Source organism: Halobacillus litoralis, assembly GCF_020171725.1.
In the GTDB taxonomy this organism is placed as follows: Bacteria; Bacillota; Bacilli; order Bacillales; family Halobacillaceae; genus Halobacillus; species Halobacillus litoralis_F.
On record NZ_JAIVAJ010000006.1, the window covers coordinates 401,223 to 456,596 of the forward strand.

The following is a 55,374-nucleotide window of genomic DNA, read 5'->3' on the forward strand; positions in this document are numbered from 1 at the left end:
AAGCGGATAACCGCATTCGTAAACAGTTTCAGAAATTTGAACAGGACGCTTCCCGCTTAGGTATGGGACGTTCCGGAAATGAGTCCATTTCCGAGTGGTTTGACCGCCTAGGATTAGAAGTTCAGCATACTTCTTTATACCAGAAGGTGCGCTACGGATCAGAGGACCTGACTCCTGAAGAGGAGAAACAGTTTTTCATTGAGATGGAACAGCTGAACCATGAATTGAAGCAGGCGGCACAAAAAAAACAATATTCCTCAGAGGAAAATTAGTTTAATGGCTCCTTTTTTAGGTAACATACTTGTAAAAGTTATTCCAATTACCTGAGAGGAGTCATTCAAATGGATATCAACAAAGAAATCAAGAAACTAGAACAAGTACATTTAGAGAAACCAGAGAAGGTATTTACAATGTATTTAAACACCGATCCCTCCGACCCAGACCAGCAGGGGGGCGAATGGAAAATTCATTTGAAGAACGGCTTGAATAATTTCGAGTCTTACCTGAAGGAAGAAGACGATTCGGATGAGAAGCGGAATTACTGGGCAGTAAAAGAAAAGGTCGAACAATTCATAGAAGAGAATGAACAGAACTTCGCCAAAAGCGTCGTCGTCATTGCGACTGCAGACGACACGATTTGGTTTGCAGAACGATTCCAAATGCCGGTCAAATCCGAGTTCTACTGGGAGGAGACTCCACAGCTTGATCAATTGAAAAAGATGCAGGAAGATTTCCCGAAAACGGGTATCGTGCTGACACAAAAAGAACAGGTGAAAGTCATAGATGCGGAACTCGGACAGCTGAAAGATACACAACTCTTTGAACTGGACTTGGATACGGACGATTGGCGCCAACATCAGGGTCCTCACCGCGCCCAAGCATCCATGGGTTCCGGCGGTGCAAAGAATTCGAAGCAGGATCAATTCCAAGAGCGCTTTGAAGCGAACCGTTATCGTTGGTATAAGAGCCTGGCGCCTAAGCTTGATAAGCTGGCAAAAGACTACGGCTGGCAACAGTTCTATCTCGTAGGGGATAAAGAAGAATTGAAAGACTTAAGCGATAATATGAACAAAGAACCTAAGGATATGGTAAATAAAAACCTGCTTGATCATGAAGAAATGCATATTATCGAAGAAGTGATTCAGTAAATGTAAGAGCGCCGGTTCAACCGGCGTTTTTTTTGTAGAAAAAGAATTAGGCCACTCTGCTTTGTATGATCGAAAAAATCTGCTATCTACTATTTTCATAAAGTAATAAACGGGTCATCCTAATAAATGCAAGCGGAATAAAGCTGTGATAAAATAGTATATACCTAAACTATTAAAACTCAGAATGGAGCATAGAAATGTTTGTCGTAGATTCCACCGTAGTTGTACCTGATCATAAAGCGGATGATTTAATACATATCTACCGGAACCGTTCTAAACTTGTCGATCAAGCAGAGGGCTTCCTATCCTTTCAGCTTCTTCAGAACGATCGAAAGCCCGGAGAACTTACTGTGCACATGGAGTGGGAATCCAAACAAGCTTATTTGAACTGGGCAAGAAGTGAACAGTTCAAGAAGATACATGAACTGGAGAAGCGTTACCCGGATGAAGAGCTACAGGGGATTGTTCCGAAAGTGAAGAAGTATGAGGTGGTCGCAACGTGAATAAGAAAGAAAAAGACCGCATCGTTCATAATGTAGCAGAAGAGATATATGAGAATTACCCTTTTCTTTGGGAGAAGTTCGGTCAGAATGGACGCGACCGTACCGAAGAGGATAATTATCACCACTTGGATCATTTGCAAGCTGCATATGAAATGAACAGTTCGGACTTCTTTATTGATTATACGAAGTGGTTGAATAACGTTCTGACATCAAGGAATGTCGGCACTCATTTGATCATCGATAATTTCGAACGGTTGATTGCACAATTTCAGAATTTTGGCCTGGAAGACGAAAATGAACAAAGAGTATACGTCGAATATTTGCAGACAGCAATTCAACACTTACATACTCTTTCAAGTAAGAGGTGAATGAAGTTGACCCAACACCACGAGACACTAGCCCACCTGTTTTTGGATGGAGATGAAGAAAAAGCCTTAGATTATATGAACGAGTTGTTACATGAGTATTCCCGTGCCTATTTATACGAATCTGTTATCACACAGTCAATGTATTATATTGGTCAACTTTGGGAGAGGAATGAAATCTCAGTTGCCGATGAGCACCTTGCCACGGCAGTTTGTGACTTCGTTCTTTCAACGCTTAAAGAAGAAAAGCCTATCAAAAGAACGAGACAGCAGAAAGCACTTCTGTTCGGCGTCGAAAAGGAACAGCATTATCTAGGTATCAAGATGGTCGCTGAGACATTTAAGGAGCAAGGATGGCGAGTGCGTTACCTCGGTCCCGACCTGCCTCTGGAACACTCATTGACTCAAATTGAAAAGTTCAAGCCGGATGTAATCGGACTTTCGGCTGCTTTATCGTATCGACTTCCTACAGTAAAAGAGTTGATCCGACGCTTCGAAAGGTTGGAGTGGAAGCCGTTTATTATGGTCGGTGGACGTATGGCTTCAAAATTTGACTTAAATGAATTCCAGTCAGACCGTGTGATGGTGGTCAAGGGACTCCCACACCTCCATCAGTGGTTCAAAGAAGGAAGGGACGGCGTCATCAATGAAACGAGTTGAACATACTTTTCCTCTCCCTTTCGTAACAATAAATAAAAACTATAAAATCCAGACTTATTCTAAAGAAGCGATTTCTTTAATAGGGGAACATGAGAACCTGTTGGAAATTATGGATGAAGCAAGTGTGATGAAGGTTAAGGATTGGGTCACACCTGAAATCCTGAAAGCTTCTGTCGAAGTACATCTCCAGGCCATGGACGATGAGGAAGACTTACTGACAGCGGATTTATACGTAAAGTGGAATAACGATATGTATGCTGAAATCATTCTTATGCTGAAAGATGAGAAGCTCACAAAAGTAACGAAGACCTTGAACCAGCTAAGGTCCAGGTTGAATGATACCAATTTCGAGCTTTTAGAGGAGAAAGAGAAGCTGGAAGAAGCGGTGGAGCAGAACAATCAGTTATCCGCTCCTTTCATCATCTTAAATGAAGAAACGGCGCTGATTCCCTTGTTCGGTGATGTATCTGAAGAGAAGATGTATTCCATCGAAACTCAGTTACTTCAGAAGTCCCAGGAAGGGGAAGTAGACACCCTTCTGTTTGATTTTACGGCGGTAGGAGATCTGCAGCGTTCGGGTGTATCCGTTCTGTTGGATGTGATGACGTCTTTATCTTATATGGGAGCGGAAATCACATTCATCGGTGTACAGCCAGCTCAGGCTAAGCAGCTGAAAGAAATGAGTCTGCCTCAGGAGATTAAGTTTATCGGTTCACTTAAAACAGCTATACAGAAGTTTTGTTAATGACTAAAACCTCCCCATCCTTCGGGGAGGTTTTAGTTTATCCAGATGATAGAAAGCCCAGCAAGTGTAGCGAGGATCGAGACGAGAAAATAGACCGTCCCTTTGAACCAGGCCCCTTTCTCAAACATCTGAAGGATTTCATAGCTGAAGGTGGAGTAAGTCGTGTATCCTCCGCAGAATCCGGTTGCTGACAAATACCAGAACCATTCCGGGATGGCAGTAGATTCATGGATTTGGATCAAGAAGCCGAGGAGCAATCCACCTGATAGGTTCGCAATAAGGGTACCGACAGGGAGAGAATAACGGTTGAATGCTTCGCTCAGCTTGAATCGTGCCACAGCCCCGATCATTCCACCTATAAAAATATATAAAACAGTCATGTGTACTTCCTCCCTGCTTTTACCCCCATCCAGCTCATCAACAGGCCAAACACAGCGGTCATAATGATATACATGAAGCCAAGACTGATCCGATCCTCAAGCAGCTTAAGGGACTCAGTCGAAAAAGCGGAAAAGGTTGTAAACGACCCGATGACTCCAGTTGTTAGGGCTTTTTGAAAAAGGGGGTCTACTTTCCTATGTTTAGGGAAAACAGAAGAAAGGAAGCTAAGTAGAAAGCATCCGATCATATTGACCGTGAGTGTTCCTATAGGAAGGCCGTATGTAGTTGGCAGAATGGTGGATACAGCGAACCTCAATGAGGATCCAATGCCACCTCCTACAGCAATATAAATCGGCAGTTGTTTATTCATGGCTTTACTCCTTCGTGATAAAAAAGTTGGATAGGCTCATGTCTTAGTAGTTCGAAAGGTCTTCGTGCTATACTTCCTCTAGACAATTTTCTACATAGTAAGCCCAAATTATTGGATTCGGAGTTGAGACTATGACTACTATAACAAAAAAACTGCTACTATTCTTAGTCTTAACTGCACTCAGTTATCTTTTGAATACGGTCAGTATCAGTATGTACTACGGCGTTCATTTTCTCTTGGGCTCTATCCCTTTAGTGATGATGCTGAAGAAGCTGGGGGTCTGGCCTGCTTTCATTGGAGCGATCATCGCTCAATCGTACACGCTGTTTCTGTGGAATCACCCCTATGCCCTTATTATTTTTTCATTGGAAATCTTGTTCATCGGCCTGTTCTTTAAGAAAAAAGTGGCCAATCTCATCTTAAGGGATGCGTTATATTGGCTGATTATCGGCGTGCCGCTTGTTTTTCTTTTCTACGGACAGGCCCTGCATTTCGGGCTGGATGGAACGATCATGGTCGCTTTAAAAGATACAATGAACGGACTAGTGAACGTTTGGGTGGCTGAGTTTTTACTCTTTATTTCATCTGTCATTTACCGCATGTGGAGAAAGGAAGTCTCGACGTTTTACAAAATGCGTGAAGTCGTTTCCTATATGAGCAGTGGTGTATTACTTGTTCTGAGCTTCACACTCGTCATGCAGATCGGCTACTACGAGCAGTCACAGGGTCGGTCCCAGTTATTCATTACGACCCAGGACAAGATCGATGAAGTCACGAGGTATTATGAATCATGGACAGACGACAAGCTGAATGAGCACCAGTTTTGGTTGAATCAACTTCAGTCATCGGCGCAAAGCAGGTCTGAACTTCAGTCTGAGGTGGATGACTTGAGGATAGATCCATCCACAGCACAAATCCGTATCAACTCTGAGACCAGCTTGGATCAACAGCAGATGTCGTACTCGTTTACAGACGAAGCTGTCTACTTTCTCGTTCGTGACCCTATCGTACTAGATGCAGGTCAATCCGTCGTTGTCGAGACAGCATTTCCTATGGACAGGGTTTCAGAGTATGTACTCAGTCCTCTTACAGATGAAGAGATGAATATTACAGTTTTGAGCTCTGAAGGATCGGTCATCCTATCCAATCTCCGTGGAGTACCGGAAGAAGCGATCCAAAGCCGAAACAGTTGGACTACGCTAGGGGCATTCGACGGAGGAGATGTGATTGTGGATGAGCCGAATTTACCTTCTATGCAGCAGTGGAAGCAATCGGTTTACACGATACAAAATGCGATTCCGAACAGTAATGCAACCCTGATTGTGGAGACTGGTTTTATGCCCTTCGTAGACTATCAATTAATGAATCTATCGTTGTTTATTATTCTTATCGTGGTCATCATTACGTTAATCATTGGGGAAATCCTGTCTGGAAGACTGATGAAGAGGTTTGAAACTTTGTCACGTACAACCAATGAGATTGTTGCAGCCCTGCCTCATATGAAAGAAAGGACGGAATTTCCGAGCAGTATGATCTATGAACTCGAGACGCTTTCGAATAACTTCCAAGTGATGATGAAAGAGTGGCAGGAGAAATACAAAACATCACAGGATGCGAATGAAGAACTTCAGGAAAAGAAGAAGCAGCTTGAAAAGTCACAACAGCAGATGGAGTACATGGCACATTACGATACACTGACGAACCTTCCTAACAGAAGGCAGTTTAATAAAGCGATGGATGAGTTGATTGCGAAAAAACGAAAGAAATTTGGATTGTTATTTATAGATGTCGATCGATTCAAGGATATTAATGACCAATACGGACACGAAATAGGAGACCAGGTCTTAATTAAAGTAGGTGAAAAGCTTCGCGAAGAATTGGTGTGCGGAGAAGCGTATCGCCTTAGTGGAGATGAGTTCACAGTCATTGCAGAGGACTTAGAAAACACAGATTTAGATCTGGTCTGCCGTCATGTCCTTGCCCTTTTTGATGAACCCATCGAATTAGAGGAAACGAACATACAAATTTGTTTAAGTATCGGGAAGGCCATTTTCCCTGACGAAGCTCAAAGTAAGAATGAACTGATCCGTATCGCCGACCATGCAATGTATGAATCTAAAAAAGCAGGAAGAAATCAAATGAGCTGACGGAGGTTATAAAACCCTGAATTTGTGGAATGGAAAAGAAAGGATTATTTGAAAGGGAGGATTTACATTATGCAATTGACGTTAGAAGTAAATGGGATGACTTGCGGTCATTGTGAAAAAGCGGTGAAAGGCGCCTTGGAGGAATTGGAAGGTGTCCATGGCGTAGAGGTTCACTTGGACAGTGGAAAAGTGGATGTCAGTTACGATGAAGCATTTGCTACGAAGGCCATGATGAAAGAGGCAGTCGAAGCGCAAGGGTACGATGCAGTCGGATAAAGTCAATGAAAGGTAAGATGCTCAGAGCCCGGTCAAAGGAACTCTGAGCATTTTTTCTATAAAAAGAACTTATTGAATGTTGTATGGGAGTTGGGATTTGTAGCCTGAGAACTGTTGATACGTCTGTTGGACTTTCTGCTGTTGTTCCTGTTCGACAGCATACCAGCCGTTCTGGAACATGAGATTATACAAATTACGTTGGCAGTCCTGTGTTTCCTTAAAGATTGTAGCTAAGTCCTGATACAGTGCTTGGTTGCTCGCTTCATTCAGAGCGATGCTGTAGGAGGACGTCATATACTTTTCCGTCGCCAATTGGTCATTGATGAAATCCCGCTCGTTCATCTGGGGTGTCTTCGGTACATTTGTCTCGGGGTTCTGAATTTTACTAGATGACTGATTCATTAGATAACCTCCTCTTAGTTGGGTTTCTGACCATTCAGGTGATTTAAGATTCTATCGTAGTGTCGTTGGTGCATCTGACCGGCTTCTTCAAGCGCTGCCTGAATCTGCGGATTCTGACAGTTTTGAGCAAAGAAATGGGCTTTCTTACAAGCGTTCAAATTCCAAGAAAGCATATCCGCAATGTAGAGCTGGTCCTTTGTGCTCACAATTTCAGGAACTTGTGCCATCGGCTGGGCTTGAGACATTTGTGATTGATTTGTCTGTTGTTGCATATGCTCCATCCTCCTTTTTGAAATCACTGTTTAGTATGACCGAGCCATGATTTCTTATGAGTGATGAAGCCTGACGAAACGATACCTATTTTGTAAGAAAAGTGATAAAATAGACTTATGTTAACGGTTACAAATGGTTCGCGTATGAATAATATAGAGAAACCTTGGTAGTGGGAGGATTACAGCATGGAGCAGTTGTTACGCAATTTCTTTTTGTTTCTATCCAAAAATCGATTCTTCACCAAATTGGCTAAAAGGTATGGTCTCCGTTTCGGTGCTGGCCGTTTCGTTGCAGGAGAAACCGTTCCCGCGGCTGTCGAAACAATCAAGGAGTTAAATGGACAGGGGATGTCCGTCACGATCGATCATCTGGGAGAATTCATCGATAGTGAAAAAGAGGCGAGAGAAGCGGCGGATGGTTGCATCGAAGCGATCAAAGCGATCGCAGAAAATGAGCTCGACTCCCAGTTATCATTGAAATTGACCTCTATGGGGCTCGATATTTCTGATGAACTTGTCATTGAGAATATGCGACGCATCCTGGATGTAGCCGAAGAGAAAGACGTGTTTGTCACCATCGACATGGAGGACCATGAACGATGTGGCAAAACACTTGATATCTTCAAAACGCTTCGGGCCGATTACGAACATATCGGTACGGTATTGCAATCCTATTTGTACCGTACGGTAGAGGATATCCAAGAGCTTGATCAATATAATCCCAACCTGCGACTTGTGAAGGGTGCCTACAAGGAATCACCAAAGGTTGCCTTCCCTGACAAAAAAGATGTCGATGAAAATTTGAAAAAAATGATAAAGATGCATCTGATGAATGGAAATTACACGGCTGTTGCCAGTCATGACGATGCCATTATTGAATATACGAAAGAACTCGTAAAAGACAAAGGGATATCCAAAGACCAATTTGAGTTTCAGATGCTTTACGGGATCCGAGTGGATCGGCAGAAAGAACTCGTGGAGGAAGGATATAAGATGCGGGTCTACGTTCCTTATGGAAACGATTGGTACGGCTATTTTATGCGTCGTCTGGCTGAAAGACCGGCCAATGTGGCTTTCGTACTTAAAGGCGTATTTGGGAAGTAAGTATGAAAGAATCGGAAGGCGCACCATTCCTCCTTTTGTGTGAGGGGGAATGGAATTCCTCTTCTTTACAAAAAAGGATTGCGAAATGTCTGAAAATATTTTATATTAGAAGTAGATAAGAAATCAGTACAGCTTATTTTTTTGGTCATAAAATGAATGAGCATTCATTCAAATGTGATAGGGGGACCCAATGATGAACCGAAAGATCAAGCGTGCCGCCGTTCTTGGCTCTGGTGTTATGGGAGCCGGAATTGCTGCTCACTTAGCGAACGTTGGAATTCCGACGCTTATGTTGGACATTGTGCCGAAAGAGCTCAATGAAAAAGAAAAAAGTAAAGGTTTGACACTTGAACATCCAGCCGTGCGAAATCGAGTAGCTGAAATGAACAAACAAGCCTTGAAGAAACAAAAACCTTCACCACTGACGAGTCAGGCGAATCTGGATCTCATACAGGTTGGAAACTTTTCAGATGATATGGAGAAGTTGTCTGAAGTGGATTGGGTCATCGAAGTAGTAGTCGAGAACCTGGAGATTAAGAAAAAAGTGTTCGCCCAAGTCGATCAGCACCGGAAAAAAGGATCGATTATCAGCTCGAACACGTCAGGTATTTCTATAGAAGCCATGTCGGCAGATTGCAGTGAAGATTTCAGAAGTCACTTCCTAGGAACGCACTTCTTCAACCCACCGAGATACTTAAAACTGCTGGAGGTCATTCCGACGGCTGATACAGATCCGGAAGTTCTTTCTTATATGAAGGCCTTCGGGGAAGACGTACTCGGAAAAGGTGTCGTAGAAGCCAAGGACACACCGAACTTCATCGCGAACAGAATCGGTACGTATGGACTTTTAGTCACTGTTCAGAAGATGTTGCAAGGTGGATACAGCATTGGTGAAGTCGATTCCGTTACGGGTCCTATGATCGGAAGACCGAAGAGTGCCACGTTCAGGACATTGGACGTAGTAGGTCTCGATACATTCATCCATGTCGCAAATAATGTCCATGAACAAGTGGCTGGAGAAGAGAAGAAAGTGTTCGAAATCCCGTCCTTCATGAGTGAGATGCTTGAGAAAGGCTGGATCGGTGCGAAGAGTGGTCAAGGATTTTTCCTTAAGAAAAAAGGAGAAAAAGGAAGCGAAATCCTGCAGCTGAATCCTGAAACACTCGAATATGAAGAGCGAGGAAAACTAAAAACCAAAGCTACTGAAATGGCGAAACAAGAAAAGGGTGCCAAGAGAAAACTAAAAGCGATCGTATCTGCTAAAGGCGATCGAGCTGGAGATCTCGTTTGGTCTGTCGTGAAGCCTGTCTTATTGTACTCTGGCGAACTGCTAGGCGAAATTGCCGATGACGTTCCATCCATTGATGAAGCGATGCGTTGGGGATTCGGCTGGGAGCTCGGGCCTTTCGAGATGTGGGATGCAATCGGTGTCAAAGCATCCGTTGAACGAATGAAAGAAGAAGGAGAGACTGTGCCTCAATGGGTGGAAGACTTCATTGAACAGGGAAATGAATCCTTTTATAAACGTGAGAATGGAAGCGTTTACTATTATCACAACGGAAGCTATCAGGAGCAGAAGTTCAATGTGAAAAATATCAACCTGAAGCGATTTAAAGAAACGAACGAAGTGATTAAGAAAAACGCCGGGGCAAGCCTGATAGACTTAGGAGATGGCGTAGCAGGACTTGAGTTCCATTCCCAGAGCAATGCCATCGGTCTTGATATCATCCAGATGATTAACTTTGCGGTCGATCACGTAGATGATCACTTTAAAGGGCTGGTCATCGGGAACCAAGGAAAGAACTTCTGTGTAGGCGCAAACCTTGGGATGATTTTAATGGAAGCGCAGGATTTCAATTTCTTCGAGATTGAAATGGTTGTGAAGAACTTCCAAGATGCGATGACGAAGATGAAATACTCGGATAAACCGGTCGTGACTGCACCATTCGGTATGACCTTAGGTGGAGGAGCGGAAGTTTGTCTTCCGGCTGACTCGATACAGGCATCACAAGAGACATACATGGGACTGGTGGAAGCAGGAGTCGGGCTCATTCCAGGTGGCGGTGGAAACAAAGAGCTTTACATGAAGCACCTCCGGAATATTCCACAAGGTGTCGATTTCGATCTACAGAAGGTAGCCAATGCTGTTTTCGAGAAAATTGCCATGGCAAAAGTATCGACATCAGGTGAAGAAGCGAGGGAGAATGGATTCCTTGATCAGATGGATCAAATCAGTGCCAACGGAGACCACCTCTTATATGATGCCAAACAGAAAGTCATCGGTCTTCATGATTCGGGGTATCAGGCTCCTAAACGGACAAAGGTTCCCGTGGTAGGAGAACAAGGCTATGCCACGATGATGCTCGGTGCGAAATCGCTTGCCCTAAGTGGCTATGCCAGTGAACATGATTTGAAAATCGCTGAAAAACTAGCTCATGTCCTGGCCGGGGGTAAAGTGAAAGAAGGAACCTTAGTAGATGAACAATACTTACTTGATCTAGAAAGAGAAGCCTTCCTCAGCCTGGTCGGGGAACCGAAATCCCAAGCTAGGATGCAGCACATGTTAATGAAAGGCAAACCGCTCCGTAACTAAGTAAAGGGGGAAGAATCGTGAAAGAAGCAGTGATTGTTTCAGGGGCAAGAACTCCTGTAGGCAGAGCGAAGAAAGGATCTCTGGCGAACAGTCGTCCGGATGACCTTGCAGCTCTGACCATAAAAGAAACGTTAAAACGCGCGAATCATTACGAAGGGTCCTTAGACGATGTCATTATCGGATGTGCCATGCCTGAAGCCGAACAAGGAATGAACATGGCGAGAAATATCGCGGGTCTAGCCGGTCTTCATCATAAAGTGCCGGCGATTACTATCAACCGCTACTGCTCTTCCGGTCTTCAAAGTGTGGCTTATGCCGCTGAGAAGATCATGCTTGGCCATAGTGACGCAGCCATTGCGGGTGGTGCAGAATCCATGAGTCTCATTCCTATGGGAGGGCACGTCATCAAGCCCAATATACGATTAGTTGAGAACGCCCCTGAATATTACATGTCCATGGGGCATACAGCGGAAGAAGTGGCGAACCGTTTCGGCATTTCAAGAGAAGAACAGGATGCGTTTGCAGCTGAAAGTCATACACGTGCAGCAAAAGCGATCCAGGATGGGAAATTTGTCGATGAGATTGTTCCAGTCGATGTCATGAACCGAACGGTCGGAGATGACAACAAAGTCAAGGAGTCGACCTTCACGTTTTCGATGGATGAAGGCGTGCGTCCAGGGACAACAACAGACGTCCTTTCTAAGTTGAAGCCTGCCTTTTCTACAAAAGGTTCAGTGACAGCGGGGAACTCCTCTCAAATGAGTGACGGTGCTGCGTCGGTCCTTTTAATGGATCGTGAGAAAGCTCAAGCAGAAGGGCTGCTGCCACTTGTGAAATTCAGGTCCTTTGCTGTTGCAGGGGTGGAGCCGGATATCATGGGCGTCGGTCCTGTAGAGGCTGTACCCAAAGCATTGAAGCTTGCTGGTCTTGAACTTTCTGATATCGGATTATTCGAATTGAATGAAGCCTTTGCGTCCCAATCGTTACAAGTCATTCGTAAGCTTGGACTGGACCCGGAGAAGGTGAATGTCAATGGAGGGGCCATTGCGTTAGGTCACCCATTAGGATGTACAGGAACGAAGCTGACGTTGAGTCTGATTCACGAAATGAAACGAAGAAATGAACAATTTGGTGTCGTTACGATGTGTATCGGCGGAGGAATGGGAGCAGCTGGCATTTTCGAGCTATTATAAGAGGAGGAACATATGATGAGTGAAGTAAAAGATATGATTAAGGGCGGCGGATTTATTGTTGAAGATTTAACGGCACAGGATGTCATCACACCCGAGGACTTCACAGATGAACATTTAATGATCGCCAAGACAGCTGAGGATTTCGTTCTGGGAGAAGTGGTTCCAAAGATTGAAAACCTGGAGAATCATGAATTTGAACACTCCGTTGCGCTGCTGAAACAAGCAGGGGAACTCGGGCTCCTTGGAGCAGATGTGCCGGAGGAGTATGGTGGGCTTCAACTAGATAAGATTTCGTCTTCCTTGATTACAGAAAAGTTCTCAAGAGCCGGCGGATTTTCCGTTACACACGGGGCCCACGTCGGGATTGGGTCCTTACCGATTGTGTTCTTCGGAAACGACGATCAGAAGAAAAAGTATTTACCACTTTTAGCAACAGGTGAGAAGCTGGCAGCCTACGCGCTGACTGAACCAGGTTCTGGATCGGATGCGCTGGGTGCCAAGACGACCGCTAAATTAAACGAGGCAGGCACTCACTACGTTCTAAACGGAGAAAAACAGTGGATCACAAACTCTGCATTTGCTGATGTGTTTGTCGTCTACGCTAAAATTGATGGAGATAAGTTCACAGCCTTCATCGTGGAGCGCGATTACCCGGGCGTTTCGACTGGACCAGAAGAGAAGAAGATGGGGATTAAGTCTTCTTCTACTCGTACGCTGATCTTGGAAGATGCGGAAGTTCCAGTGGAAAATGTACTTGGTGACATCGGAAAAGGCCACGTGATCGCCTTTAACATTTTGAACGTCGGTCGTTACAAGCTGGCGATCGGAGGAGTCGGTGGCGCGAAGAGAGCGATTGAGCTGTCTGTGAAATATGCGAAGGAACGTAAGCAATTCAAGACTCCAATCGCAAGCTTCCCTCTTATTCAGGAAAAGATCGCATCAGTCGCTGCGAATACGTACGCGAACGAAAGTGCTGTGTACCGTACGGTCGGACTGTTTGAACAGAGTATGGGCAAACTGTCGGACGAAGAGTTGAAAGACGGTGCTGCGGTTGCTAAAGTGATTGCAGAATATGCGATTGAATGTTCATTGAACAAAGTATTCGGAACAGAGCTTCTTGACTTTGCAGCGGATGAAGCGGTTCAAATTCATGGTGGATATGGGTTCATGGCTGAGTATGAAGTAGAGCGCATGTATCGTGATTCCCGTATTAACCGAATCTTTGAAGGAACGAACGAAATCAATAGAATGATTGTACCTGGCACCCTTCTGAAAAAAGCAATGAAAGGCGAACTGCCTCTATTGCAGAAAGCACAAGCCCTACAAGAGGAAATCATGACGATGATGCCGGAGGAACCTGGTATCGAAGCGCTTGAGCAGGAGAAGTATCTGCTTCAGAATGCGAAGAAGATCGGCCTTCTTGCGGCAGGTCTTGCAGCTCAGAAATTTGGAGAGAAGCTTGAAAACGAGCAGGAGATCCTCGTGAACATTGCAGATATGGTAGGTGAGATCTACAACATCGAGTCCGCTGTTCTACGTACAGAGAAGGCGATCGATGCAACAGGAGAAGAGAAGAATAAGCAGAAACTTCTTTACACACAAGTCTACGTGCAGGAGGCCTTTAACCGTATTGAAGCTCATGCAAAAGAAACCTTGATCGCAGCTGAATCTGGTGATTCACTCAGAATGATGCTTGGAGCGTTGAGAAAGCTGACACGTCACACGCCTACTAATGTCATTACGAAGAAACGGGAAATCGCTGCTGCTCTTATTGAAGCAGAAAAATACACCGTTTAATGTGGCAGAACCCTCTACCCTCGAAAAAAGGTAGGGGGTTTTTTCACCTTTCATGATTCGATCCATCCCTGTATCAAGGGAATCTACAGGAAAAGTTCAATTTCATGAATTTACCCCTTTTGATATGGTAAAATATAAAACAACATCGAAGAGAGGGGATGTCATATGCCTTTAACCTTCTACTGGTACCCGAATTGCGGTACGTGTAAAAAAGCGAAGAAGTGGTTGGACGCAGAGGGAGTGGATTATAAGACCGTACATATCGTCGAAGAAACACCTTCTGAACGTGACCTGGAGGACCTTGTCGGCAAGAGCGGTCTTTCTTCTCGGAAATTCTTTAATACAAGTGGTAAAAAGTATAGAGAATTGAATATGAAGGAGAAGCTCAAAGAAGCCTCCGAACAGGACATGATTCAATGGCTTGCTTCGGACGGAATGTTAATCAAGCGCCCTATCGTAACAGATGGCGAACAAGTCACCGTCGGCTTCAAGGAAGAACAGTTCCGAGAAGTATGGGGGCAATGATGATTGAATTGAAATAAAAGCTTTTCGCTTTTATGACGAAATGGTAATGTAAAGATAAAGTATTTATGTGGAGGGATTTTGATGAGTTTACCAAAAGATTTTCGTTATTCTGAAGAACATGAGTGGGTAAAAGAAGAGGACGGAAAAGTAAGAATCGGGATTACCGATTTTGCACAGTCTGAACTTGGAGATATCGTATTCGTTGAGCTTCCAGAAGTAGGAGAAGAGTTGGAAGTAGACGAGCCATTCGGTTCAGTAGAGTCTGTTAAAACCGTTTCTGAACTTTACGCACCAATCAGCGGGAAAGTAGTCGAAATTAATGAGGAGCTGGAAGACAGCCCTGAATTTGTAAACGAATCCCCCTACGAAAAAGCATGGATGGTTGTCGTTGAGCCAAGCGACTCTTCTCAATTGGACAACCTTATGAATGCTGAAAAATATGAAGAAATGATCGATGCAGATTAATCGTTATGAAACGGTGATCTTTTAACAGGCAGGGCTGCATAGGAATCCCCTTGTCTGACATGATCGGATTCATCATTAATCATGTTCAGACCATGTCACGAGACATGGTCTGTTTCTGTATAGAGGGTGGTAGGAATGGAAGTCGAACGAATTGTCATTGTTGAAGGAATAACGGATAAAAAGAAGCTGAAGAAAGTACTGGATGAAGATGTGGAAATCATCTGCACATATGGTACGCTTGGGATCGAGAGGATGGAAGAGATGATTTTAGATTACAACCTCGACCATCGCACGGTCTTTATTCTTGTAGATGAGGACGATTCCGGCTATAAATTGCGGAAGCAGCTGACTGTGGAATTGCCGCATGCCTCCCATATCTACATTGATAAAGCGTTTAGAGAGGTAGCTGCGACTCCTGAACCTGAGTTGGCACGAGCTCTCTTGAATCATCATTTCAGCGTCAAATCGATTTATCTCATCTAGGAGGATCAACTTGGAAGACCTCGAAGCACGAGCATCACTGATATTACAAGAAAAAGAAACAGCCCTGACTTTCATCCACAGTCCTTTCTGTGCGACGTGCCATCTTGCTGAAAAGATGTTGTCGGTTATTGAAGAAACGATGCAGAAGTCAGTATTTTATAAATGCAATGCCTCTCTTAACCCTGATTTAATGGACCACCTTCAAGTAGAAAGTGTTCCGTGCCTCTTAATTACAGAGAATGGAGACGTTGTAGAGAAGATTTATGCATTTCATTCCATTCCTCATATGTATGAGCGCGTATCAAAATATGTTGGATAAGCAGTTTATTTCCCGGGAAATGACGAGCGAATCTTACAAAAGCATAAAGGAATAGCTCCTCCTGAAAGCGAAGAACTTTCATATAAGGGAGGAGTCTTTTTATGGAACATGATTTCAAAAAGTGGGCTGCCGGTGTAAATAGAAGGAGAGATTTGTACCCGCTAATGAGAGGGGTGTCTTTCATGATTGATAACCCTGAAGATCCGAGTGCCTATGTTTTCACGTTTTCCAAAACAGGGGTTGAGGTGAGTGATGCAAGTGACCAAGAGATGACTGATGTCACACTGGAAGCACCCTCTCACCTTATAGAAAAGCTTTTTCGAGGCGAGGAAAAACTGACAACTTTACGCGCTGAGAACTCCACGTTAAAGGGGAGTCTTGCCCACTTATTACAGGTGGAAGCGTTGATTTATCTTTCTAAATAACCTTGCCAATCGCCTCTACGACATCCAGGAAAGGGGCTTTGTCCCCGAATGAAGCAACAATCTTCCCTTCCCGGTCGATGATGATCGTTGAGGGGACTCCGTCACAGTTATACAGGTCGTAAATGTCTCTCCCTCGATCGACTAGTGTCGGTTGTGTCAGAAATTGTTCGGCATATTTTACAGCTTCTTCTTCATTACGCTCACGACCTGTTACATTGATGGTGTACATTTCGATTTGCTCATGGTTCATCGTTTTATAGAGCTGCTCTTTTTTAGGAAGATCACGGCTCGAATCTGGACACCAGGAAGCCCAAAATGTGAGAATCGTTGCTTTTCCTTTCTGTTCACTCAATCGGAACGTATCATCTGAAAACATATAAGAAAGTTCAAAATCTGGTGCTTGGTTCATAGTTCTATGCTCCTTTGTCATAAAAAGATTGACGTCTTTTCCTTACCATGCTAACATAATCATTAATTTCATATCGATATCTTATACTTATCCAGAGAGGCGGAGGGACTGGCCCTGCGATGCCCGGCAACCGGTTTGTAGAACACGGTGCTAATTCCAGCAAAGCGTAGCAGCTTTGAAAGATGAGAGATGATGATTTGCGGAACTCTCTTCTTTTAAAGAAGGGATTTTTTTATGGAATTCTTGAAAAGAAGGAATATTCATATTGTTAGAATATTTTGTTGACAATCGATAAGAAGCGGTGCTACAATCTCCTTTGTAACACTTAAACGGATTAAAGTGATAATAACTTAATATACGAAAGTACTCTTATCCAGAGAGGCGGAGGGACTGGCCCTATGATGCCCGGCAACCGACGAACTGATCATTCGTTACGGTGCCAAATCCTACAAGGTGTAACCAACACTTTGAGAGATGAGAGAGCAGACAATGATGAAGTACGCTTTTCTGTTCTCTTGCAGAAAAGCGTTTTTTTATTGGGAGTCTTTGATAATGGAGGGAAAGACAGCATGATTTCGATTAAGAACTTATCGAAGGTTTTTCAGACGAAAGACCAGGAGGTTCGAGCGGTTGATGATTTAAGCTTGAACATTAAAAAAGGGGAAATTTACGGCGTCATCGGATACAGTGGTGCTGGTAAAAGTACGTTCATCCGTTTACTTAACCGGCTCGAGGATCCGACGGCGGGTGAGATTACCGTCGATGACCAAGATTTGACGGGAATGTCAAAAGGTCGCTTGCGGGTAGCGCGTCAACAAATCGGCATGATCTTTCAACACTTCAACCTGTTGTGGTCCCGCACGGTTTTTGACAACATCGCTTTCCCGTTAGAGATTGCAGGGGTATCGAAAAGTGACAGGAAGAAGAGAGTCGATGAACTGATTGACCTTGTCGGCCTATCAGGACGTGGGAATTCTTATCCGTCTCAACTCAGTGGTGGACAAAAGCAGAGAGTAGGTATTGCACGTGCACTGGCAAACAACCCGAAAGTGCTTCTGTGCGACGAGGCGACTTCAGCATTGGATCCTGAAACAACCGATTCCATCTTGGATCTTCTTGTGGATATCAATGAAAAGCTCGGTTTGACCATTGTTTTAATTACCCACGAAATGCACGTCATTCGTAAAATCTGTCACCAGGTTGCGGTCATGGAACAAGGGAAGGTCGTGGAACGAGGCGATGTACTGGATGTATTCCTACACCCGGAAAAACCGGTAACGAAGAGGTTTGTCGATCAGGTGATGGGAGATCCGGACCGGGAGCACTCGCTTCAATTGATTCATGAACAGTACCGTTCAGGCGAAATTCTTAAGCTTCACTTTGTGGGAGATACGGCTGGTCAGGCTTTGATCAGTGATGTGTCTAGAAATTACAAGGTGGATGTCAATATTCTGCACGGGAAGATCACTCAAACTCAAAAAGGAGCATACGGCACGATGTTTGTGCAGTTCCAAGGAGAGAAAGAAGAAATCGATCGAGCGATTTCCTATATTGAATCCACATCAGTCGAAGTGGAGGTGAACCCGGATGTTTGAACAATTGTTTCCTAATGTGAACATGGAAGATATCATTACAGCAACAAACGAAACGATGTATATGACTCTTATTTCAGTAGCAGGTACTTTCATTCTAGGTCTATTACTAGGACTTCTTTTATACCTTTCTGGTCCAGGGGGATTATGGGAGAATAAACCACTTAATTGGTTTACAGCATCACTCGTCAACGTATTCCGGGCGATTCCATTCATTATTTTAATCTTGCTATTATTCCCATTTACTGATTTCTTAATGAATACGATCCGCGGACCGAAAGCAGCCCTTCCCGCCCTGATCATCGGGGGAGCCCCGTTTTATGCGAGGTTAGTTGAGATTGCTCTGAAAGAAGTGGATAAGGGTGTGGTGGAAGCCGCTAAATCCATGGGTGCAAAATATTCCACCATCATCTTTAAGGTGTTACTACCTGAGTCGATGCCGGCGTTGATCTCCGGTATTACAGTAACTGCCATCGCGCTGATCGGTTACACAGCCGTAGCCGGCGTAATTGGGGCAGGTGGACTGGGAGACTTTGCTTACTTCTACGGATTCCAACGTAACGATTTTGACATTGTCGTCATTTGTACGATCTTGATTGTTCTGATTGTGTTTATTTTCCAATTCATTGGAGATTTCACTTCAAGAAAATTGGATAAAAGATAAAACTATTTTTTATTAAGGGGAGAGTTATCATGAAGAAAATTTGGACAGGCGCTTTAGCTATTTTATTTGTACTTGTACTTGCTGCTTGTGGGTCATCTGAAACAGGAAGCACAGATGAGGCAGGCGAATCAACGAATGCGGATAGTGGTTCAGAAGAAACAGCGGAAACAGAAACGCAAACAATTACAGTCGGAGCTTCCAGTGTTCCACATGCCGAGATTTTAGAGGAAGCAAAACCTCTGCTTGAAGAAGAAGGTATCGCGATTGATATCCAAAGTTACCAAGACTACATTCTTCCGAACAAAGATCTTGCAAGCGGCGAAATTGATGCAAACTATTTCCAGCACATCCCTTACTTGAACGCTCAAGAAGAGGAAATGGGCTATGATTTTGCGAACCTTGGCGGTATTCACATCGAACCAATGGGCATCTACTCTAAAAACATTACAAGTTTAGACGAAGTGCCAGAGGGAACAACGGTTCTCATGAGCCGCTCGGTTGCCGATCACGGTCGTATTCTTTCCTTATTAGAGCGTGAAGGTCTGATTAAGCTTGATGAGAACGTAAATAAGATTGAAGCAACGGTAGAAGATATCGTAGAAAACCCTAAAAATCTTGAGTTTGATTCTGGTATAGATGCCGCATTCCTTCCAGAGAACTATAAGCGTGAAGAAGATGCGCTCGTCGCGATCAACACGAACTATGCGATTGAAGCAGACTTGAACCCATCAGAAGATGCTCTTATTCTTGAAGGGTCTGAGTCTCCGTACGTCAACGTGATTGCTGCGAAAAGTGAAGACGAAGATTCTGAAGCACTGCAGAAGCTTGTAGAAGTGCTACATTCAGAAGAGATTCAAACATTCATCAAAGAAGAATATAACGGAGCGGTTGTTCCTGTAGATGGAAACTCCGAAGAATAATCAAAGTGACTGCGGTGGATACTAACCGCAGTCACTTTATTTTTATGGGAGGAATCAAGATGCAGGAACAAAATATGAATTGGACGAAGACGTACTTACACGATTATAAAGAAGGGATGGGCGAATTCTCTCAACATATGCCTGAGGTGGCCCATCAGTTCAGCGAGTTCTCAGATGCGTGTTTTAAAGATGGAGAAATTTCGAAAAAGCATAAGCAGTTACTTGCCCTTGGGATCAGTATCGTTGCTCAGGATGAGTACTGCATGATTTACCACACGAAAGGCTGTATTGATCAGGGAGCTACAGAAAGAGAAATCATGGAGGCGTGTGGTGTGGCAGCGGCCTTCGGTGGTGGTGCGGCTCTAAGTCAAGCGGCTACGCTCGTACAGCACGCTTATCGTGACTTGTCCAATCCGCTAAATTGATTGAATTATTAGAAAAAAGAAGCAAATCAACTTAATTGAAGAGAAATCCCAGTAAATACCGCTTACATGGAAGCACAAAGGTTCAAAAGCTTTCACAACGTGTTTATTTCCAGTTTAGTATGGGTATTGTCCTGTGATATTCTAAATTGTGTAAATAATCTGAAAGGGTTGATTTGTTATCACTGACGATCTGAAATTAAATTACACTGCTGAGATGGAGAAAGCCATGCACGGAGCTCACAACATGGGATATGCCGAATACAGCAGGAGACTTGATTCTCGTCTGCAAGTAGAACAAAAGCGTCAGCGCGAGTTTGAAGAAAGTCGAAAGATGATCGAACAGGTGGACCGTCAATTGCATAAATAATCGTTCTAAAATAAAGAATCAGGTGAGTTTTCGTCACCTGATTTTTTCATGTTATACTATAGTAGGAAAATGGATGAAAAGCTCATAAAATGTTCATTTTTCACTGTTTGTGGCTGATGGCAAAAAGTTGATAACTATTACTAAATGATATAAGATTGTAATGAGAATAAATTGAGAATGGTTCTTTGATCCATATCAACCAGCACATTCAATATTAATAGATACTGGAGGTATTTTTTATGGCAGGATCAACATTAGAAATTAAGGATCTTCATGTAGAAATCGAAGGTCAGGAAATTCTTAAAGGTGTTAACTTAACAATCAACGGCGGTGAATTTCACGCTGTTATGGGACCAAACGGTACAGGTAAATCGACACTGGCATCTGCTGTTATGGGACACCCTAAATATGAAGTAACAAAAGGTCAAATCCTTCTAGACGGTGAAGACGTACTGGAAATGGAAGTAGACGAGCGTGCTCAAGCTGGTCTTTTCCTGGCTATGCAGTACCCAAGTGAAATCAGTGGGGTAACAAACTCCGATTTCCTACGCTCTGCAATTAACGCGCACCGTGAAGAAGGCGACGAAATTTCTCTTATGAAGTTCATCAAAGAGATGGATTCCAAGATGGACACATTAGAGATGGACAAGAACATGGCACAGCGTTACTTGAACGAAGGGTTCTCCGGCGGTGAGAAGAAGCGTAACGAAATCCTTCAACTTATGATGGTTCAACCTGCTATTGCGATTCTTGATGAAATTGACTCTGGTCTTGATATTGATGCGCTTAAAGTCGTATCTCAAGGCATCAACGAAATGCGTAACGATGAATTCGGCTGCTTGATTATCACTCACTATCAACGCCTGTTGAACTACATCACTCCAGACCACGTCCACGTTATGATGCAGGGCCGTGTTGTGAAGTCTGGTGGACCTGAGCTTGCTCAACGCCTTGAAGAAGAAGGTTATGAGTGGATTAAAGAAGAGCTCGGCATTGAAGACGAAACAGTCGGTCAAAAAGCGTAACTTAGATAGGAGGGGTAACATGACAGTAGAAGTATCACTACCATACGATAAAGAATACGTCACCCAATTCTCAAATGGGCTTCAAGAACCTGAATGGATGCAAAGCCTTCGTCTGAATGCTTTGGAGAAGTCAGAGTCTCTTCCTTTACCAAAGCCGGATAAGACGAATATCCAAGGGTGGAACTTCACGGAATTCAAGCACCACGTTGAGGGGGAGAAGATTGAATCTCTTGACCAACTGCCTGCTGAGATTCAGGATTTCCTAGACGAGGAAGAGCAGAAGAACCTTGTCATTCAGCGTAACCATACCACTGCATTCGGTGTTCTTGACGAGAAGCTGAAAGAACAGGGTGTAGTATTTACAGATATGAAAACAGCCCTTCGTGAACATGGAGAGCTTGTTGAGAAATACTACATGAACGATGCAGTTCATGTAGACGAGCACCGTCTTACAGCCCTACACGCTGCGTTAATGAACGGTGGAGTCTTCCTATACGTGCCAAAGAATGTTCAAATTGAAGAACCACTTCAAGCGATTTTCTGGCAGGAGGACCCAGAGGCGTCTCTGATCAACCACATTTTAGTTGTGGCTGAAGAGAACAGCTCTGTCACTTACGTTGAAAACTATGTTTCTAACAATAAAGAAGAAAAAACTTCGGCGAACATCGTTGCAGAAGTCATTGCTAAGGATGGAGCTAAAGTTTCATTCGGTGCAGTCGACAACTTTGAAGCCGGCACAACGGTTTATGCGAACCGTCGAGGCGTCGCTTATCGTGACTCTGTCATCGAATGGGCACTTGGTCAAATGAATGAAGGAAACACCGTTTCTGAAAACATCACGCACTTGATCGGAGACAACTCCCATTCAAACGCGAAGACAGTGGCAATCGGCCGCGGTCAGCAGAAGCAGAACTTTACAACCAACATCCGTCACTTCGGAAAAGGATCAGACGGTTATATCCTTCAGCACGGTGTTATGAAGGACAAATCCTCTGCTATCTTTAACGGAGTTGGAAAGATTGAGCACGGAGCATCCAAATCTAACGCTGAGCAGGAATCACGTGTTCTTATGCTGAGTAAAGATGCACGCGGAGATGCGAACCCGATTCTTCTTATCGATGAAGACGATGTAACAGCAGGTCACGCTGCATCCGTCGGACGTGTCGATCCAATCCAATTGTATTACTTGATGAGCCGCGGTATCTCCCGCTTTGAAGCAGAGCGTCTGATCATTCACGGTTTCCTTGCACCTGTTGTGAACCAGCTTCCCGTCGAAGCGGTGAAACGTCAGTTGACTCAAGTAATCGAAAGGAAAGTATATTAATGGATGTAAAAGCCGTTCGTGACGAATTCCCGATTCTTCATCAGGAAGTCAACGGCCATCCGCTCGTGTACTTGGATTCATCAGCAACTTCTCAAAAGCCAAGAAAGGTGATTGAGAAGTTGGATGAATATTACCGTGGATACAATTCAAACGTTCACCGTGGCGTTCACACGCTTGGTACAAAAGCGACGGATGAATATGAAGGCGCGCGCGAGAAAGTAAGGCGCTTCATCAATGCGTCCAGCACGCAGGAAGTCATCTTCACAAGAGGAACCACGACAGCAATCAATACGGTTGCAGCAAGCTATGGACGGGCCAACTTCAAGAGTGGAGATGAAATTGTCATCACTCCGATGGAACACCATAGTAATATCATTCCTTGGCAGCAAATCGCTAAGGAAACGGGTGCAACACTTAAATACATGCCTTTGCAGCCGGACGGAACGATTCGTCTGGAAGATGCAAAAGCAACCATTACTCCGAATACGAAAATGGTTGCCATCATGCAGGTATCGAACGTACTTGGAACCATCAATCCTGTAAAAGAAATTGCCCAAATCGCTCATGACAACGACTCCGTCATCTTGGTGGATGGAGCCCAAAGTGCGCCTCACATGAAGATTGATGTGCAGGAGTTGGATGCCGATTTCTTTGCCTTTTCCGGTCACAAAATGTGTGGTCCGACAGGTATCGGGGTACTTTATGGAAAGAAAGCTCTGCTTAACAAGATGGAGCCCGTCGAGTTTGGCGGAGAGATGATTGATTTCGTCAATCTTTATGACTCCACTTGGAAGGAGCTTCCTTGGAAGTTCGAAGGCGGAACACCTATTATTGCAGGAGCTGTCGGTCTAGGAGCAGCCATTGACTTCTTGAATGACATCGGACTCGACGCCATTCAGGACCACGAGCATAAGCTTGCTCAATATGCACTCGATCGAATGCAGACCGTAGATGGGATGAACATTTACGGGCCGCAGGAACGTGCCGGTCTCGTTACGTTCAATTTAGCTGACGTGCATCCCCACGACTTGGCAACGGTCCTTGATGCTGAGGGAATTGCGGTTAGAGCCGGACACCATTGTGCTCAGCCGTTAATGCGCTGGCTGGATGTATCCGCTACGGCGAGAGCAAGCTTTTATCTTTACAATACAGAAGAAGAAATCGACCGACTTGTTGAAGGATTACAAACAACAAAGGAGTATTTTGGCGATGTCTTTTAATAATTTAGATACACTCTATCGCCAAGTCATCATGGATCACTACAAAAATCCTCGTAACCGTGGATCGATTGAAGGCGATCATATGACGGTCGACATGAATAATCCGACCTGTGGTGATCGCATTCAGCTTCAACTACAAGTGGAAGACGGACTTGTAAAGGATGCGAAGTTTGATGGAGAAGGATGTTCCATCAGCTTGTCATCCGCTTCGATGATGACTCAGGCAATCAAAGGGAAACCAGTAGACGACGCGTTGAAAATGTCTGAAATCTTCTCTGACTTAATGCAGGGCAATGATATCGATGAAGAAGATATCGACCTTGGTGATATTGAAGCTCTTCAAGGGGTTTCAAAGTTCCCGGCCCGCATTAAATGTGCCACTCTTGCTTGGAAAGCAATGGAAAAAGGTGTAGACGAAGAAAAGCAGGATTAACCGTTTGTTCATACCAAAAGGAGGTCTATAAACATGGCTAAAAAAGCCCCTGAAGTTGGAGAGTACCAATATGGGTTCCACGAAAAAGACGTTTCAATTTTCCGTACTCAAAAGGGCTTGACGAAAGAAGTCGTTGAGCAAATCTCCAATTATAAAGAAGAACCACAATGGATGCTTGACTTCCGTTTGAAGTCCTTAGAGCAGTTCTATAAAATGCCGATGCCACAATGGGGTGGCGACCTTTCTGAACTTGATTTCGATGAGATTACGTATTACGTAAAACCATCTGAGCGTTCTGAACGTTCTTGGGATGAGGTTCCAGAAGAAATCAAGAACACATTCGACCGCTTAGGAATTCCTGAAGCGGAGCAGAAATACCTTTCCGGTGTATCCGCTCAGTACGAATCCGAAGTTGTTTACCACAACATGGAGAAGGACTTAGAAGATTTGGGCGTTATCTTCAAAGATACGGACTCTGCCTTGAAAGAAGACGAAGAGATCTTCCGTGAGTATTTCGGTAAAGTCATCCCACCATCTGATAACAAGTTCGCTGCATTGAACTCTGCGGTATGGTCTGGTGGATCATTCATCTATGTACCGAAAAATACGAAGGTAGCGACACCACTTCAAGCCTACTTCCGTATTAACTCTGAGAACATGGGACAGTTTGAGCGTACGCTGATCATTGCGGATGAAGGCTCTTCTGTACACTATGTTGAAGGTTGTACAGCACCTACGTATTCCTCAAGCTCTCTTCACAGTGCTGTTGTAGAGATCTTTGTTAAGGATAACGCGTACTGCCGTTATACAACGATCCAAAACTGGGCGAACAATGTCTACAACCTTGTAACAAAACGTGCCGTTGCCGAGTCTAATGCAACAATGGAATGGGTAGACGGTAACCTTGGTTCCAAGCTGACAATGAAATATCCAGCTGTTTTGTTGAAAGGGGAAGGCGCACGCGGTATGACTCTTTCCATTGCACTTGCTGGTAAAGGTCAGCACCAGGACGCCGGTGCTAAAATGCACCACCTTGCTCCGAACACGTCTTCTACGATCGTTTCGAAGTCCATCTCTAAACATGGTGGTAAAGTAACGTACCGTGGTATCGTACAGTTCGGTAGAAAAGCAGAAGGCGCTCGCTCTAACGTTGAATGTGATACGTTGATTATGGATAACGAATCCACTTCTGATACGATTCCATACAACGAAATCATGAACGAGAATATCTCTCTTGAGCACGAGGCGAAAGTTTCCAAAGTGTCAGAAGAGCAGCTATTCTACTTGATGAGCCGCGGAATTTCTGAAGAAGAAGCAACAGAAATGATCGTAATGGGCTTCATCGAGCCATTCACGAAAGAACTACCAATGGAATATGCAGTTGAAATGAACCGCCTGATCAAATTCGAAATGGAAGGTTCAATCGGTTAATTCCGTTCTTTTGTAATCGAAAGGGCAACAACACCTCACCCGTGTTGTTGCTCTTTTTTTATTATGAAGAAAAAAACAATAGGGGAAAGACGTGTATGTAAAGAATAGGGCATGCTAAAATTAGAATTCACCTCTAGAAGCGTTTGACTTTGAACGATATCTTTGCATGGATGTTTTACGCATAGGAATCGTGATAATATAGTATTATCTATAAATGAGTAAAAGGGTGTTCGGAATGTTTGTAGTCATGTTTTTAATTGGAATTCTAACGGCTTTTGTTGGAAGTATCGCCGGGCTTGGCGGTGGCGTTGTTTTAGTGCCCGTTTTACTCTTTTTAGGCGAAGAATTTGCTTCGTTCAGCTGGGTGAATCCGCAGTCCATTGTTGGAATCTCACTTGTCGTCATGATCTTTACAGGGTTGTCATCAGCCCTATCCTACCTGAAGCATGACAGAGTGGATAAAAAAATTGGATATTTATTTTTAATCGGTAGTGTCCCAGGAGGTATTCTCGGGGCATGGCTGAATCAATATTTCAAGACGGATGGTTTTTCTCTTTTCTTTGGATTGATTATGCTGGTCGTATCTGCTTTATTCTTTTTACCAAGAAGGCAGGCGGATGCTCCTTTATTTAAAAAAGGCATGGAACGTGAGAAAGTCGTCGATGGACAGACCTATACGTACCGTATGCCGGTAGCATTCGGCTTAGGATTGTCTTTTGTTGTCGGTATGCTGTCTGGATTGCTCGGCATCGGCGGGGGATCACTGCTGACGCCTGCGATGATTCTGCTGTTCAGCATTCCGCCGCATATCGCGACGGCTACTTCGATGTTCATGATCTTTTTTGCAAGTATTTCAAGCTCGGGTACCCATATCCTTCTTGGACACGTGGAATGGGCTCATACCCTGTACTTCATCCCAGGTGCCTACCTTGGTGGTATGATTGGGGCGAAGGTCAACCGTAAGCTTAACGGAAAGCTTGTGGAGTGGGTCTTACGAGTTCTACTCATTTTGATTGCAGTGCGCTTAATTTCGCAGGGAATAGGGTGAGGAGAATCATGAAAAACGAGAAGCTTTTTATCTATTTTACAAGTGACTTACATAGCCATTTTGAAAATTGGCCACAGATGATGGGCTTTGTGAAGAAGCAGAAAGAGAAGCATGACCGTAAGCAGGAAGATTACTTTCTATTTGATAATGGGGATCATGTCGACCGCTTCCACCCGATTGCAGAAGGGTTGATGGGGCAAGGCAATGTGCAGCTTATGAATGAATCAGGGTACGATGTCGTGAATTTAGGTAACAATGAAGGCATCACCCTCTCGGAGGAAGATCTGTATCACTTATATGATGATGCCAAGTTCGGTGTCACCTGTGGCAACCTGAGTAAAATGGACCCCCCGCAGCCTTCTTGGCTGAAGCCCTACCAAGTGTTGACGTCTAGGAAAGGGACTAGAGTAGGGGTGTTTGGGTTGACGGCGCCGTTTGAAACCTTTTATAAACAGCTTGGGTGGGCCGTCACGTCCCCATATGAAGCGATTGAAAAGATATTGCCCGTTGTAAAGGAAGAGGCAGATGTGGTCGTATTACTGTCGCACTTGGGCATAAACGATGATGAAGAGATTGCCAGGCGTTTTGATGGGATTGATGTAATCATCGGAGGTCACACGCATCATTTATTCCAAAATGGTGAACTCGTGAACGATACGCTTCTGACAGCTGTAGGGAAACATGGCACCCACATTGGAGAGGTCATGCTGGAGTGGAATCCACGTGAAGCTCTCCTAGAAGATAAGCAGGCGTATGCCATTTCTACAGAACATATGAAAAAAGATGAGTCCGTCATTGAGCAGGTTCAACAGAAGCGGTTGGACGCAGTGGACAATTTGAAGACACCTGTTACAGTGTTGAAGCAAGGGATGAAGATTGCCTGGTTTCAGGAAACGGAATTGATGCAGCTCTTGACGAACGAACTGAAAGACTGGACGGAAGCTGACATCTCGATGCTGAATGCAGGTGTCCTGCTTGATCATTTACAGGAAGGTCCGATCACATATGGAGATCTTCACCGAATCTGTCCACACCCTATGAATCCTTGTAAAGTAGAGCTTTCCGGTGATGAAATCATGGAAGTTATACGAGTGGCTCATACGAAAGAATTGACAGAGATCAAGCTGAAGGGATTCGGTTTCAGAGGCGAGGTTATAGGGAAAATGGTGTTTAGCGGAGTGGATATTTTCGGGGGAATAGGACCGGACGGAGAGTACCGTGTCCACAGGGTTCACCTGAATGGCATCCCTCTACAGCATGATCGTACCTACACATTCGCGACAGCGGATACCTTTACATTCGGAAGACTATTTCCTGAGATTGCTTATGCTAAAATAAAGACCTATTATATGCCGGAATTATTGAGAGACTTACTCAAACACGCATTGCAGAAATAGCCTGATCAGAATCGAAAAAATATTTGTAGGAGAATGTTATGAGATTAGCACTAACGCATTCATTAGAAGCCGGTGATCGACTCGGAAAGACGATCTACAATGAGAACGGAAAAATCCTTCTAAGACAAGGGGTAACGCTGACAGATCGGATGATTGGGCGTCTATCTGAGTTTCACATTACGTACGTTTATATAGAAGATCCCGATACAGACGATATAGAAAGTCACTACCCGATTACGGAAGAGCTGAGAACGAGTGCGGTTCAATCGATTAAGAAATCCTTCGCTACGGCACAAGACTCCGATACGATGAAGAAAGGGTTTGTATTCGATAAGTCTGCGAATGAAATGACGAGCATCGTTCGCAGCATCATGGATGAGTTGCGAAACCATAAAGAAGCCATCTCGCTGTTATCGGATGTATTCACCTACGACGATTACATATTTACGCATTCGTTGAACGTCACGATGTATGCGCTGGCTTTAGGTAAACAGCTGCAGCTTCCGTACAGCAAGCTGGAGCAGTTAGGGATCGGAGCCATCCTGCATGATGTCGGGAAAATGATGGTGCCGAGAGACGTATTATTGAAGCCGGGAAGATTGTCTAACAGTGAGTTCGAACTCATCAAGACGCATGCTGAAGCAGGGTTCGAACTGCTTAGAAGCTCCAGTCAGATTCCGCTTGTTGCCGCTCACTGTGCCTTCCAGCACCATGAACGGATGGACGGGTCCGGGTACCCTCGTGGATTAGCAGGTGATGAGATTCATTACTTCGGGAAAATACTCGCTGTAGCGGATGTGTTCGACGCTGTCACCAGTAATCGGGTATACAGAGCAGCCATGCTTCCTCATGAAGGGCTCGAAATCCTATACTCCGGTGCAGGAACTTTGTTTGATCAGGAGATGGTTGAAGCTTTCAGGAAGTGTATTGCCATTTATCCAAATGGACTTTCTGTCGAATTGAACGACGGAAGAAAAGGAATCGTTGTCAGTCAGAACCCTGCGTTATGTGACCGCCCGATTATTCGAATCTTTGAAGAAGACGGTTACGAAATCGAACAAAAATATGATATAGACTTATCCGAACAGTTGAGTGTCGTTGTGAAAAATTGTGATACAATCTCTGTCGGATAAGGCGTAAACCCCTTCATGACATCATATAGTTAGGTCAGGAGGGGTTGTTTTATGCCAAGAAAGAGACGATCGAATGGTCCCTCAACAGGGCAGAAGGTTTTGATCAGCTTTATTTTTTTCGTGATATTCACTGGGTTGAGCCTTTGGTATATTAACCAGGGGATTACGCCCGCACTCTACAGTATTGCAGAAACCAAGACGCAGCAGTTAGCGCGAGATGCCATTAACGAAGCGGTCAGTAAGCAGATATCAGAGGATTTACAGTTTAAAGACCTTGTCAACATGGAGAAGGACGACGACGGAAATATCGTGTATATGGGCTGGAACTCGATTGTCGTAAACCGTGTCCTTCGTAACACGACCATGCGGGTTCAAACGTACTTAAAGCGCATGGAACTGAATGAGCTGCCAATGGAGGACACATCATTGGAGCCTGAACTGGACCCGGACATGTCACAAGATCAGCAAGGGGAGCAGCCGGCTACTTTAATCGAGATTCCTGTAGGTCAGGCTACAAATAACACCCTGCTCGCAAACTTAGGCCCGAAAGTACCTGTTCAGCTGCGCGTGATCGGAGACGTGCAATCCAACTTTGAAAATGAATTAACCGAATATGGTATTAATGCTGCCCTGTTTGAGCTGTCGGTCCACATCGAAGTCAATGTAAGGATTGTCATCCCATTTTCGACAGAAACGACGACGGTCTCGACTGATATTCCAATCGATACAGCCACAATACTAGGAGAGGTTCCGAACTTCTACGGAGAAGGAGCGGGTCAGAACAGTACCGAATCCCCATCTTTTTCCTTTCCGATGGACCCCTTGCAATAATATGAATCTATTGATAGAATGGCAAAGAACTGAATATGCGTGACCTTATCAGATCGGTGAGGTAGAGGCGCAGGCGTCATGAGTCATTCACCTGAGTACGACAAGCGAAGACGGTGAATAAAAGGGATGGTCTGCCGAAGGAGAAGAGCGTGATGTCGCACAATCTTCTTCTGGTGTGTAGTTGAATAAAGTACACACTGTCATGCATGCTTTTTTGGGTGCATGGGGCGCTACTGATCGAAATGGAGGATAATCAATTGCTACTAAGGCAATGGTGGATTATTTTCTATCATTGTCTTTTTTTATTCCTCATTTTTATCCGCAGTAGCCTTCCGAATCCCGCAATACACCATACGATATTACGGAGGGAACATCATGGAAGGAACATTTTACTCATTAATTCCAGCAGTCTTAATGCTGGTCCTTGTACTCCTTACAAGGAAAGTCATTTTATCACTTGGTATCGGTATCGTTGTCGGCGCATTCATGCTGACAGACTTGAATATCGTAGAAGGCATTTCACTCATTGTGTCGATCTTCACCGCTATTTTTTACGATGGTGGCTTGAACATGGGCAACCTGTATCTGTTATCATTCCTATTCTTACTAGGGGTTACGACAGCCTTTATGACAGCATCCGGCGGAAGCCGTGCTTTCGGAAAGTGGGCGGTCGAACGAATCCAGACACGCCGTGGGGCGAAGCTGATTCCAGCGGTATTAGGTATTATTATCTTTATTGACGATTACTTCAACGCGCTGGCCGTTGGTCAGGTGGCTCGTCCTGTAACAGACCGTTATAAGGTATCAAGAGCCAAGCTTGCTTATTTCATTGACTCGACTTCAGCTCCGATTACCGTGATCTCACCCATTTCAAGCTGGGGAGCTTACATTATCGGTACAATCGGGAGTATCCTCGTTGCAAATGAAGTGACAGATTTCGGAGGATTCGAAGCGTTCATCAGAATGATTCCGGCGAACTTCTATGTATTCGCGGCCTTGCTTCTCGTCTTCTTGACGATCTTCATGAAGCTTGATGTCGGACCGATGAAAAAGCACGAACGTCGTGCAATGGAAAAAGGGGAGCTTACAGATCCTGAGCAAGGGGATGTGCCTGGTGACCTTGGCGATGAATTCAAAGAGCACGGAAAAGGGAAAATCTATCACCTGATCTTACCGATCGTTGCCCTGATTGCAGGGACAGTGATTTCGATGATCGTAACGGGCGTACGAAACACAACCGAAGGTCCGGTAGACGCACTAGCGATTTTTGCGAATACGAACGTGAACATTTCCCTGTTTGCAGGTGGACTGGCATCTGTTGTGCTGGCAGCCGTTCTGTATATTATTCAGTCGGGTGAGAAATCATCCATGGGCCATGTACTCATTCAAGGGTTAAAGGCGATGCTGCCTGCGATTTATATTCTTGTATTCGCTTGGATGATCGGTACAATTATCGATAATCTGGGCACAGGAGAGTATTTGGCACAGCTCTTTACGGAAGCGAATATCAGTGTGGCTTACCTGCCATTGATCATCTTCCTTCTGTCTGGATTTATGGCTCTTTCAACAGGAACTTCGTGGGGAACATTCGGCATCATGCTTCCGATTGCTGGTGAAATCGCAGCAGTCACAGATGTAACGATGATGATCCCTGCATTGTCTGCAGTACTTGCCGGTTCGGTATTCGGAGACCACTGTTCACCGATTTCCGATACGACGATCCTTTCGTCCACAGGTGCCGGTTCGAACCACATCGATCACGTATTGACTCAGCTGCCATACGCACTTGTTGCGGCTGGAGCGGCTGCAGTCGGATATATCGTCCTTGGACTGACAGGATCGATTTGGATGCCGTTGATCTTGACGTTAGCCATTGTCGTGATTGCTGCGTTCGTTTTACGAGCCGCGGGTCAAACAGTGGATATTGATGAGAAACAAGTGATGTAATAGGAAAGCCTCACTGAGCTTACTGCTCAGTGAGGCTTTTTTTATGTTGAACATCAGTCTTGCTATTCTATTAGAGGATCTCTGATCAAGTAACTCCTTAAGATAGAGCCTAATGAGACTGATTTCTATTCGTTGTGTTGACTAAACTGCAATTCAAGATTAAAGTCCAAGTCCTTGTCCTCGAAACTTTCATCCGCATCTTTATGCATCGTAAGTTCTATGTTTTCAAAGTGTACGACATCGCCTGGCTCGAGTGGGTATTTACCATTCTGACCTGAAAGGGCTTGGTCAGCTTGATTAATAGAGAAGCCTGTTTTAATGGTCCAAGAATTTCTTTCCTCACCATTATCATCCTTCACTATAATTTTTCCTCCAGTGATCATAATAAGATCACGCTGTTCAGAAGTGAGTGGAGTACCATTTCCCCCAAACTCTAGAGACGGTTTCTTCGCTACTGCGGGGATGGATCCTGTATTCTCAAATGAAGCTGAGAACTTAGCGCCTGCACCAGGATAGAGGTTATCCACTGAGAAACTAAGTCCTTTCGCGTCAAACGTATCATTTGTAACAATGTACTGTTTGCCTGTTTCATTACTAGCAATTTCAGAATCTGTAAATTCTACTTTCAATTCTCCAGTACTTACCGTGTTATCGACCGTAATGGCGTCTGTCCAGTAGGCATATCCAGCACCAGATACCATCATTCCTGCAATAACTGCTGACGTTAAAAACTTTGCACCCTTCATAACAATCGCTCCTTTTACATGTTGGTTGTTGTTTACATTTCTTATCTTAAGGGGATGAACCATTCTTTTCGCCATGCAAAAGTATATTTCTTAGTGGCTCTCAAGCGTCCTCTGACTACTCCTTTGGGGTAATCATACATATACAAAAAGACGACCTCTAGGGTAGAGGTCGTCTTCGAATTTATTGGGCGTTATGTTGTTTCCAGTTGAAATCAATATCGAATTGGGTACGAAGGTTTTCTGTTTCATTGCCTGATTGATCATCTAAGTAGAAGATAATACAGTTTTCCTCACTTGGATTATAAGCAGGTATGGCTGCTGCTACTTCATCTTTATGTTCTTCAGGGATGTCGAAAAGAATATAATCGCCGGGCTCCATTTGAACATTCTCGAGCATCGCGTTCAGGTCATCCTCTAAAGAGTCCAGTGTTCCGGTGAAGTAGCCACCGTCTTTAATGCGGTGTTTACTGCTCATTTGAATGAATCCTCCTGCTGCCTTAACATCATTGCCTAACGCTCCAGCTTGTTCGCTGAAGGTTACGTTCACATGATCAAGCACTGCCGGTATAGAGCCAAAGTTTTCTGCTTTTGCAGCATATAGACTCATAGCGCCGGGGTACATATCCTCCATTGTTACAGTCAACGTGTCTGCTGTTTGAGTTATAGATCCAGTCATATAGTTCTCGCCTGCATTATCTTTATTGATTTGGTGAGGTAGTCCGAAAGCTTTTGTGAATTGAACGTCGAGGTTCCCTGTTGCTACCGTGTTATCTACCGTTAAAGCATCCGTCCAATAAGCATAACCAGCTCCTGACACCATCATCCCTGCGATAACCGCTGATGCAATCATGTTTTTTGCTTTCATATCGTTCACTCCTTCTTTAGTATGACTCAATCATAAAAAAGGAAGTGAAAAATCACGACATGATTAAGTGTGATTTTTTTGAATAAATAAGTAGTTGGTATTCATACTTATTAGTTATAGTGTATAGAACTTTAGTGTAATGATTAAAAAGATGTTATCTAAAAATAACTTAAATTAAATATTTATGAACTATCTTGAATGATGATATTTCCATCAATATCCGACGAGATTCATGCTTTTTTGATAGAAGATTATGTTCATTTAGTGAAGTGTGTGTAATTTTTTAACAAAAACGAAAGAGATGTGTCGATGACAAAACGTTTACAAAATCATCCACTTTATATTACTTTAGTGTTAAGCGGATGGCGATGAAGTGTATGCTGTACATGGGCACTTTGTGTACACGGAGCCACTAGTGCAACCGGCCGACTTTCGTAATGGGAAGTCTTTTTTTTATGAGGCTTTTTCGATTAGAAGGTAAAGGACGTGTAGAAATGTGAAGCTTAAGTGGAAAGTTGAATGGAATGATCGTCATCTCCTTCATGTGTTTAGAATCGTGTCCATCGTGCTCTCTTTCGTAGTCCATATGTTCTGGGGAAGTGGCCAGAGTTCTTCCTACTTATGGCTGGCTTTTGTGTTGCTGCTAAGCGCATCGGTAATTATGATCTGGTTGTACGAAAAATCAAGTGGTGTCCCTTGGCAATTCTTCTTTTTGTTTACGATTGAAACGATTGGAGTCAGTTATTTATTAATTGTCAGTGGGGGATTGAATAGTCTATTTATCTGGTACGGATTAAATCCTGTATTACTTGCAGCAAATGGTCTTCCGATTTTGTTCGGGTGGTTGTATTTAGGTTTCTACTTATTCGTCATTCTTTCATTTGCAGTGGATCAAACGTTGGTTGCAGTAGGGGCCGAATCACTATATATCCTGGCCATCGTGCTCATAACGCTCGCTGTGCAGTTGCTCACGTTAATGCTGCGTAAGTTTGAAGAGAAGCATAATGAATTAGAGGAGGCGAATCTGCAGGTTGAGCAATCAATCGACCATGTTATGTCACTCTATCAGATCACGGAACGCATCTCTCATTACAGCTCGAAGGATAGTGTTTATCACACGTTCGCTACATACGCCAGGCAGCTGACGAAAAGTCCTTCCGCTTTCTTTTATGAAAAGCTGCCTTCCCATGCAAGTGAGGAACCCGTTGTTGTCGAATTGTCCGATTCTTCAGGTTCTGAAAAGGAGCGGATTGTGAGAGCAGTGAGTGGTTTTAAGAGAGGTGAAGTGACAGAGTGCATGTATCATACAGAGGGGAATGGGCGCCACTACATAATGAGAGCGGTAACATCCGGGGATCGAGTATATGGGATCCTTGGGCTTGAAATAGGATCTGACTTCAGGTTCATGAACGATAGACTAGAGAACCATCTGGATTTCCTTTCGCATTTATGTTCCGTTACGTTGGATCGGCTGTTTCAAGAAGAAGTGCATACGGATCTTCTCCTGTTAGAGGAGCAGAACAGAATTGCTAATGAAATTCATGACAGTGTATCGCAACGTTTGTTCAGTATTGTCTATGCTTTGCATTCTCTTGATAAAGAAGGGATTCCGCCTTCGTTACAAACGACATTGAACATGGTCGAGGATTCTTCCCGATCTGCCGCTAAGGAATTGAGGGTTTGTATTTACAACCTGAGTAAGAGAGGCGACTTAGATAAGTGCTTCAGTCAAAAACTGAAAAACCATTTAAAACAAATTTCATCTCTCTCTAAGACAGACATCGCCTTTCATTTTTCTGGTGAGGAAGAGCAGGTTCATCCTGATATGAAATCTGTTTTACTCCGTCTTATAACGGAGGCGACAGGCAATGCAATTCGTCATGGAGCGGCTGAAGAAATTGAAGTGGAGATCAAAGTAGGGAAGGAGAATGTTCGATTAAACATTGTAGATAATGGAATTGGCTTCGAACCAGAAGAGTTGAGTGACGGGGACAGAGGCCTTGGGCTGCAGAATATGGAAAGCCTTGTAGAAAGATATGCTGGTTCTTTTAAGATTCGAAGTGAGACAGGTACAGGAACAATGATTGATATTCAAATGCCTAAAACCCAAAGGAGAGAACGTATCTATGAAACTATTGGTAGTTGATGACCATCCACTTGTCCGTCAAGGCTTGCTAGCGTTGCTTAGAAAAAACAATGACGAAGTAAGGGAAGCTTCCTCAATAGCGGAGGCATCAGAATCTATTGCTTCCTATCAACCTGACCTTGTATTGGTAGATTTGCGTTTGGGGAAGGAGTCAGGCTTTCAATTGATCAAGGATGCTGGTAAGTTCGGGAACTCTATAAAGTTTGTGATTCTAACTTCATCTGCAAGAATATCGGATTTCAAGACGGCAAAGGAGCTGGGCGTATCCGGCTATATCTTGAAAGAAGCGCTTCCTGAGGAATTACTATATGCCCTTAAGCTTGTATCAAATGGACGGAAGTATTACGACCCTGGTGTTTTAGAAGTGATGATGGATGAAGAAGAAACTGAGAATGTGGAAGGGTTGACCAAAAAGGAACAGGAGGTATTGAGGCTTCTTGGTATGGGAGGATCGAATCGTGATATTGCCGGTCAACTTTTTATTTCAGAAAATACAGTGAAAAAACACGTGAGCCAGATTTTAGATAAACTGCACCTGCCTGATCGTACTCAGGCGGCCCTATATGCCAACTTGAAAGGAATATCCACCTATCAACTAGTAGAGCAGAATGTACAGGGCTGAAGCTGGAGGTGTTGGGACAAATGAAGAAAGCAAGTCTGAAGTTTAGGAGCTTTCCATTGGCTATTGCACTAGTGGTGATCTGCCTGAATGGAGTCGGCGTTTCCTATGCCCATTTCACAGACAGGATTGATATTAGGCAGCACATGGAGACGGGGGAGATGAAGATTGAGATCGATCGTGCCTTCTCCGTTCACCCAAAGCAAGGAATTGAAAATATCGATGTACAAGTAAATGATGAGCAGTTTATGATCAGCGCAGATGTCGAAAAGAATTATAAAGGAAAGCTCTCTTTTTATGTTCGAAACATGGGTACGATTCCAATTGATATGGAGGGGGACCGTCTGAAGCCGGACCAAAAGGGAAAGATAACGATTCCAATTGATTCGCAATTTCGCATGAAAAAAATCAAATATAGTCAGTGGAAGTGAGAATGGAGGAGAGTGTCTTGAAGCGAGCGCTTCTAATGCTTGGTGTGAGTGTAGTGATTGGGCTGATCTTTTGCTCGGGAGGCTATGCCTACTGGAGTAAAGATATTGAAGTGAGAGCAGACATCAAGGTAGTAGAGCCAGAAGTTGAACAACCAGAAACAGATGAGAGTAAAGCCCTCTCAACGGGTCAAGAAGGAACGGAACAGAGTGTAGAAAAAAGTGAAGCACATGCAATAGACAAGGATAATGCCGACTCAGACGAAGCGAAACACAAATCACCGAGTTGAAATTGGGGTGCACATAATGAAAACAACTAGAGAAGGAACGATCACGTTATTCTCTTTGGCTCTACTGATTGTTCCTTTGATTCTTTACTTCGTTACCCATACAACATTCTCAGCTCTATCCAACAGTCAATTTCTCTTTATGAAGGTTGGCGCATTGTTATGGTTTGTGGTATTTATCATTACGCAGTTTCTCCCAAAGCCTCGATTAGGGGCTAAAATCCGGTATCATTCGACGATCTATATGTGGTCTTTTAACTTATCCCTCATCTACCTATGTTTGTTGGTATTTGGAGGAATCATCGATGGCTTTGGGAAGTCGCCTTTCGATCATTCATTAAAGGGACTTCTGATCAATGCGTTATCCATCTCGATGATTCTACTGGGACAGGAATTCATGAGGGGGTATGTAGTCAATCACTTCTCTCGAAAACATCAATGGAGCACTATTGTAGGAGTCAGCTTTCTTATGTTGGTCTTTCAAACGCTATTGGACAAGATCTCTTCGCTTAATGGCATGGAGGAATGGGTGCAGTATATGGCGCAATCATTTCTGCCTAATCTCTCTCAACAACTCCTTGCCACCTATTTAGTTTCACTGGCCGGCCCCATAGCTTCTATTATTTATTTGGGCATGATCCGGTTGTTCACATGGTACTCTCCTGTCCTGCCGGATCTTCAATGGATTACGGAATCTTTTATCGGCATTCTAGTTCCAGCCTTCTCTCTTATTTGGGTGATGTCTGCATATAGAAGAGAAGCCAGACAGACTGCTTCACACAGGGATGAAGAAAATCCTTTTCCGATGATGGCTGCGGGTGTTCTTTCCGTTGGAATCGTGTGGTTCTCAGTAGGGGTATTTCCATTGTACCCTTCGGCCGTTGCTACAGGGAGTATGGAGCCTTTGATCCATCCGGGAGATGTGGTTATCGTGAAGAAGATGAACTCTGAAGCTCCTGAAGTGGGTGATGTTGTGCAATTCAAACGAGACAGTATAATGATTTCGCATCGAATTATTGAAGTGGAAACCGAGTCAGAGAAACGCTATTACAGAACGAAAGGTGACAACAACTCTATTGCAGATGAAGAACTCGTATCTTTAGAGCAAATACAAGGGGAAGTTGTGAAAGTTGTACCTAAATTAGGGTGGCTAACATTGTTTTTTAAAAAGGGTGACCATGTTCCGGTTGAGGATGTCGAGTTCTAATATGAGAATAGGTTGGTGAGTGTGCGTGTCGAGGAAGATGAACAGTTTCGTAAGGTATGGAATAATCGTATTTTTATCGTTCATGTTGATATTCAGTGGATTCAAGCTTTATGAAGTGATGAACAATCCTAAGATGGTGAAAGCAGAAGATCCGAAGCTCGCTTACGATTATAGCAGCAATATTGATTATGCGGTGAATGTAACCCCCAATGACATTTATGAGTCCAGTCAGCTGGAAGCGGGTCAGGATTACTTTGTTAACTTGATTGACGATATCGAAACGAACTTCCATTATCAATGGAATAGTCAAGCTGCCGTCAACCTCGAGGGGACGTATTCTGCGAAGGGGGTCCTTCAAGCTTTCATAGGTGAGGGAGAGGATAAGGAGCCGATATGGACGAGGGAGTACGCCTTGATTCCTGAGAAGACCTTCTCCGAAACGAATGACAAGTTGGAGATAAATGAACCTTATCAGTTAGATTTGCAGCCGTTTTACAGCTTTATTCAAAAGCTAGAGGAACAAAGTGATGTAGATACGAATACGACGCTTACCGTCTACTGGGATGTCAACGTTCAAGGTGATACAGAATTTGGCGGTATTAGTGAATCCTCTACATCGACGATGACGCTTCCGCTGTATGGAAAAATTCTCTCAGTAGGTGGGAGTCTATCAGATGAAGGAACAGGTGACGTAGGTCAAAATGCGATGGTGAAAGAACCGGGTCAAGTTCGAAATACGTGGCTCTTTATAAGTTTAATCGTCGTAAGCCTCGCAGGTATCATTTCCATGTTACGTTTCACCGAAGGGTATCTGGAGAGAGATTCATTCAAGAAAGATGTGAACCGCATCTCTAAAAAGTTTGGATCACGGCTTGTGCAAATAGATGAGGATCATTTCTCGCATACAATGAAAGTATTGAGAGTTCAATCATTTGAGGATATAGTACGGGTTTCTGATGACCTAGTACGACCGATTCTATACAAGAAGATAGCCGCTCATCATATAACTTACTATGTTCTTGGAGAAGACTACGTATATAGTTATGATCTTCAAACAGATGCGGACCTCCCCGAAGAATTCATTGAGCCGAGAAAGACAATGTAGAGTGGACACTGAAGAGGAATGGGTTTTCAGATCCCATTCCTCTATTTTAGAACATTTTAATTTCTTACTATTGAAAAAAATAACTTTGACAAGCATAAACGTCATGGTTATAATTTATACTGAAATATCAGAAAAAAGAAAAAATTATGAAACATCCTTTATGAGTCAAATGACTCAGTGAGGTTGTAATAAAAAAGGGAGGTCTTTACATGGAAAATCGTGCACAATGGGGGACTCGGGCCGGGTTTATACTGGCAGCTGTCGGTTCAGCTATCGGTCTGGGTAACATCTGGCGTTTCCCCGCAGTAGCGTATGAGAACGGCGGAGGAGCATTCTTTATCCCATACTTATTTGCCCTGTTAACAGCAGGTATTCCGTTACTTGTCATGGAGTTTACGATCGGACATAAATATCGTGGCTCTGCACCGCTATCATTCTTTCGTATGAATCGTAAAACGGAATGGCTCGGCTGGTGGGCTGTGCTTGTTTCATTCGTTATCTCGACGTATTACGCTGTTATTATTGCCTGGGCAATACGTTACAGCTTCTTTTCAATCAACTTGACTTGGGGAGAGGACACAGAAAGCTTCCTCTTCAATGATTTCCTACAACTGACTGTAAGTCCTGGTCAAACAGGAAGTATCGTCATGGGAATCCTGATCCCATTGATTGTGGTTTGGTTAATCACATTGGGCGTACTATTTGCAGGTGTTAAGAAAGGGATTGAAAAAGCAAACAAAATCTTCATCCCGACACTTGTTGTATTGTTCCTGATCATTGTAATCAGAGCGATCACACTGCCGGGAGCTGCTCAGGGACTTCAGACGTTCTTTGCGCCTGATTTCAGTCAAATCGCCAACCCGAATGTTTGGGTAGCGGCTTATGGCCAAATCTTCTTTAGTTTATCGATTGCATTCGCTATCATGATTACGTATTCAAGCTATTTACCGAAGAAATCGGATATTTCCAACAACGCGTTTATTGCTGGTTTCAGTAACTCCAGCTTCGAATTATTAGCTGGTATTGGTGTTTTCGGAGCATTAGGCTTTATGGCACAGCAGAGTGGAGTTGGAGTAGAAGAAGTTGTTGCTGGTGGTGTGGGACTTGCGTTCGTCGTCTTCCCGCAAATCATTAATGAATTTCCAGCACTTAGTGGACTCTTCGGCTTCATGTTCTTCATCTCGTTAGTATTAGCTGGTCTATCTTCCCTGATTTCCATTTCGGAAACATATGTGGCTGCGTTGAAAGATAAGTTCGGCCTTTCTCGTAATGCTGCTGTAGGTCTTGGTGGAGGTCTGGCTGCTGTGATCTCAATCTTGTTCGCGACTCAAGGTGGATTGTACTTCCTTGATGCAGCTGACTATTTCATTAACCAATTCGGTGTTGCATTCGTCGGACTTGTTGAAGTTGTGGTGATTGCCTGGTTCCTTCGCAAACTTGGGGAATTCCAGACGCACTCCAACGAAATTTCAGATATCCGTCTTGGCGGCTGGTGGAAAGCCTGCCTGGGTGTTGTTACACCAATCGTACTAGGGTGGATGATGTTCAGCCTGTTCAAACAAAACCTTCTTGGCGAGTTTGAAACAGAAACAGGAAACTACGCAGGGTACGGAGATACCTTTATCTTCTTTAGTGGCTGGTCCGTTGCGATCTTTGCTATCGTTGTCGGATTCATCATGAGCCGCACTCGCTGGCACGCAAGCTCACTGGAAGAAAAAAAAAGGGAGGTAAGCTAATATGACAGCAGGTGCTATTGTTATGATGCTTATCGGTATGGTCATCATTTGGGGCGGTCTTGTAGCAAGCGTTGCGAATGCTGTTAAGAAAGCCAAACAACAATAAAGAGAAAGCGTCGTCCGTTGAGGGCGACGCTTTTTAATTATTTTTTTCCATTCGTTCCCACCGCTTCAAGTATGGGTAAGGGTCGAATGACCATTCGTTCTCCCCGTTATCTTGGTACATACCGTAATGAAGGTGAGGTGGAAACTTGCCGGACGTTCCCGGAGGGCCATATCCACTTGCGCCGACACCACCGATGACATCGCCTGGCTGCACAACATCTCCAACTTTAAGGTCTTCCGAAAAGCTCTGCAGGTGAGCGTAATAATGGTATATGTTGAAAATATCGCGAATCCCCACGCGCCATCCCCCGTACCGGTTCCAGCCTTTCATTTCGATCACGCCATAAGTGGTCGATTGGACGGGAACGCCGTAGTTCGCGAAGATGTCGGTTCCCTCGTGGATCCGTCTTCCTCCGAATCCTCTGGCGTCACCCCAGGTGGAGCGGTAGCTGAAGTTTGCACTTAATGGAACAGGAAATGAACGTTCTTTCAGGGAAACGGTTCCGAACTTCTTAAAAACTTCTGCATTATTCATGATGGTCTGGACCGTTAAATCACGTTTATAGTAGTTCCACAAGGCGATTTTGATATCATCGCTGGTTGTACCGTAAGACTTGATATATTGACCAAGAGACCAAAGTACGTCTTCATCATGGTTGATATCGATGTTCTTGTCTCCATTACCGTCTGATCCCCATCCGTCAGGAAACCATGCTGACGGCATATCAATAGGTGTTCCAGTCCAGAATAAAGGATCAGCCTTTATAGCGGTGACCCTGCCCTCTTTCGGGTTGTCATGAATCTGCCTTTCGAACTGATCAATCGCCGCAAGGTACTCCCAGGGAATATCCGTAACAGCTTCTGTTTTTTTGTACAGGGCCATGCGTGCTGCGCTGTCGTCTTTCTCCTCAGCATGCACGACCATGCTTGAGCTGATTCCGAGTATCACAGTCGTGATAAACAGAATCAAACGAATCGATTTCATCTTATCACCTACAAGGAATGGTTAGATTTTTTTTACTTAGGACTCAGTGCTTCCCATGTTCGTTTTTCCGTGTGTACCCATTTGGTCGTCGTTTTGTTCCACTTTACCTTGTGGAGCTTCTTTCATTTTGTTGATGATGCTATCGATCACTTCTCGGTACTGGTCATCATACACAGTTGAAGTGCTGACGCTTTGGATATCACCAAAGGCACTTGGTTTATCGGAAGTGTAGATGCGGTAAAAAGCAGGTACCATGGAATAAGCAGTTTTCTGTACCATATCGGCTGCAAGTTCACGGTCCATGTTGTCAGGCTTTTTATAAGCGACGAGAATTTCATAGTCGGTAACGAGCGTCGCTACATCTTCAAAACCTTTGTAACGCAGAATCATTCTGGAGATCTGGTCCGACATTTCTTCACGGTTCACTTGAATTTCACGATTCTGCTCGACATCCTGATCGAGTTGATCTTTATTGTAGCGTACGTAGCCTACCTGTCCCTCAAGCGGAGCCTCATTGTAACTGTCCATCGGATTTCCGTTCAGGGCATCTTCGTGATGGCTGGTTTCTTGCTTATCTGCATCTTCCATACATCCCGTCATGATCAATAAGACGGCAAGTATCGGAATCATGAATTTCATCATTTTAGTTCCTCCTTTAATCGGATTGGATTCGCTATTAGGTTTCTCTTCTTCTTATGAAACATGCGACTTTTGAACACTTCCCATTCATTGTCAGTGCCGAAATATGGTACACTGGAATTTAGTAGAGGTGATCAGAGTGATTGAACTTTTTGGAAAAACATATGAACTGGTTGAAGACTATCGAGAGGGCTTTCAAAAGGAAGGCGTTGAAAGTCGATTCAGCGATATTTTGAGTAAGTATGATTTCATCGTAGGAGACTGGGGTTATGGTCAGCTTCGCTTGAAAGGCTTTTATGACGATCAAAACCCAAAAGCGAGCTTTGATACGAAAATCAGTACGCTGGAGGATTACCTCTATGAGTACTGCAACTTCGGCTGTGCTTATTTCGTGATGAAAAGAGTAAGTAAATAATAGAACGATCGACAAGCTCAGAGGCACCCTCTGAGCTTTTCTGCTTTAAGCTTATTTACTCCAGTTGTTCCTCGTTCGGCTTCACGTCTTTCCCGGGTTCATCATGTGTCGGGTGAGCGCCGTCTTCCTGGCGGGGAAGGTCTTGGTGTAAGGCTTTGTATTCGTAATTAAACGCACTGTAGTAACGCTGTTGTTTAGTCCATGGGGCACTTTTTTCATTTGAAACAGGCTTATCTTTATTTCGTGGAGATCCATAAGGACCTTCCGGTAATTGCTCGGGGGTAAGGTAATTTCTCTGGGCTTCTACATTTGCAAAGTCAGAATAATATTTCTTATCTTTTGATCCCATTAAATAAACCTCCTTTCACGTTAGCTTTCGTGAAGGGAGGTTTATTTATTCTAGAGAAGGTCTGGCAAATAATTGCGCAGCTCTTCGGCTTCGACGGGACTCAACTGAAACATATGCTCCAAGTGACCGTCGACGTTAAGGGAATCATGATCAAGCAGACCCTGTCTATTCTTTTGCAAATTGATGACCATTGTCTGATTGTTGAACCGCTCAGCCTTCATCAAGGCAAGTTCAAAACGGTGACTGCCTGTCGTAAAGGACACAAAGCGTGTTCTCGTGTCCTGTGTCGAATCTTCAAGAAAAGGGCGCCTTTCACCCATGGCTTCATCATCTCCTCTGAATTGGAATTCGTATTCAACTGCCCTCCGTAACTCTTATCAAAAGCTACCACGTCCTGCAGCAGAACATAATCAAGAGTAGTATGTCCCGGACGTTCGATTTTAGACATAGAGAAGCGCTCAGGTATGTTATGATGGGGATGAAATGAATGCTGGAATACGTTTAGTGGAGGGAATGGCATGTATTTTGTAGACCGTGAAAAAATTGAGCAGATTTTAAAATATATGGAACGTGTCATGGATGAGATGGAACAACCGTCTTATGACTCGTTCTCTGACGGGCTTTTACTGGAACGTCTCGTTCATGTGAGCATAGAATCCATTCTCGATGTAGGAAATATGATGATTGATGGTTTTATTATGCGCGATCCGGGAAGTTATGATGATATCATCGATATTCTGACGGACGAGCGTGTTCTTCCTGAAAATCAACAGGCGGGCTTTAAGGCATTTGTGCAATTGCGCAAAATGGTCGTTCAACAGTACACAGAAATCGATCACAAACATCTTTTACACGTATGGAACGAGGAGAAGGGTTCCCTGAAGCAGTTCCCTGATCGTGTACGTACGTATTTAGAACAGGAGCTCGGGCCTGTATCTGCATTTTCAAGAAAAGAAGACTAGGGTGATGAGATGAAGGCATATAAAGGATACTTGATTGATTTAGACGGCACGATGTATCGAGGTACTGAAAAAATTGAAGGCGCTGATTCGTTTGTACATCATTTGGAGGCGAACGGGTTCCCTTATTTGTTCTTGACTAATAACTCAGCAAAAACAGCAGGACAGGTCGTCGAGAAGCTAACTCGCCTCGGCATCCCTGCAACGGAAGATCACATCTTCACAAGCAGTATGGCGACGGCTTCTTATATCTCGGATTTAAAGAATCAAGCCAAGGTATTTGTCATCGGGGAACACGGATTGATCGACGCTCTTCAAAAAGAAGGTCATCAAATTGTGGAGGATGACGCTGATTATGTCATTATCGGTCTTGATCGTGATATCAGTTATGAAAAGCTTACGAAAGCATGCTTGAACGTCCGCAACGGAGCGAAATTGATCAGCACGAATCGAGATGTGGCGATCCCTACTGAAAGAGGTATGATGCCGGGAAATGGAGCCATCACATCCGTCGTTTCCGTCAGCACAGGTGTATCGCCTATCTTCGTAGGAAAGCCAAGCTCGATCATTATGGACCAAGCGCTCGAACGCATCGGTTTTTCAAAGGAAGAAGTGGTGATGGTAGGAGACAACTACGACACAGATATTATGTCTGGAATCAGCGCAGGAATCGATACGCTGATGGTGGAGACAGGTGTCAGTACGTTTGACGGAATCAGTGATCGTCCGAAGCAGCCTACTTATCAATACAAAAACTTAATGGACGTCATAAAAGAAGAGGGATCCTAAATGGATCCCTCTTTTCAGACTGTTGAAATAGGTTGGAGAACGTTTCTGTTACAAATGTGGAGGACAGTGGGATGGAAAATAGCTCGCTTTCCGCGGCGGACGCCGAGCTACCTCGACTTCGTCTTCGGGGATCTCGCCATTGTCCGTTTAATTCCGCAGGAGTCTCCCCATTTTCCACCCCACTGTACGAAAGTAGTGAGAACAGAACCGGGCGGGGGTATGAAAGACCGAGCGTTATTGTGTGCCATCATCTTCTTTTCCGTGTGGCAGAATAAGAGGTCCAATCTCCACCCCGTAAAGGTGTTGGCGAAACAAGGAATCTCCTATGTGAGCAGAGTACAGTTGAGACCCCACACCGTCCGAAACGGAGCGAGAAGACTCGGGGCATAGCTCATGGAAAGCGAGTTGTTTCGTCAACATCGCTTCACCAAAATAGAATCCATAGGACTGTCTCAACAGCCTGAGAAGAGGGACCCTCAATGGATCCCTCTTCTGGTTATTTTATAAAAGGTATGGGCCGAAGAAGATGGTGATGAACGCGATATGGATGCCGATGAAATACGTCAGTTCGATCGCAGGGGACCATTTCTTCATGGCAGATCCCGTCTGTAAGATTGCAAAGGACAATAAAGCAAAGCCGATCAAGTAAATGAACGAGCTTCCCGGGAACATCAGGTAATCCGGTGCTTGTGCCATCCCTTGTGATGAGAACATGAAATCCTGGAAAATCAGCGATGCAGCCAAGTAAATAAATGCTCCTACATAGAACACCCATGAACGGTCGTTATCCATCGCTTTGCTATTGGTAAACATGACGACGCATAGGAATAACAGCGGCCAAATAAACCAGATCAGCGATACGACGAGCGCGAACAGTCCGGAAGAGAGCATCCCCAGTGTTTTACCTAGAGCCTGCAGGAAAGTCTGTTTCGTCATGTGGTCCGCCTTCTCAATGATTTCAGGGCTTCCAGAAGAGGCGAGGATGCGGTTTTCTCCATCCGATCCGTAGTCTAACCAAATCACCTTGTCTGAACTCAACCAGGCAGGTTCAAAAGATGATTTCGGCGTGTTGCTTAACCTCTTAACAGAAGGTGTTTCTCCTTTGGCGAGTCCAGCTTCGTAAATATTGAACTGGTGGGTATCTTGAAACATGGACTGAGTGCTGCCGAATGCTTTGAACAGTATTTCTGTTCCGTTCTCTGTCCGTTTCATTTCAACATCTGTGATTTCATCCAACGTTCCTGAACCTGCTGGATCCTGAAGCTCGATTTTGTTCAGCGTGAGGGCCTCGTCAAAGCCTCCTTCAGCATAGTAGTAATGGTTCATCATCTTACCGGACATGCTTTGCTTCTGCAGGGTTTGAACGATAAGCGAGTAACTCTCTTCGTCTAAGGTGTAATTGATATCCCGTACTTCCTCTACACCGTTCAGTGAAAAATCAGCTGTACCCAACTGAGTGGATTGACCGTCCGATACGCTGTAGAAGGTCAATTGATTCCCTGCCGGTGAGACATCATTGGTTAGAAGCGTGACCCCGTTCTCTGACTCCTGCATAAGAACCTGGGTATCATCATCACCAATTGTTAACACATCCCGCGGTTCAAGAGAATCGTTCTGGATCTCGTATATCTGATTCTCTTTGCGGAAAAATGCGTGTTCTTTCAAAGGATAGAACTTTTTAATGTCAGAGATTTTATCTTCCGTTTCCCCTTCATAAACGGCGTAGTAGTCACTGAATAAAAACGCCTTATCCGTTAGGAAAACTTCAGTGAATTTATCCACCGGGATGGAGTATGTATTTTCTTCGATTAATTCTAACGACTGATCGTACACATTCTGCCTGACCCCATCGTTTGTAATAAACGAAACGGAGTAATGGCCGTCTTCTGTGGTTGAAATAGACATTTCTTTCGAATTGGCGGTTGTCCCGACAAGCAGGTCGCGGCTCCAGCCTTCTGACGGCTCCTCGACTACTTCTTTGTAGTTATCGATAAATAATAAGGATATGCCTATTGCTACGATGAGTAGAGGTCCGATCCAAACGAGGCTTTTTTTCAAACGTGTCATGTAATCCAACTCCTTCCAATTTCCTAGTTTACAATATTTACGAACAAAAAAGAAGAAGGTTTCAAAAAATTTCAAAAATGGTTCCGGTTGTGGAAATTGTTCAAGGATCTTGGACGTGGTGAGGAGGAGCACAGCTTCAGTCGTTTATTAACCCATAAAAAAAAGCCACAATAAAGTGGCTTGAGTTTAGTCTTCTGAGTCTCCAGCGGCGCTGTGGGCGAGTCTGCTTGATGCGGCAGCAGCGATAGCTCCGACGATGTCATCAAGGAAGGTATGACATGCTCCAGAGGATTTGTCATTCAGTTTTTCAAGAATACCCGGCTTCTGTTTATCAATGTAGCCATAGTTTGTAAATCCGATCGAACCATACACGTTCACGATAGAGAAGGCGATGATTTCATCCACACCGTACAAGCTTTCATCCACCTCAATCGTCGACTGCAGCGGTTCTTCCAACTGTTTCTTTTCCGCTAGTCGATCCAATTGAATGCCTGTAAGGATTGCGTTTTGTACTTCACGTTTTTTAAGAACTTTATTTACATTCTCTGTACAATGTTCCATCGTCAAATCTTCGTGGTATTTCGCTTGTAAGTAGTATACAAGGTCAGCAATATCCTTGATCGTGACGCCACGATCCAAGAGCCATTCCCTTGCGGTTTTCTCCAATTCTGTTACCTTATGTTCTTTTGACATAAACGATTACCTCCTTCACCTTCCATGCCCATTCCCGTATTTAGCATGACACAAACGAGACGGCTTACTCTCATTATACCAGAATCATGTATCATCATGACAAAAGTCTGTTATGGTACACTTAGAAAAAATGATGCAGGAGGAACAAGACAGTGAAACCACTCGTATATATTACGCGCAGAATTCCGGAAGAAATCATAAAACCTTTTGAAAAAGATTATGAAATCGAAATGTGGGACAGCCACGAAGAGCCAGTGGATCGAGAGCTATTGTTAGAAAAAAGTAGAACCGCAGATGCTCTCGTGACGATGCTGTCTGACAAGGTGGATCAGGAACTCCTGGAGAGGGCAGAAAAATTGAAAATTGTAGCGAACTTAGCGGTTGGCTATGACAATATTGACGTGAAAGAAGCGGTTCGAAAAGGGGTTCAATTAACCAATACCCCAGATGTGTTGACCGATACGACGGCAGACTTAGTGTTCGGCCTTCTGCTCGCTACAGCAAGAAGGCTGGTGGAAGCCCAACGGTATGTAGAAGAAGATCGGTGGAAGAACTGGTCTCCATTATTATTGGCGGGAACTGATGTCCATCATAAAACGATTGGGATTGTGGGCATGGGCAGAATCGGAGAAGCGGTTGCCAAACGTGCAACGGGTTTTGATATGAACATTCTCTATCATAACCGCTCACGTAAAAAAGGGGCAGAGGAGCGACTTGGAGCGGTCTATACACCGTTTGATGAGCTATTGGAGACGTCGGATTATGTCGTCTGCATGGCCCCATTAACAGAAGATACAGAAGGGATGTTCGATCATCAGGCATTTAAGAAGATGAAGAAGGAAGCCGTATTTATCAATGCTTCCAGAGGGCAGACGGTGAATGAGGAAGATCTCCTTTATGCTCTTCAGAGTGGGGAGATCCAAAGTGCGGGACTGGATGTTTTTCAGGATGAACCGATTTCTGCCGATCATCCGCTATTGCAGCTCGATCAAGTAGTGGCCCTTCCTCACATAGGATCTGCAACGAAAGAGACAAGGTATGCGATGATGGAGCTTTGTTTAGAGAACGTAAAGCTCCACCTGGAAGGGAAAGAGGTACAGACGCCTGTGTCTGAATAAAGAACGCCCCCGTCCTCTTAGGGCGGGGGCGTTGCTGTTGTAGAGTGATTAGAAAACCTGCTCTACTTCATATATTCCAGGAACTTCCTGAGCGAGCGCACGCTCAATTCCTGCTTTTAGAGTGATGGTTGAACTCGGGCAGTTGCCGCAAGCACCCATTAGTCGAAGTCTGACAATCCCGTCTTCTACGTCGACGAGTTCAACGTCGCCTCCGTCACGAAGTAAAAATGGGCGAAGTTTGTTAAGTACTTCTTGAACTTGTTCATGCATGTTCAATCTTCCCCTTTCTATATGCCTCATTATAGAACGAAAGCATAAAAAAATCTATTAAGTGAGACGAATTACATACCCAAATTTTTTACAATCAAATCATTGAGAACTATTTTCATTTTATCTTTTTTTTGATCTTTTGTAAAATGGAATCAGGTATTTTTTATTGAATATGGGAGGTTATGAGATGGGGGAAAGGACAATTCAAGTAACGGTGTACGGAGCGGAAGTCAAGTGCGCCAGCTGTGTGAATGCACCAGGTTCAAAAGAAACGTATGAATGGCTGCAGGCTGCGATTACGAGAAAGTACAAGGATGAACAAATCCGCTATCAATATATTGATATTCAAAATGATACGTCCCAGGCTGATGAAGAAATTCTTCAACAACTCTTGGATGATGAATTGTTTTACCCGCTCGTTCTCGTTGGAGATGAAATCGTTGCGGAAGGAATGACACGTCTGAAATCCGTCTATAAAGCTCTTGATGCAGAAGGTGTGCCATTGAGGGAAGAGGCGTAAAGGTATGACAAGCTTTCGGCTTGTGATAAAATAATGAGCATTGGGGTTTCATCCAGAGATTGAGGTGAAGTGGATGAATCCGTTAATCGAATTTTGTGTGAATAACTTAATCAATGGCTCGCAGGAAGCGTTTGAAATATTAGATAAAGATCCGGACTTGGATGTCGTGGACTATGGCTGCCTTAGAAATTGTGGGCTCTGCTCACAGATGCTCTATGCCATCGTGGATGGTGATCGAATTATGGCAGATTCGCCGAAAGAACTTGTCGACAACATTTATAAACATCTGGACGAAACCCTATAAGAAAAGACTTCACTTGGATGTGAAGTCTTTTTTGTCTTTCTTATTGGGCGTGTACTTTTTTTCTTTCCTGTCGTGTCAGCTGCCATTGGTCTCTGGCCATTTCGACTACTTTAGGATCGATGAAATCTTTTTTCTTCTCAATCACTTTAGAGAAGTATTGGATCGCTTCACGGTCGTGTCCGAGCCTGCGGTGAAGCTCTCCGATGAGATAGAGGACTTTCAATGGTGTCATTTTCGGATCATCCAATCGATCCTGCTCGTAGGCTTTTTCATACGTCACAAGAGCCAGTCTCATGAATCGTTCGACTTGTTCAGGGTCTTCTGTGTATTGGTATAACCATGCTGTTCGTAGATATAAGCCGGCAAGCACGACAGGCTTTTCTTCTTTTAGTAATGCTGTTAAGATGCATAATTTGAAGGCGTTGATGGCTTTTTTATAAGACCTTTTACCCGTGAAATCCTGATGATTCCATCGACTTGACAAGTTATTCTGAATCACTTTTCTCAGGTGCAGAGGAATACTAGTGGAGAATTGATCGTTAGAAGCATAGCCGCAGTAAGGGCAGACATGAACATGATAGAGGAGTGGGTTAATGTCCGGGTCCTCATATGTGGTGAAAAACAGCGTGTCTGTGGAGACGGGTCTAATAAACCGGGACCGTATTTTGGTCGTAGTAAATGAGTATTCACAGTAGGTACATTGAACCTCTCTATCGAATGTCGGTGTTAATTTTTTGTCCATATCGCTCACCTACCTCCTATAGTACTAATACTATTATCCTGTATAATGGATTTGAATTCAAGTTTAAGTTACATCTGTGATGAGATATTTGATAAACCTATGTGTGCAAAGTATACTGAGAGTAGGAAAAGGAAAGGAGAGACTCGGGATGATTCTGAATATTACAGAAGCGGCCAGTCACCGAATTAAAGAAATGATGAAAGATGAAGACTCTGAGAATATCCGCCTTCGTTTTGGTGTGAAAGGTGGAGGCTGTAGTGGTTTGTCGTACGCTATGGGCTTTGAAGAGGACATAAATGAAGAATTAGATCTACTGGAAGATTCGAACGGTATCCCAGTTGTCATTCACAGACAGGATGCTCCGATTATTGAAGGTACGACGATTGACTTTAAACAAAATATGATGGGTGGCGGGTTTACAATCGATAACCCGAACGCCATTGTTTCTTGTGGATGTGGATCATCATTCAAGACAGCAACGAATGCTGGTACACCAGATCCGAACTGTTAATGAAAAAGGAGCCGATGAAGGCTCCTTTTTTTGTCAGATTGTCGAGAAAGTCTAATCGGTTCTTTCAAAGGTTGAGAAGCGGTGTTGGCGAAACAACTCGCTTTCCATGGGCGTCCGCTGAGTCTCCTCGCTTCATTGGTCGCTGCGGGATCTCACCTGTACTCTGCTCCCATTGGAGTCTCGCAGTTTCGCCGACATCTTTATGGAGTGGAGGTGGAACCTCTTGGGCTGCCGACTGGAAAAGACTATAGTTGCATAGGGGAACATTCAGCTCTCAATATCCCCGCTCTGCCCTGTACCTACTACATTCCATCTCACAGTCCACCCTACATGTAACAGAAGCTTTCTCTATATCTTTTGTGAAAGTAAAAAAGGAGCCATTGATGGCTCCTTTTTGTGTTTAAACAGTATTTGAAACCCTGAGGGATCAGCCGAACATGCTTGTTGAGTGTTTCGGTTGAACGCGGGCTTTGGGGTCGATGTAGGCTTTGGCATTGTTGACTGCCGTTGGGCCCTCTCCGAAACCGGATGCGATCAGCTTCACCTTACCTGGGTAGGTGCAGATGTCTCCAGCGGAGTAGATGCCTTTGATGTTCGTCTCCATCTTGGAATTGACGACGATACTGTTTTTATCAATTTCCAATTCCCAATCTTTGATTGGACCGAGGGAAGAGATAAAGCCGTAGTTGATGATGACGTCGTCTACGTCGATGGTTTCTTCACGATCACCTTTCACTTCTTTGATTTTTACCTGTTCGATACGCTCTTCACCAACAAGTTCAGAAGGCTCGAAAGGCGTATAGACATTGACATTTGAATTCATCAATTGCTCTACACTGTGTTCGTGGGCACGGAACTTACCACGACGGTGCACGATGGAAACTTGTTTCGCAATCGGTTCAAGCATTAAAGCCCAATCGACAGCCGAGTCTCCGCCTCCTGCAATGAGTACGTTTTTATCTTTGAACTGATCCATGTCTGTCACGTGGTAGTGGAGGTTTGTGTCTTCAAACTTCTCTGTGTTGTCGATTTTCAGCTTGCGTGGTGCGAAGGCACCATTTCCAGCTGTAACAATCATGGTTCTTGTATAATGTACATCTTTGTTTGTCGTCAGCTTCAACACATCGTCTTCAACGCGTTCGACGTGTTTCACTTCTTCTTTCAAGGTAATGGTCGGATCGAAAGCCATCGCCTGCTCTTCCAAATTGTCGACCAGCTCTTGAGCCCGTACCTTAGGAAATCCTGCTACATCATAAATGTACTTCTCAGGGTAAAGGGCCGTTAACTGCCCCCCTAAATGAGGAAGGCTTTCAATAATTTTGACACTTGCTTGACGCATACCGCCGTAAAAAGCTGTGAACAGTCCAACAGGACCACCACCGATTACGGTGATATCATATATTTTATCGCTCATCATGTACCTCCTGTAGAAAAATGTCACTAAACTACATTCTATCATAAAAATTTTATAGATGGGAATTCTACCTTGGAGTAAGCCTTTACATCAAAAGGAATTTTTCCATTATTTCGATAACAGTATTTTGGGTTGAAAATCATAAAAAAAAGGTCTAAGATGGGACTAGATAACTTATTACGATATTGTGACAACTTCTTTTATAAATCGGCAATCTTTTTTTATTTCATAATGTGAAAGTAGTCACAAACGACAGTCTTTGGGTAAAAAATTTACGAGATGGAAGTGATTTCTAATGAAAAGTCCTAACATAGTCATCCTCGGTGCAGGGTACGGAGGAATTATGACCGCTGTTAAGCTCCAGAAAAAACTCGGTGCCAATGATGCGAAAATTACATTGGTGAACAAGCATGACTACCACTACCAAACGACGTGGTTGCACGAAAACGCTGCAGGTACGCTTCACCATGATCGTACCCGTATCAAAATTAAAGACGTTGTGAACACAAGCCGCGTTGATTTTGTACAAGACACAGTAACGGAAATCAAGCAGGATGAGAAAAAAGTTCTTCTTGAAAACAGTGAGTTGAACTACGACTATCTTGTCATCGGTCTTGGTTTCGAAGCTGCGACATTCGGCATCCCTGGCCTTCAGGAAAATGCCTACATGATCAACAACATCAACAGTTCACGTCTGATTCGTCAGCACATCGAATATAACTTCGCTAAATACAACAATGAAGCAGAGCCGAATGAAGAGCGTCTGAACATCGTTGTAGGTGGAGCTGGATTCACAGGTATCGAATTTGTCGGGGAACTGGCAAACCGTGTACCGGAACTATGTAAAGAATACGACATTCCTCGTGAAAAAGTTCGTATCATCAACGTTGAGGCCGCTCCAACAGCCCTTCCAGGATTCGATCCTGCACTAGTGGAGTATGCGATGAACTCTCTTGAAGCACGCGGTGTTGAGTTCAAGATCGGTGCGATGATCAAAGAGGTAACAGAGAATAAGCTTGTATTTGAAAAAGACGAAGAGCGCGAAGAAATCGCAACAAACACAGTTGTTTGGGCAGCTGGTGTGCGTGGAAACTCTCTAGTGGAAAACGCTGGTTTCGAATCAAACCGCGGCCGTACACCTGTAGACGGACAGCTTCGTCCGAAAGGCTATGACGATGTATTCATCGTCGGAGACTGCTCGCTTATCATGAACGAAGAGTCTGGCCGTCCTTATCCTCCAACAGCTCAAATCGCGATTCAGCAGGCTGAGCACCTGGCAGGATTCCTAACAAGCCAGATCCGCGGCGGAGGCCACGAAGAAGACTTCGTACCGAACATTCAAGGTACAGTGGCTTCTCTTGGTGATGACGACGCAATCGGTGTAATCTTCGACGGTAAGAAGCTATTCGGATGGCAGGCGTCTGCGATGAAGAAAATCATCGACAACCGCTACCTTCTGAAGCTCGGTGGTCTTCCACTCGTTCTGAAAAAAGGTAAATTGAATTTCTTCAACTTCTAAATAGATGGAAAAGCAGAGGTGAGCGTTCACCTCTGCTTTTTTTGTGCCTATTTGTAGAGAGGATAATGGACCTCTTTGCTTGATTGAAAAGTTCATGTAGATAAGAGCAAGATCATCGACGTTTCAGCATGCTGTGAGAGGAAGAACGTCGATGAAACTAATATAAACGACGTTTTAGCATGTTGTGAGAGGAGGAACGTCGATAAAAGCAATATAAACGACGTTTTAGCATGTTGTGAGAGGAGGAACGTCGATAAAAGCAATATAAACGACGTTTTGGCGTGCTGTGAGAGAAGAAACGTCGATAAAAACAATTGTCTCAGGTTGCACAACCCGCGGACACAAAGAAACAATCCACTCTACGGCTGTAAAGGATGCCAACCAACATCAGCACTTTAAAGAGAGCCTGCCAAAAGATCAGACCTTCAGTTGCCATTTTACATAAACCCATATAAAATGAACCATGGTGATGTTTTTTTAGGGGGAAATGAGTTGAA

Annotated in this window: 66 protein-coding genes and 4 riboswitches (2 of these 70 running past the window's edge); of the genes, 49 read left to right on the forward strand and 17 right to left on the reverse strand. The window is 44.1% G+C overall.

Annotated features, from left to right (window positions below; all coding sequences use genetic code 11):
* From LCM20_RS14020 to LCM20_RS14045, 6 genes are all read left to right on the forward strand, one after another.
* On the forward strand, positions 1–272 hold the 3' end of the coding sequence (locus tag LCM20_RS14020; protein ID WP_225196104.1) for a hypothetical protein. It extends 976 nt beyond the left edge of the window; 272 of the gene's 1,248 nt are visible here — the last part of the coding sequence; its start codon lies beyond the left edge, outside the window; its stop codon occupies positions 270–272.
* Between the two features lie 69 nt (positions 273–341).
* Positions 342–1,148 (forward strand): VLRF1 family aeRF1-type release factor, encoded by an 807-nt coding sequence (locus tag LCM20_RS14025; protein ID WP_225196105.1) that lies wholly within the window; start codon positions 342–344, stop codon positions 1,146–1,148.
* Between the two features lie 197 nt (positions 1,149–1,345).
* Positions 1,346–1,651, forward strand: a complete 306-nt coding sequence (locus tag LCM20_RS14030; RefSeq protein WP_225196106.1) for an antibiotic biosynthesis monooxygenase family protein — start codon at positions 1,346–1,348, stop codon at positions 1,649–1,651.
* On the forward strand, positions 1,648–2,019 hold the full coding sequence (locus tag LCM20_RS14035; protein ID WP_225196107.1) for a hypothetical protein: 372 nt from the start codon (positions 1,648–1,650) through the stop codon (positions 2,017–2,019). The genes LCM20_RS14030 and LCM20_RS14035 overlap by 4 nt, the downstream gene beginning before the upstream one ends.
* Positions 2,020–2,676 (forward strand): B12-binding domain-containing protein, encoded by a 657-nt coding sequence (locus tag LCM20_RS14040; protein WP_225196108.1) that lies wholly within the window; start codon positions 2,020–2,022, stop codon positions 2,674–2,676.
* Entirely contained in the window at positions 2,663–3,421 is a 759-nt protein-coding gene (locus tag LCM20_RS14045; RefSeq protein WP_225196109.1) for an STAS domain-containing protein, read from the forward strand. Before LCM20_RS14040 ends, LCM20_RS14045 begins: the two co-directional genes overlap by 14 nt.
* A gap of 32 nt (positions 3,422–3,453) precedes the next feature.
* Here the strand turns inward: LCM20_RS14045 and crcB (LCM20_RS14050) are convergent, their stop codons facing one another.
* A complete protein-coding gene (gene crcB / locus LCM20_RS14050) occupies positions 3,454–3,801 on the reverse strand; it encodes a fluoride efflux transporter CrcB (protein ID WP_225196110.1) in 348 nt (115 codons plus the stop codon).
* Positions 3,798–4,172: a fluoride efflux transporter CrcB gene (gene crcB, locus LCM20_RS14055; RefSeq protein ID WP_225196111.1), complete on the reverse strand. Its 375-nt coding sequence runs from the start codon at positions 4,170–4,172 to the stop codon at positions 3,798–3,800. The genes crcB (LCM20_RS14050) and crcB (LCM20_RS14055) overlap by 4 nt, the downstream gene beginning before the upstream one ends.
* 131 nt (positions 4,173–4,303) lie before the next feature.
* Here crcB (LCM20_RS14055) and LCM20_RS14060 point away from each other — a divergent pair, with 131 nt between their 5' ends.
* Positions 4,304–6,319: a GGDEF domain-containing protein gene (locus LCM20_RS14060; protein WP_225196112.1), complete on the forward strand. Its 2,016-nt coding sequence runs from the start codon at positions 4,304–4,306 to the stop codon at positions 6,317–6,319.
* 69 nt (positions 6,320–6,388) lie between these two features.
* Positions 6,389–6,595, forward strand: a complete 207-nt coding sequence (copZ, locus tag LCM20_RS14065; RefSeq protein ID WP_225196113.1) for a copper chaperone CopZ — start codon at positions 6,389–6,391, stop codon at positions 6,593–6,595.
* A 69-nt stretch (positions 6,596–6,664) separates the two neighbouring features.
* Here the strand turns inward: copZ and LCM20_RS14070 are convergent, their stop codons facing one another.
* Both LCM20_RS14070 and LCM20_RS14075 read right to left on the reverse strand, forming a co-directional pair.
* Complete coding sequence (locus LCM20_RS14070; RefSeq protein WP_225196114.1) at positions 6,665–6,997, reverse strand: spore coat protein; 333 nt, start codon at positions 6,995–6,997, stop codon at positions 6,665–6,667.
* 14 nt (positions 6,998–7,011) lie between these two features.
* Positions 7,012–7,269 (reverse strand): hypothetical protein, encoded by a 258-nt coding sequence (locus LCM20_RS14075; RefSeq protein ID WP_225196115.1) that lies wholly within the window; start codon positions 7,267–7,269, stop codon positions 7,012–7,014.
* A 186-nt stretch (positions 7,270–7,455) separates the two neighbouring features.
* On the opposite strand from LCM20_RS14075, the gene LCM20_RS14080 reads away from it, so the two are divergent.
* The 9 genes from LCM20_RS14080 to LCM20_RS14120 all read left to right on the forward strand — a co-directional run bounded on the left by LCM20_RS14080 (position 7,456) and on the right by LCM20_RS14120 (position 16,173).
* The gene (locus LCM20_RS14080; RefSeq protein WP_225196116.1) at positions 7,456–8,373 is read left to right on the forward strand and encodes a proline dehydrogenase family protein; all 918 of its coding nucleotides are present in this window, start codon (positions 7,456–7,458) and stop codon (positions 8,371–8,373) included.
* A 193-nt stretch (positions 8,374–8,566) separates the two neighbouring features.
* The gene (locus LCM20_RS14085) at positions 8,567–10,966 is read left to right on the forward strand and encodes a 3-hydroxyacyl-CoA dehydrogenase/enoyl-CoA hydratase family protein (RefSeq protein WP_225196117.1); all 2,400 of its coding nucleotides are present in this window, start codon (positions 8,567–8,569) and stop codon (positions 10,964–10,966) included.
* A 17-nt stretch (positions 10,967–10,983) separates the two neighbouring features.
* Positions 10,984–12,159 (forward strand): acetyl-CoA C-acetyltransferase, encoded by a 1,176-nt coding sequence (locus LCM20_RS14090; protein ID WP_225196118.1) that lies wholly within the window; start codon positions 10,984–10,986, stop codon positions 12,157–12,159.
* Between the two features lie 15 nt (positions 12,160–12,174).
* On the forward strand, positions 12,175–13,956 hold the full coding sequence (locus LCM20_RS14095) for an acyl-CoA dehydrogenase family protein (protein WP_225196119.1): 1,782 nt from the start codon (positions 12,175–12,177) through the stop codon (positions 13,954–13,956).
* Positions 13,957–14,121: 165 nt separating this feature from the next.
* On the forward strand, positions 14,122–14,481 hold the full coding sequence (locus LCM20_RS14100; protein WP_225196120.1) for an arsenate reductase family protein: 360 nt from the start codon (positions 14,122–14,124) through the stop codon (positions 14,479–14,481).
* Positions 14,482–14,562: 81 nt separating this feature from the next.
* On the forward strand, positions 14,563–14,946 hold the full coding sequence (gene gcvH / locus LCM20_RS14105) for a glycine cleavage system protein GcvH (protein WP_225196121.1): 384 nt from the start codon (positions 14,563–14,565) through the stop codon (positions 14,944–14,946).
* A 135-nt stretch (positions 14,947–15,081) separates the two neighbouring features.
* Entirely contained in the window at positions 15,082–15,429 is a 348-nt protein-coding gene (locus LCM20_RS14110; protein ID WP_225196122.1) for a toprim domain-containing protein, read from the forward strand.
* Between the two features lie 10 nt (positions 15,430–15,439).
* Positions 15,440–15,748, forward strand: coding sequence for a thioredoxin family protein (locus LCM20_RS14115; protein WP_225196123.1), 309 nt, complete (start codon positions 15,440–15,442; stop codon positions 15,746–15,748).
* Between the two features lie 101 nt (positions 15,749–15,849).
* Positions 15,850–16,173: an SCP2 sterol-binding domain-containing protein gene (locus LCM20_RS14120; RefSeq protein WP_225196124.1), complete on the forward strand. Its 324-nt coding sequence runs from the start codon at positions 15,850–15,852 to the stop codon at positions 16,171–16,173.
* On the opposite strand, the gene LCM20_RS14125 is transcribed toward LCM20_RS14120, so the two are convergent.
* On the reverse strand, positions 16,166–16,582 hold the full coding sequence (locus tag LCM20_RS14125) for a TlpA family protein disulfide reductase (protein WP_225196125.1): 417 nt from the start codon (positions 16,580–16,582) through the stop codon (positions 16,166–16,168). The two genes, LCM20_RS14120 and LCM20_RS14125, sit on opposite strands and share 8 nt — an antisense overlap.
* An 84-nt stretch (positions 16,583–16,666) precedes the next feature.
* Positions 16,667–16,771, forward strand: a riboswitch (SAM riboswitch).
* 177 nt (positions 16,772–16,948) lie between these two features.
* Positions 16,949–17,063: riboswitch (SAM riboswitch) on the forward strand.
* An 88-nt stretch (positions 17,064–17,151) separates the two neighbouring features.
* Here LCM20_RS14125 and LCM20_RS14130 point away from each other — a divergent pair.
* From LCM20_RS14130 to LCM20_RS14195, 15 genes are all read left to right on the forward strand, one after another.
* Complete coding sequence (locus tag LCM20_RS14130; protein WP_225196126.1) at positions 17,152–18,177, forward strand: methionine ABC transporter ATP-binding protein; 1,026 nt, start codon at positions 17,152–17,154, stop codon at positions 18,175–18,177.
* Entirely contained in the window at positions 18,170–18,838 is a 669-nt protein-coding gene (locus tag LCM20_RS14135) for a methionine ABC transporter permease (RefSeq protein ID WP_225196127.1), read from the forward strand. The genes LCM20_RS14130 and LCM20_RS14135 overlap by 8 nt, the downstream gene beginning before the upstream one ends.
* Before the next feature lie 29 nt (positions 18,839–18,867).
* Entirely contained in the window at positions 18,868–19,758 is an 891-nt protein-coding gene (locus LCM20_RS14140) for a MetQ/NlpA family ABC transporter substrate-binding protein (RefSeq protein WP_225196128.1), read from the forward strand.
* Between the two features lie 59 nt (positions 19,759–19,817).
* Positions 19,818–20,183 carry a carboxymuconolactone decarboxylase family protein gene (locus LCM20_RS14145; RefSeq protein ID WP_225196129.1) on the forward strand — a complete coding sequence of 122 codons (366 nt, stop codon included), beginning with the start codon at positions 19,818–19,820 and terminating at the stop codon, positions 20,181–20,183.
* Positions 20,184–20,427: 244 nt separating this feature from the next.
* The gene (locus tag LCM20_RS20115) at positions 20,428–20,550 is read left to right on the forward strand and encodes a hypothetical protein (RefSeq protein ID WP_263622108.1); all 123 of its coding nucleotides are present in this window, start codon (positions 20,428–20,430) and stop codon (positions 20,548–20,550) included.
* Positions 20,551–20,789: 239 nt separating this feature from the next.
* On the forward strand, positions 20,790–21,575 hold the full coding sequence (gene sufC, locus LCM20_RS14150) for a Fe-S cluster assembly ATPase SufC (protein ID WP_225196130.1): 786 nt from the start codon (positions 20,790–20,792) through the stop codon (positions 21,573–21,575).
* 19 nt (positions 21,576–21,594) lie between these two features.
* The gene (sufD, locus tag LCM20_RS14155) at positions 21,595–22,899 is read left to right on the forward strand and encodes a Fe-S cluster assembly protein SufD (protein ID WP_225196131.1); all 1,305 of its coding nucleotides are present in this window, start codon (positions 21,595–21,597) and stop codon (positions 22,897–22,899) included.
* On the forward strand, positions 22,899–24,119 hold the full coding sequence (locus LCM20_RS14160) for a cysteine desulfurase (RefSeq protein ID WP_225196132.1): 1,221 nt from the start codon (positions 22,899–22,901) through the stop codon (positions 24,117–24,119). The genes sufD and LCM20_RS14160 overlap by 1 nt, the downstream gene beginning before the upstream one ends.
* Positions 24,109–24,552 carry a Fe-S cluster assembly sulfur transfer protein SufU gene (gene sufU, locus LCM20_RS14165; protein ID WP_225196133.1) on the forward strand — a complete coding sequence of 148 codons (444 nt, stop codon included), beginning with the start codon at positions 24,109–24,111 and terminating at the stop codon, positions 24,550–24,552. The genes LCM20_RS14160 and sufU overlap by 11 nt, the downstream gene beginning before the upstream one ends.
* Before the next feature lie 33 nt (positions 24,553–24,585).
* Positions 24,586–25,983, forward strand: a complete 1,398-nt coding sequence (gene sufB / locus LCM20_RS14170) for a Fe-S cluster assembly protein SufB (RefSeq protein WP_225196134.1) — start codon at positions 24,586–24,588, stop codon at positions 25,981–25,983.
* Positions 25,984–26,197: 214 nt separating this feature from the next.
* The gene (locus LCM20_RS14175; RefSeq protein ID WP_225196135.1) at positions 26,198–27,031 is read left to right on the forward strand and encodes a sulfite exporter TauE/SafE family protein; all 834 of its coding nucleotides are present in this window, start codon (positions 26,198–26,200) and stop codon (positions 27,029–27,031) included.
* 8 nt (positions 27,032–27,039) lie between these two features.
* A complete protein-coding gene (locus LCM20_RS14180; RefSeq protein WP_225196136.1) occupies positions 27,040–28,428 on the forward strand; it encodes a bifunctional metallophosphatase/5'-nucleotidase in 1,389 nt (462 codons plus the stop codon).
* A 38-nt stretch (positions 28,429–28,466) separates the two neighbouring features.
* Entirely contained in the window at positions 28,467–29,561 is a 1,095-nt protein-coding gene (locus tag LCM20_RS14185) for an HD-GYP domain-containing protein (RefSeq protein ID WP_225196137.1), read from the forward strand.
* Positions 29,562–29,612: 51 nt separating this feature from the next.
* A complete protein-coding gene (yunB, locus tag LCM20_RS14190) occupies positions 29,613–30,392 on the forward strand; it encodes a sporulation protein YunB (RefSeq protein WP_225196138.1) in 780 nt (259 codons plus the stop codon).
* 54 nt (positions 30,393–30,446) lie between these two features.
* A riboswitch (Lysine riboswitch) is annotated at positions 30,447–30,633 on the forward strand.
* Positions 30,634–30,767: 134 nt separating this feature from the next.
* Positions 30,768–32,339 carry a Na+/H+ antiporter NhaC family protein gene (locus LCM20_RS14195; RefSeq protein WP_225196139.1) on the forward strand — a complete coding sequence of 524 codons (1,572 nt, stop codon included), beginning with the start codon at positions 30,768–30,770 and terminating at the stop codon, positions 32,337–32,339.
* 125 nt (positions 32,340–32,464) lie between these two features.
* Here LCM20_RS14195 and LCM20_RS14200 read toward each other — a convergent pair whose 3' ends face one another.
* Together LCM20_RS14200 and LCM20_RS14205 are read right to left on the reverse strand one after the other, a co-directional pair.
* Positions 32,465–33,160 (reverse strand): SipW-dependent-type signal peptide-containing protein, encoded by a 696-nt coding sequence (locus tag LCM20_RS14200; RefSeq protein WP_225196140.1) that lies wholly within the window; start codon positions 33,158–33,160, stop codon positions 32,465–32,467.
* Positions 33,161–33,266: 106 nt separating this feature from the next.
* On the reverse strand, positions 33,267–33,950 hold the full coding sequence (locus LCM20_RS14205) for a SipW-dependent-type signal peptide-containing protein (RefSeq protein WP_225196141.1): 684 nt from the start codon (positions 33,948–33,950) through the stop codon (positions 33,267–33,269).
* 351 nt (positions 33,951–34,301) lie between these two features.
* Positions 34,302–34,386: riboswitch (cyclic di-GMP riboswitch) on the forward strand.
* 60 nt (positions 34,387–34,446) lie between these two features.
* On the opposite strand from LCM20_RS14205, the gene LCM20_RS20200 reads away from it, so the two are divergent.
* The 8 genes from LCM20_RS20200 to LCM20_RS14245 all read left to right on the forward strand — a co-directional run bounded on the left by LCM20_RS20200 (position 34,447) and on the right by LCM20_RS14245 (position 41,584).
* Entirely contained in the window at positions 34,447–36,096 is a 1,650-nt protein-coding gene (locus LCM20_RS20200) for an ATP-binding protein (RefSeq protein WP_225196142.1), read from the forward strand.
* Entirely contained in the window at positions 36,077–36,718 is a 642-nt protein-coding gene (locus LCM20_RS14215; RefSeq protein WP_225196143.1) for a response regulator transcription factor, read from the forward strand. The genes LCM20_RS20200 and LCM20_RS14215 overlap by 20 nt, the downstream gene beginning before the upstream one ends.
* Before the next feature lie 56 nt (positions 36,719–36,774).
* Positions 36,775–37,146, forward strand: coding sequence for a hypothetical protein (locus LCM20_RS14220; RefSeq protein ID WP_225196144.1), 372 nt, complete (start codon positions 36,775–36,777; stop codon positions 37,144–37,146).
* A gap of 44 nt (positions 37,147–37,190) precedes the next feature.
* Positions 37,191–37,433 carry a hypothetical protein gene (locus LCM20_RS14225; RefSeq protein WP_225196145.1) on the forward strand — a complete coding sequence of 81 codons (243 nt, stop codon included), beginning with the start codon at positions 37,191–37,193 and terminating at the stop codon, positions 37,431–37,433.
* A 16-nt stretch (positions 37,434–37,449) separates the two neighbouring features.
* Positions 37,450–38,637 (forward strand): signal peptidase I, encoded by a 1,188-nt coding sequence (locus tag LCM20_RS14230; protein WP_225196146.1) that lies wholly within the window; start codon positions 37,450–37,452, stop codon positions 38,635–38,637.
* 37 nt (positions 38,638–38,674) lie between these two features.
* Positions 38,675–39,742, forward strand: coding sequence for a DUF5305 family protein (locus tag LCM20_RS14235; protein ID WP_225196147.1), 1,068 nt, complete (start codon positions 38,675–38,677; stop codon positions 39,740–39,742).
* 209 nt (positions 39,743–39,951) lie between these two features.
* On the forward strand, positions 39,952–41,478 hold the full coding sequence (locus LCM20_RS14240) for a sodium-dependent transporter (RefSeq protein WP_225196148.1): 1,527 nt from the start codon (positions 39,952–39,954) through the stop codon (positions 41,476–41,478).
* A gap of 1 nt (position 41,479) precedes the next feature.
* Positions 41,480–41,584: a methionine/alanine import family NSS transporter small subunit gene (locus LCM20_RS14245; RefSeq protein ID WP_225196149.1), complete on the forward strand. Its 105-nt coding sequence runs from the start codon at positions 41,480–41,482 to the stop codon at positions 41,582–41,584.
* Positions 41,585–41,617: 33 nt separating this feature from the next.
* Here the strand turns inward: LCM20_RS14245 and LCM20_RS14250 are convergent, their stop codons facing one another.
* Positions 41,618–42,568, reverse strand: coding sequence for a M23 family metallopeptidase (locus tag LCM20_RS14250; RefSeq protein WP_225196150.1), 951 nt, complete (start codon positions 42,566–42,568; stop codon positions 41,618–41,620).
* Between the two features lie 36 nt (positions 42,569–42,604).
* The gene (locus LCM20_RS14255; RefSeq protein ID WP_225196151.1) at positions 42,605–43,210 is read right to left on the reverse strand and encodes a YhcN/YlaJ family sporulation lipoprotein; all 606 of its coding nucleotides are present in this window, start codon (positions 43,208–43,210) and stop codon (positions 42,605–42,607) included.
* A gap of 136 nt (positions 43,211–43,346) precedes the next feature.
* Between LCM20_RS14255 and LCM20_RS14260 the strand changes: the two genes are divergently transcribed.
* A complete protein-coding gene (locus LCM20_RS14260; protein ID WP_225196152.1) occupies positions 43,347–43,622 on the forward strand; it encodes a YutD family protein in 276 nt (91 codons plus the stop codon).
* 55 nt (positions 43,623–43,677) lie between these two features.
* Here LCM20_RS14260 and LCM20_RS14265 read toward each other — a convergent pair whose 3' ends face one another.
* On the reverse strand, positions 43,678–43,971 hold the full coding sequence (locus tag LCM20_RS14265; protein ID WP_225196153.1) for a cytosolic protein: 294 nt from the start codon (positions 43,969–43,971) through the stop codon (positions 43,678–43,680).
* Between the two features lie 50 nt (positions 43,972–44,021).
* Positions 44,022–44,291, reverse strand: a complete 270-nt coding sequence (locus LCM20_RS14270; RefSeq protein WP_225196154.1) for a DUF3055 domain-containing protein — start codon at positions 44,289–44,291, stop codon at positions 44,022–44,024.
* A 198-nt stretch (positions 44,292–44,489) separates the two neighbouring features.
* On the opposite strand from LCM20_RS14270, the gene LCM20_RS14275 reads away from it, so the two are divergent.
* The gene (locus LCM20_RS14275) at positions 44,490–44,933 is read left to right on the forward strand and encodes a DUF86 domain-containing protein (protein ID WP_225196155.1); all 444 of its coding nucleotides are present in this window, start codon (positions 44,490–44,492) and stop codon (positions 44,931–44,933) included.
* A 9-nt stretch (positions 44,934–44,942) separates the two neighbouring features.
* Positions 44,943–45,719: a TIGR01457 family HAD-type hydrolase gene (locus LCM20_RS14280; RefSeq protein WP_225196156.1), complete on the forward strand. Its 777-nt coding sequence runs from the start codon at positions 44,943–44,945 to the stop codon at positions 45,717–45,719.
* 234 nt (positions 45,720–45,953) lie between these two features.
* On the opposite strand, the gene LCM20_RS14285 is transcribed toward LCM20_RS14280, so the two are convergent.
* From LCM20_RS14285 to LCM20_RS14295, 3 genes are all read right to left on the reverse strand, one after another.
* The gene (locus LCM20_RS14285; protein WP_225196157.1) at positions 45,954–46,175 is read right to left on the reverse strand and encodes a hypothetical protein; all 222 of its coding nucleotides are present in this window, start codon (positions 46,173–46,175) and stop codon (positions 45,954–45,956) included.
* A gap of 45 nt (positions 46,176–46,220) precedes the next feature.
* Positions 46,221–47,786 (reverse strand): hypothetical protein, encoded by a 1,566-nt coding sequence (locus LCM20_RS14290; protein ID WP_225196158.1) that lies wholly within the window; start codon positions 47,784–47,786, stop codon positions 46,221–46,223.
* A gap of 186 nt (positions 47,787–47,972) precedes the next feature.
* A complete protein-coding gene (locus LCM20_RS14295; RefSeq protein WP_225196159.1) occupies positions 47,973–48,479 on the reverse strand; it encodes a phosphatidylglycerophosphatase A in 507 nt (168 codons plus the stop codon).
* 152 nt (positions 48,480–48,631) lie between these two features.
* Here LCM20_RS14295 and LCM20_RS14300 point away from each other — a divergent pair, with 152 nt between their 5' ends.
* The gene (locus LCM20_RS14300; RefSeq protein WP_225196160.1) at positions 48,632–49,597 is read left to right on the forward strand and encodes a 2-hydroxyacid dehydrogenase; all 966 of its coding nucleotides are present in this window, start codon (positions 48,632–48,634) and stop codon (positions 49,595–49,597) included.
* A 48-nt stretch (positions 49,598–49,645) separates the two neighbouring features.
* Here LCM20_RS14300 and LCM20_RS14305 read toward each other — a convergent pair whose 3' ends face one another.
* Positions 49,646–49,867, reverse strand: coding sequence for a NifU family protein (locus LCM20_RS14305; RefSeq protein ID WP_035511544.1), 222 nt, complete (start codon positions 49,865–49,867; stop codon positions 49,646–49,648).
* Between the two features lie 187 nt (positions 49,868–50,054).
* On the opposite strand from LCM20_RS14305, the gene LCM20_RS14310 reads away from it, so the two are divergent.
* Complete coding sequence (locus LCM20_RS14310; protein ID WP_225196161.1) at positions 50,055–50,387, forward strand: YuzD family protein; 333 nt, start codon at positions 50,055–50,057, stop codon at positions 50,385–50,387.
* A 73-nt stretch (positions 50,388–50,460) separates the two neighbouring features.
* Entirely contained in the window at positions 50,461–50,691 is a 231-nt protein-coding gene (locus LCM20_RS14315; protein ID WP_225196162.1) for a YuzB family protein, read from the forward strand.
* A gap of 40 nt (positions 50,692–50,731) precedes the next feature.
* Here LCM20_RS14315 and LCM20_RS14320 read toward each other — a convergent pair whose 3' ends face one another.
* The gene (locus tag LCM20_RS14320; protein WP_225196163.1) at positions 50,732–51,433 is read right to left on the reverse strand and encodes a DUF2225 domain-containing protein; all 702 of its coding nucleotides are present in this window, start codon (positions 51,431–51,433) and stop codon (positions 50,732–50,734) included.
* A gap of 148 nt (positions 51,434–51,581) precedes the next feature.
* Here LCM20_RS14320 and LCM20_RS14325 point away from each other — a divergent pair, with 148 nt between their 5' ends.
* Positions 51,582–51,944 (forward strand): HesB/IscA family protein, encoded by a 363-nt coding sequence (locus LCM20_RS14325; protein WP_225196164.1) that lies wholly within the window; start codon positions 51,582–51,584, stop codon positions 51,942–51,944.
* Positions 51,945–52,371: 427 nt separating this feature from the next.
* Here the strand turns inward: LCM20_RS14325 and LCM20_RS14330 are convergent, their stop codons facing one another.
* The gene (locus LCM20_RS14330) at positions 52,372–53,358 is read right to left on the reverse strand and encodes an NAD(P)/FAD-dependent oxidoreductase (protein WP_225196165.1); all 987 of its coding nucleotides are present in this window, start codon (positions 53,356–53,358) and stop codon (positions 52,372–52,374) included.
* 295 nt (positions 53,359–53,653) lie between these two features.
* Here LCM20_RS14330 and LCM20_RS14335 point away from each other — a divergent pair, with 295 nt between their 5' ends.
* Together LCM20_RS14335 and LCM20_RS14340 are read left to right on the forward strand one after the other, a co-directional pair.
* Positions 53,654–54,877 carry an NAD(P)/FAD-dependent oxidoreductase gene (locus tag LCM20_RS14335; protein WP_225196166.1) on the forward strand — a complete coding sequence of 408 codons (1,224 nt, stop codon included), beginning with the start codon at positions 53,654–53,656 and terminating at the stop codon, positions 54,875–54,877.
* A 492-nt stretch (positions 54,878–55,369) separates the two neighbouring features.
* Positions 55,370–55,374: the 5' portion of a YuiB family protein gene (locus LCM20_RS14340; RefSeq protein WP_225196167.1), read on the forward strand. It continues 313 nt past the right edge of the window; the window shows 5 of its 318 coding nt (coding positions 1–5); its start codon is at positions 55,370–55,372; the stop codon falls past the right edge of the window.

Bases quoted from the DNA above. Each gene is read 5' to 3' on its own strand.
- LCM20_RS14135 (WP_225196127.1), top strand. From the start codon at position 18,170: ATGTTTGAACAATTGTTTCCTAATGTGAACATGGAAGATATCATTACA.
- LCM20_RS14310 (WP_225196161.1), top strand. From the start codon at position 50,055: ATGGGGGAAAGGACAATTCAAGTAACGGTGTACGGAGCGGAAGTCAAG.
- LCM20_RS14330 (WP_225196165.1), bottom strand. From the start codon at position 53,358: ATGAGCGATAAAATATATGATATCACCGTAATCGGTGGTGGTCCTGTT.
- yunB (WP_225196138.1), top strand. From the start codon at position 29,613: ATGCCAAGAAAGAGACGATCGAATGGTCCCTCAACAGGGCAGAAGGTT.
- LCM20_RS14290 (WP_225196158.1), bottom strand. From the start codon at position 47,786: ATGACACGTTTGAAAAAAAGCCTCGTTTGGATCGGACCTCTACTCATC.
- LCM20_RS14265 (WP_225196153.1), bottom strand. From the start codon at position 43,971: ATGGGATCAAAAGATAAGAAATATTATTCTGACTTTGCAAATGTAGAA.
- LCM20_RS14160 (WP_225196132.1), top strand. From the start codon at position 22,899: ATGGATGTAAAAGCCGTTCGTGACGAATTCCCGATTCTTCATCAGGAA.
- LCM20_RS14025 (WP_225196105.1), top strand. From the start codon at position 342: ATGGATATCAACAAAGAAATCAAGAAACTAGAACAAGTACATTTAGAG.
- LCM20_RS14335 (WP_225196166.1), top strand. From the start codon at position 53,654: ATGAAAAGTCCTAACATAGTCATCCTCGGTGCAGGGTACGGAGGAATT.
- LCM20_RS20115 (WP_263622108.1), top strand. From the start codon at position 20,428: ATGGGATATGCCGAATACAGCAGGAGACTTGATTCTCGTCTGCAAGTA.
- LCM20_RS14305 (WP_035511544.1), bottom strand. From the start codon at position 49,867: ATGCATGAACAAGTTCAAGAAGTACTTAACAAACTTCGCCCATTTTTA.
- LCM20_RS14205 (WP_225196141.1), bottom strand. From the start codon at position 33,950: ATGAAAGCAAAAAACATGATTGCATCAGCGGTTATCGCAGGGATGATG.
- LCM20_RS14295 (WP_225196159.1), bottom strand. From the start codon at position 48,479: ATGTCAAAAGAACATAAGGTAACAGAATTGGAGAAAACCGCAAGGGAA.
- LCM20_RS14215 (WP_225196143.1), top strand. From the start codon at position 36,077: ATGAAACTATTGGTAGTTGATGACCATCCACTTGTCCGTCAAGGCTTG.
- sufD (WP_225196131.1), top strand. From the start codon at position 21,595: ATGACAGTAGAAGTATCACTACCATACGATAAAGAATACGTCACCCAA.
- LCM20_RS14200 (WP_225196140.1), bottom strand. From the start codon at position 33,160: ATGGCGAAAAGAATGGTTCATCCCCTTAAGATAAGAAATGTAAACAAC.
- LCM20_RS14070 (WP_225196114.1), bottom strand. From the start codon at position 6,997: ATGAATCAGTCATCTAGTAAAATTCAGAACCCCGAGACAAATGTACCG.
- LCM20_RS14315 (WP_225196162.1), top strand. From the start codon at position 50,461: ATGAATCCGTTAATCGAATTTTGTGTGAATAACTTAATCAATGGCTCG.
- LCM20_RS14030 (WP_225196106.1), top strand. From the start codon at position 1,346: ATGTTTGTCGTAGATTCCACCGTAGTTGTACCTGATCATAAAGCGGAT.
- LCM20_RS14075 (WP_225196115.1), bottom strand. From the start codon at position 7,269: ATGCAACAACAGACAAATCAATCACAAATGTCTCAAGCCCAGCCGATG.
- LCM20_RS14235 (WP_225196147.1), top strand. From the start codon at position 38,675: ATGAACAGTTTCGTAAGGTATGGAATAATCGTATTTTTATCGTTCATG.
- LCM20_RS14060 (WP_225196112.1), top strand. From the start codon at position 4,304: ATGACTACTATAACAAAAAAACTGCTACTATTCTTAGTCTTAACTGCA.
- LCM20_RS14275 (WP_225196155.1), top strand. From the start codon at position 44,490: ATGTATTTTGTAGACCGTGAAAAAATTGAGCAGATTTTAAAATATATG.
- crcB (WP_225196110.1), bottom strand. From the start codon at position 3,801: ATGACTGTTTTATATATTTTTATAGGTGGAATGATCGGGGCTGTGGCA.
- LCM20_RS14180 (WP_225196136.1), top strand. From the start codon at position 27,040: ATGAAAAACGAGAAGCTTTTTATCTATTTTACAAGTGACTTACATAGC.
- sufU (WP_225196133.1), top strand. From the start codon at position 24,109: ATGTCTTTTAATAATTTAGATACACTCTATCGCCAAGTCATCATGGAT.
- LCM20_RS14100 (WP_225196120.1), top strand. From the start codon at position 14,122: ATGCCTTTAACCTTCTACTGGTACCCGAATTGCGGTACGTGTAAAAAA.
- LCM20_RS14270 (WP_225196154.1), bottom strand. From the start codon at position 44,291: ATGGGTGAAAGGCGCCCTTTTCTTGAAGATTCGACACAGGACACGAGA.
- LCM20_RS14250 (WP_225196150.1), bottom strand. From the start codon at position 42,568: ATGAAATCGATTCGTTTGATTCTGTTTATCACGACTGTGATACTCGGA.
- LCM20_RS14080 (WP_225196116.1), top strand. From the start codon at position 7,456: ATGGAGCAGTTGTTACGCAATTTCTTTTTGTTTCTATCCAAAAATCGA.
- LCM20_RS14320 (WP_225196163.1), bottom strand. From the start codon at position 51,433: ATGGACAAAAAATTAACACCGACATTCGATAGAGAGGTTCAATGTACC.
- LCM20_RS14120 (WP_225196124.1), top strand. From the start codon at position 15,850: ATGGAACATGATTTCAAAAAGTGGGCTGCCGGTGTAAATAGAAGGAGA.
- LCM20_RS14045 (WP_225196109.1), top strand. From the start codon at position 2,663: ATGAAACGAGTTGAACATACTTTTCCTCTCCCTTTCGTAACAATAAAT.
- LCM20_RS14255 (WP_225196151.1), bottom strand. From the start codon at position 43,210: ATGATGAAATTCATGATTCCGATACTTGCCGTCTTATTGATCATGACG.
- copZ (WP_225196113.1), top strand. From the start codon at position 6,389: ATGCAATTGACGTTAGAAGTAAATGGGATGACTTGCGGTCATTGTGAA.
- LCM20_RS14195 (WP_225196139.1), top strand. From the start codon at position 30,768: ATGGAAGGAACATTTTACTCATTAATTCCAGCAGTCTTAATGCTGGTC.
- LCM20_RS14185 (WP_225196137.1), top strand. From the start codon at position 28,467: ATGAGATTAGCACTAACGCATTCATTAGAAGCCGGTGATCGACTCGGA.
- LCM20_RS14230 (WP_225196146.1), top strand. From the start codon at position 37,450: ATGAAAACAACTAGAGAAGGAACGATCACGTTATTCTCTTTGGCTCTA.
- LCM20_RS14085 (WP_225196117.1), top strand. From the start codon at position 8,567: ATGAACCGAAAGATCAAGCGTGCCGCCGTTCTTGGCTCTGGTGTTATG.
- LCM20_RS14240 (WP_225196148.1), top strand. From the start codon at position 39,952: ATGGAAAATCGTGCACAATGGGGGACTCGGGCCGGGTTTATACTGGCA.
- LCM20_RS14325 (WP_225196164.1), top strand. From the start codon at position 51,582: ATGATTCTGAATATTACAGAAGCGGCCAGTCACCGAATTAAAGAAATG.
- LCM20_RS14130 (WP_225196126.1), top strand. From the start codon at position 17,152: ATGATTTCGATTAAGAACTTATCGAAGGTTTTTCAGACGAAAGACCAG.
- LCM20_RS14280 (WP_225196156.1), top strand. From the start codon at position 44,943: ATGAAGGCATATAAAGGATACTTGATTGATTTAGACGGCACGATGTAT.
- LCM20_RS14110 (WP_225196122.1), top strand. From the start codon at position 15,082: ATGGAAGTCGAACGAATTGTCATTGTTGAAGGAATAACGGATAAAAAG.
- LCM20_RS14145 (WP_225196129.1), top strand. From the start codon at position 19,818: ATGCAGGAACAAAATATGAATTGGACGAAGACGTACTTACACGATTAT.
- LCM20_RS14140 (WP_225196128.1), top strand. From the start codon at position 18,868: ATGAAGAAAATTTGGACAGGCGCTTTAGCTATTTTATTTGTACTTGTA.
- LCM20_RS14245 (WP_225196149.1), top strand. From the start codon at position 41,480: ATGACAGCAGGTGCTATTGTTATGATGCTTATCGGTATGGTCATCATT.
- sufC (WP_225196130.1), top strand. From the start codon at position 20,790: ATGGCAGGATCAACATTAGAAATTAAGGATCTTCATGTAGAAATCGAA.
- gcvH (WP_225196121.1), top strand. From the start codon at position 14,563: ATGAGTTTACCAAAAGATTTTCGTTATTCTGAAGAACATGAGTGGGTA.
- LCM20_RS14175 (WP_225196135.1), top strand. From the start codon at position 26,198: ATGAGTAAAAGGGTGTTCGGAATGTTTGTAGTCATGTTTTTAATTGGA.
- LCM20_RS14040 (WP_225196108.1), top strand. From the start codon at position 2,020: ATGAAGTTGACCCAACACCACGAGACACTAGCCCACCTGTTTTTGGAT.
- sufB (WP_225196134.1), top strand. From the start codon at position 24,586: ATGGCTAAAAAAGCCCCTGAAGTTGGAGAGTACCAATATGGGTTCCAC.
- crcB (WP_225196111.1), bottom strand. From the start codon at position 4,172: ATGAATAAACAACTGCCGATTTATATTGCTGTAGGAGGTGGCATTGGA.
- LCM20_RS14095 (WP_225196119.1), top strand. From the start codon at position 12,175: ATGAGTGAAGTAAAAGATATGATTAAGGGCGGCGGATTTATTGTTGAA.
- LCM20_RS14125 (WP_225196125.1), bottom strand. From the start codon at position 16,582: ATGAACCAAGCACCAGATTTTGAACTTTCTTATATGTTTTCAGATGAT.